Genomic DNA, 48968 nt, shown 5'->3' on the forward strand with positions numbered 1-48968 from the left:
GGGGCGGATATTCCTGTGCCGCCGACGCGGGCGGCTCCCACGGCGCCTCTGGCTGCCCCGGCACCCCGCCGCCGGCGTATCCCACCGAGCACCCTGGCTATGGGGCCCAGTACCCGCCGCCACCCGGATACGGGCAGCCGCAGGGGTACGAGCAGCCGCCGGGCTACGGCGCGCCGCCGTACCAGCCGGTGCCTCCGCAATTCGGTGGGCCGCCCGCCGGCTACGGGCCACCGTCTTATCCGGGCGGCTACTACCCCGCACCGGACTACCTGGGCGGCTACGGGCTGCCGAGCGGAATCAAGCCGGGGACGAACAAGCTCGCTATCGCGTCACTCATCTCGTCGTTCAGCGGCGTGTTCTGCTGCTGCCTCGGCTCGATCGCGGGCATCGTGATGGGGGCGGTCGCGCTCAATCAGATCAAGCGCACCCAGCAAGACGGCTACGGCCTGGCGGTCGCCGGCATCGTCATCGGCGTCGCAACCCTGCTGGTGGGCCTGATCTTCGCGATCTTCGCGATGCACTCGCGTTAGCACCCTGCCGTAGGCGGGCCAACACCGCCGCCATCTGCCCGACCGCCCGGCGCTGCCTAGGCTTTCCCCATGGCATCGGTCAACAGGGTGTACATCGCCCGGCTCTCGCGGATGTTGGTGCTGGGTCCGCTCGGCGAGTCCTTCGGCCGGATCCGCGACGTGGTGATCAGCATCAGCATCGTGCGTCAGCAGCCCCGCGTGCTGGGGTTGGTCGTCGATCTGGCGACGCGGCGCAGCATCTTCATCCCGATGCTCCGGGTCACCGCGATCGAGCCCGAGGCCGTCACGCTCAACACCGGCAGCGTGTCGCTGCGCCACTTCGAACAGCGCCCGGGCGAGGTGCTGGCGATCGGACAGGTGCTCGACACCCAGGTCCGGGTCAGCGACCCCGCGCTGCCGGAGCTGGCCGGCCTCGACGTCGTCGTCACCGACCTGGGCATCGAACAAATCCGCACCCGCGACTGGATGGTGAGCCGCGTCGCGGTCCGCAGTCAGCGGCGGCTGGGCCGGCGCGGCCCCGTGCACGTCGTGGACTGGCAAAACGTGCAGGGCCTGACCCCTTCGGCGCTGTCGTTGCCGGGCCAGGGGGTGGCGCAGCTGCTGGACCAGTTCGAGGGCTGGAAGGCGGTGGACGTGGCCGACGCCATCCGCGGCCTGCCGCCCAAGCGGCGCTACGAGGTGTTCAAAGCGCTCGACGACGACCGCCTGGCGGATGTCCTGCAGGAACTGCCCGAGCTTGACCAGGCCGACGTGCTATCCGTACTGGGCACCGAACGCTCGGCCGACGTGCTCGAGGAGATGGATCCCGACGATGCCGCCGACCTGCTCGGCGTGCTGAATCCGACCGACGCCGAGATGCTCCTGACCCGGATGGATCCGGGCGATTCCGCCCCGGTGCGTCGGCTGCTGGCACATTCGCCCGACACCGCGGGCGGGCTGATGACGTCGGATCCGGTGGTGCTGACACCCGACACGTCGGTCGCCGAGGCGCTGGCCCGGGTCCGCGACCCCGACCTCACCCCCGCCCTGTCGTCCATGGTTTTCGTGGTGCGCCCGCCCACCTCCACACCCACGGGTAGGTACCTGGGCTGTGTGCAGCTGCAGCGACTGCTGCGCGAACCACCGGCGGAGCTCGTCGGTGGGATAGTCGACAACGACCTGCTCACCCTGACGCCGGAGACGCCGCTGGGGGCCGTGACCCGCTATCTGGCCGCCTACAACCTGGTGTGCGGACCGGTCCTCGACGATCAGAACCACCTATTGGGCGCGGTGACGGTGGACGACCTCCTCGATCACCTGTTGCCGCACGATTGGCGGGTCGATGTGCAGTCGCTCGACGTCAGCGGCCGGCTCGAAGAACTGGGAGGATCCGCGTGAGCACGTCCTCGACCCCGCGCCGGCTCTACACCCCGCGGACGTCGCGCAGGTACTCGCCTCGCCTCGACCCCGAAGCCGTCGGCCAGATCACCGAATCGATCGCGCGTTTTTTCGGCACCGGCCGCTACCTGCTGGTGCAGACCATCCTCGTGGTGGCGTGGATTGCGCTGAACCTGTTCGCGGTGGGGCTGCGGTGGGACCCCTACCCCTTCATTCTGCTCAACCTGGCTTTCTCCACGCAGGCCGCCTACGCCGCGCCGCTGATTCTGCTCGCCCAGAATCGTCAGGAGAATCGCGACCGCGTCGCGCTCGAGCAGGATCGCCATCGCGCGGCGCAGACGAAGGCCGACACCGAGTTTCTGGCCCGGGAACTCGCGGCGGTGCGACTGGCCGTCGGTGAGGTCGTGACCCGCGAATATCTGCGTCACGAGCTCGAGGACCTACGCTCCCTGCTGGAGAATCTGGACACCGAATCCGAGGGCTCCGAGGCGGCGCCGGGCGGTGCCGGCGCGGACCGCAACCCTAAGAAATAGGGACGAGAACCAGTTCCGACCATTGCGCCACTCTGGTCACAAGAGTTATGTATGGTGATCTAGTTCACGGCTGAGAAGCAGTTGACCAGCTCACATACCTAGGACGGTCGAGTGCGCATAGGGGGACGCCGGGGTGCACACCCGGCCGCCGCGGCGGAGCGGCAACGAGCACTTCAGGTATCACGCACGCGCGCGTTCGGGGTCGCCACCATCACCCCGTTGATTTTTGCCGGAGCGGTGAGCGGAGGGGCGCCTTCACTCCCGGTAAAACTCCCGCCGGTGCACGCCAACATCACCCCGGTGGCTGCTGTCTCCCCGAGCATGCCCGACCTCTCGGGGCCGGCTGTCGTCCGCATCGACCGTTCCCCGACCGCTTTCCACGTCGCCGAACCCGCCTTGTCGGCACCACCGCCAGCGATGATCGTGAATGCGCCTGGGGCGCTTGGCATCCCGAGCATCGCGCTGGCGGCCTATCGCAGTGCCGAGCAAAAGATGGCGGTGGCCGCCCCGAACTGCGGCGTCAGCTGGAACTTGCTGGCGGGAATCGGACGCATCGAGTCGGGGCATGCGGGCGGTGGCGCGGTTGACGCGCGCGGCACCGCCGTCGTCCCGATCTACGGCCCCGCGCTGGACGGCACGCTGCCGGGCAACGAGGTCATCCTGCAGAGCAGCACCGGCAATCGGCCCACCTATGCCCGCGCGATGGGACCGATGCAATTCTTGCCGGGCACCTGGGCGCGATACGCATCCGACGGCAAGGGCGACGGCGTTGCCGATCCGCAGAACCTCTTCGACTCCACTCTGGCGGCGGCCCGCTACCTGTGCAGCGGCGGCCTCAACCTTCGCGACCCGTCGCAAGTGATGGCCGCGATCCTTCGCTACAACAACTCGATAGCCTACGCGCAGAACGTGCTGGGCTGGGCCTCGGCGTACGCCACCGGGGTGGTTCCGGTCGACCTGCCTCCGATGACGGGTCCGCCGCCTCCGCTCGGCGACGGGTTCCTCGAGCATCCCGAGGGACTCGGCCCCAACCTGCCGATGAACGTCAACGGGTTGCCGGTGGACGATCCCCTGGCGCGCATGCCGCTGATCGACCTCGGCCAACCGCAGAGCGTCGGTCCACCGCCGATGTTCCCGTGGATGACCCCCACACAGCAGCAGGCCCCAACGCGGCAGCCCGGCTGCACGGTGATCTGCGTCGGCCCCCAGAACCCGGCACCCGCCGCCCCGCCGCCCAAGCCGGCCGGCCCGCCGAACGCGGCGGCCCCCAAGCCGCCGGGTCCGGCCGCGGGCGGCTGAGCCGCCACACGGCCCCGATCCTGCGCGCCTACACTCGGCGGTGATGTCTGGTCATGACACTGCCGATTTGAGCGCAGCAATCCGCACCGCACTGGGGAAGGTGATCGACCCCGAACTACGCCGCCCGATCACCGAACTCGGGATGGTCAAGAGCATTGACACCGAGCCCGACGGTGCCGTGCACGTGGCGATCTACCTGACCACCGCCGCCTGCCCGAAGAAGACCGAAATCACCGATCGGGTCACCGACGCGGTCTCCGACGTTCCGGGCACCGGCGCGGTGAAGGTGACCCTGGACGTGATGAACGACGACCAGCGCACCGAATTGCGCAAGCAGTTGCGCGGCGATGCCCGCGAGCCCGTCATCCCCTTCGCCCAGCCAAACTCGCTGACGCGGGTCTATGCGGTCGCGTCCGGGAAGGGCGGAGTGGGCAAGTCCACCGTCACGGTCAACCTCGCCGCCGCGATGGCGGCCCGCGGATTGTCGGTCGGCGTACTGGACGCCGACATCCACGGCCATTCCATCCCCCGGATGATGGGCACCAGCGACCGGCCGACCCAGGTCGAGTCGATGATCCTGCCGCCGATCGCCCACGAGGTGAAGGTCATCTCGATCGCCCAGTTCACCGAGGGCAACACACCCGTGGTGTGGCGCGGGCCCATGCTGCACCGGGCGTTGCAACAGTTCCTGGCCGACGTCTATTGGGGCGACCTGGATGTCCTGTTGCTGGACCTGCCGCCGGGCACCGGCGACATCGCCATCTCGGTGGCTCAGCTGATCCCGAGCGCCGAGCTCATGGTCGTGACGACGCCGCAGCTGGCCGCCGCCGAGGTCGCCGAGCGGGCGGGCAGCATCGCGATGCAAACCCGGCAGCGCGTCGCCGGCGTGGTGGAGAACATGTCGGGCCTCACGCTGCCGGACGGCTCGACGATGCAGGTGTTTGGTGAGGGCGGCGGACGTCAGGTGGCCGACCGCTTGTCCCGCGCAGTCGGTGCCGATGTGCCGCTGCTGGGTCAGATCCCGCTGGACCCCGCGCTGGTGGCCGCGGGCGATTCGGGCACCCCGATCGTCCTGAGCGCCCCCGACTCCCCCGCGGGCAAGGAGCTGCGCAGCGTGGCCGACAACCTGTCATCGCGACGGCGTGGATTGGCGGGTGTCTCGCTCGGACTCGATCCGACGCGGCGTTAGGTCTGACGGAGTCGACCGACTAGGTCGCGTCGGCGTCGAAGGGCGCCGGGCCTTCCACGGGCCGTGGCGCGGGAACCGGTGGCGCTGGCGGATGGCCATTCGCCGGCCTGTCGAAGTTCCCGGTGAGGAAGGAATCGTCGCCGTCAAGCAGGTGCTTGGTCAGCGCGGCGCGCGGCGTCATCCCCCGCAGCCTCTGCAACTCGCTCAGCGGAACCCGCAGATCGTCGAACTCGGGCCCGAGGTCTTCGCGCAGCTGAGTGGTCACCCCACTGAGGTAGTCACGGGCCTGCCGCAGCGCGGTCGACGTCCAGCGGATGGCCCCGGGAAGCCGCTCCGGCCCGAGGACCACCAGCCCGACCACGACGAGGACCAGGATGTGCTCCCAGCTCAGGCTGCCGAACATCTAGCTGCCGTCGGGATCGGGCTTGACGGTCAGGGTGACATGCCGGCCGTCGCGGACCACCTCGATCGGCGAGTCCTGGCCGATGGTCAGCTGGCGCACGGCGACGACGAATTCGTCGGAGTCGGCCACCCCGCGGTTACCGACCTTGACGATGACGTCGTTCTCCAGGATGCCGCCCTTCTGCGCGGGGCTGCCCGCCTTCACGTTGGCAACCTGGGCGCCGGAGGCGATGGCGTTGCTCACCGACCGGGTGCTGATCCCGAGCGTCGGGTGCACGATCTTGCCGTCTTTGATAAGCGTGTCGGCCACCGTCTTCGCCTCGTCGATCGGGATGGCGAAGCCCAGCCCACTTGCACTGTCGGACAAGGACTTACCCGCGGTGTTGATGCCGATCACCTGCGAATCCATGTCGATCAGCGGGCCTCCGGAGTTGCCGTGATTGATCGATGCGTCGGTCTGCAGAGCGTCGATGACGGTGTCGGTGTCGGAGCCCTCGCCCGACAACGGGACGGGACGGTGCAGCGCACTGATGATGCCGTGGGTCACGGTGCTGCGCAGGCCGAGCGGCGCACCCGCCGCAAGGACCTCGTCGCCGACGCGCACCTTGTCCGAGTCACCGAACCGGGCCACGCTCAGATTGTCGACGTTGTCGACCTTGAGCACGGCAAGGTCGGTCTTGGGGTCGCGCCCCACCAGATTGGCGGGCACTTCCTTGCCGTCGTTGAACACCACGGTCGTCTTGAACTGGCTGGGGTTGTTGGCCGCCTCGGAGATCACGTGGTTGTTCGTGATGATGTAGCCGCGACCGTCGACCACGACGCCGGAGCCCTGCAAGCCCTCTTGGTCGCTCTTGGACTCGATGGTCACCACCGCGTTGGCGGTCGCCGCGGCCACCTTGGCGAAGCGACCCGCCGGCCCTTCACCGTTGCCGTTGGTCGACAGCGTCACCTTCGAGGTGGTGAATGCCTCGGCGACCTCGGCCGTCTTGCGGCCGACCACCCCGCCGATCACCCCGATGAGCAGCGCGATCAGCAGCAAGACCAGCAGCGCCAGGTAAGACACCTTGCCGCCGAACAGCACGTCGCGCACACCGAGCTTGCCGCCGTAGCCCCGGGGCCCCCGCGGTCCGGATGGGGCGACCGCCGGAGTGCCGAGCGCCGCGGCCGCCGACGGGTCTCGCCAGGGATCGTCGAGCTCGTCGGGCTCGGCACCGTTTTTCTCGGCGGCCAGCGCACCGGCGTCGACGGGGTGGCGCTGCAGCGAGTCGGGGCTGCCGACCGGGCGACTGAACGCCTCTTGAAGGACCGGATCGGCCGGTTCTTCGTGCGGGCGGAAGTCGGCCTGGTCGCGATACTTCTGTGGGCGGACGCGGTCGGCCACGAAGGATCCGCGCAGCCCGTCGGGACGGCTGAACAGTTGACGCGATGCGGGGTCGACCGGCGGGCGGGAGATGGGGCGCGGCGCTAAGCGGTTGCCGCTGTTCTTGCCGCTGTCGTTGCCTTGATCGGAGGTCACGTTACCCCTTTGGATCCTCTTCTTGAGCGCTCGAACTAGCCCATCACCGGGCGATACACCCGACACCGTTCGTGTCCACCCTAGTATCCACGGTTCGGCGCTGGCCGCCCATGAGCGCACGGGCGGGGTGCGCAAAATTCGGCGAGATCAACCATGGGGACTTCGGCGAGAGGGTGTCGAGCTACGGGCGCTTGCGCTGCTCACGGGCGTCGCGCTCAGCAAAACGGTCGGACGCCCGGGTGGTCATGTCATCGGGCGATTCGTAGGGAATCTCGGCGAGCATCCCGAGCAGCGCGCTGGGGATACGGATCGGGTGCGAGTCGCGCAGCGCCGCACGGGCGCGGCTCTGATCGTCTACCTCGGCCGCGCACTCCGGGCACAGCGACAGGTGGTGCGCCGCGCGAAGGTGCGCGTTCATCCGCAACTCACCGTCGACGAACGCCGCGATGGCTTCGACGGAAAGGTGCTCGGTCGAACCGAACTGGCGCGGCGCGCCGACGGGCGCATCGCTCTGGGAGGCGAACTGTGCGGGAAGCCAGGAGAACGCGCGGCGGAAGAGGTGTCCTCCTCGATCGGGCATCACCGGGTCCTTTCGTAGCGCCTACCCCTCGAATGTAGCGCGAGGGGTGCGCAATAGCGCATCTCAAGACCACAAAACCGCCGGCTCGCATCCGGGCGGCGACCCGAACGTGTCGGTTCGAGCGTTCGCCCGCTACGCCGACTCTGCGTGCAGTGCCCCCTGGCCGGCACCGGGGTGGGCGGCCAGATAGTCGCGCAGGGCCTGACGTCCGCGGTGGATGCGGCTGCGCACGGTCCCGAGCTTCACGCCCAGCGTCGCGCCGATCTCCTCGTAGGACAGGCCCTCGATGTCGCACAGCACGACCGCGGCGCGGAACTCCGGGGGCAGCGAATCCAAAGCCGCCTGCAGGTCCGGCCCGAGCCGTGAATCGTGGTAGATCTGCTCGGGGTTGGGCTCGTCCGCGGGCACCCGTTCGTAATCCTCGGGCAGCGCCTCCATCCGGATGCGGGCGCGCCGGCGGACCATGTCGAGGAACAGGTTGGTGGTGATGCGGTGCAACCAGCCTTCGAACGTGCCGGGCTGATAGTTCTGCACCGACCGGAAAACCCGGATGAAGGTCTCCTGAGTGAGGTCCTCGGCGTCGTGCTGATTACCTGAGAGGCGGTAGGCCAGCCGGTACACCCGATCGGCGTGCTGACGCACAAGCTCGTCCCACGAGGGCATCGTGGACTTGTCCCCGGTCGCGTCGAATACCGCGGTGCCTTGCAAGCCGTCGGACTGCTCCACCCACTCGTCCGTGGGGCAGTCCTGCGCGTGCGACATGCTGGTGGGGCCCAAAAGCGTGGTGATGATCGATTCCTCCGAATCCGTCCTGCCGAAAAGCGACAAGTCGTCACCGACGGCAACACGTAGCCGCCAGTCCGTATTCCCGTGCCAACGCGCTCCGCGATCCATAGGGACACCGTCGCGTATCGGCGTATGTGCGATATATGAGCAGTCTGAGCTCAGGCTGAGAAACCGTATTGTTACCAGCGCTGTGCAGGAGATATCCGCCGCGGCGTGAGCTTAAACGCAGCGGCTTCGCCGGGCGTGTCGTAACGGTGCAGCTTAGGCGCGCCATGCGGGGGTGCGCGGCGAAGTGGAATACGCTGCGGGCATGGACGGCACCGACGCAGAAACCCCCGGCCAGCCGGCGCCCAGTCGAGCCGAATCCCTGTCCGCGCACGCCGAGGGGTCGATCTCCGAAGACTCGTTGCTGGCGGCCGCCCGCGAGCGTGCCGTGGACATCGGCGCGGGCGCGGTCACGCCCGCGGTTGGCGCGCTGCTGAGCCTGCTGACCAAGCTCAGCGGCGGGAAGGCCGTCGCGGAAGTGGGTACCGGCGCCGGGGTCAGTGGGCTTTGGTTGCTGTCCGGCATGAGCGACGACGGCGTGCTGACGACGATCGACATCGAGCCCGAGTATCTGCGGCTCGCCAAGCAGGCCTTCTCCGAAGCCGGCATCGGGCCGTCGCGCACCCGGCTGATCAGCGGCCGTGCCCAAGAGGTCCTCACCCGCCTCGCCGACGAGTCCTACGACCTGGTGTTCGTGGACGCGGATCCGGTTGACCAGCCGGATTACGTCGTGGAGGGCGTGCGGCTGCTGCGATCCGGCGGCGTCATCGTGGTACACCGCGCCGCCCTCGGCGGGCGAGCCGGCGATCCCGCCGCCCGCGACGCCGAGGTGGTCGCGGTGCGGGAAGCGGCGCGACTGATCGCCGAGGACGAGCGGCTGACCCCGGCCCTGATCCCGCTCGGCGACGGCATTTTGGCCGCGGTGCGCGACTGATTCAAGCGGTGGCGACCCGCGGCGTCTGCGGTCGCCACTGACCCGATGGTGGCGACCCGCCGCGCCCGGCAACGCCGCGCTTGCGATCGCCACTGACCCGATGGTGGCGACCCGCCGCGCCCGGCAACGCCGCGCTTGCGATCGCCACTGACCCGTTTACGAATTCTTGACGCCGTGCCTCCTTGACTCGAGACTGAACATGCGTTTAGCGTACTGAACATGCGTTCAGCCGACCTGACCGCCGCCGCCCGGATCCGGGACGCGGCCATCGAGCAGTTCGGCGAGCGCGGGTTCGGCGTGGGGCTGCGCGCGATCGCCGAGGCGGCGGGGGTGAGCGCAGCGCTGGTCATTCACCACTTCGGCTCCAAGGAGGGCCTGCGCAAGGCGTGTGACGACTACATCGCCGAAGAGATCCGCAACAGCAAGTCCGAGGCGCTCAAGTCGAACGATCCGGCCACCTGGTTCGCTCAGATGGCCGAGATCGAGTCGTACGCACCGATGATGGCCTACCTGGTTCGCAGCATGCAGTCGGGCGGCGAACTGGCAAACATGTTGTGGCGCAGGATGATCGACAACGCCGAAGGGTACCTGGACGAGGGCGTTCGGGCGGGCACCATAAAGCCCAGTCGGGACCCGCGCGCCCGGGCCCGGTATCTGGGCATCACCGGGGGCGGCGGCTTCTTGCTCTATCTGCAGATGCACGAGACACCAACGGACATCCGCGCGGTCCTTCGCGACTACGCCCGCGACATGGTGCTGCCCGCGCTGGAGATCTACACCGAAGGATTGATGGTCGACCGCACCATGTACGACGCATTCCTGGCCGCAGATGATCAAGGAGAAAACCATGCCAGTTGACAATGTCGCGCCCATCGAAATCCGCCACTTGACAAAGAATTTCGGATCGGTGCGGGCGTTGGACGGCCTCGACCTGACCGTGCGCGAAGGCGAAGTGCACGGCTTCCTCGGCCCCAACGGTGCTGGGAAGTCGACGACCATCCGCATCCTGCTCGGTCTGGTCAAGGCGGACGGCGGCACCGTGCGGCTGCTGGGCGGCGACCCGTGGACCGACGCGGTCGCACTGCACCGCCAGATCGCCTATGTGCCCGGCGATGTGACGCTATGGCCGACGCTGACCGGCGGCGAGACCATCGACCTGCTGGCCCGCATGCGCGGCGGCATCGACCGCACGCGTCGCGACGAGCTGATCGAGCGCTTCGACCTCGATCCGCACAAAAAGGCGCGGACCTATTCGAAGGGCAACCGGCAAAAGGTTTCGCTGATCTCCGCGTTCTCGTCGCGGGCCCGCCTTTTGCTGTTGGACGAGCCCAGCAGTGGTCTGGACCCGTTGATGGAGAACGTCTTTCAGCAGTGCGTTGCCGAGGCGCGCGATCGCGGCGCAACGGTGTTGTTGTCCAGTCACATCCTGGCCGAGACCGAAGCTCTGTGCGAAAGGGTGACCATCATCCGGGCGGGCAAGGCCGTCGAAAGCGGCACCCTGGACTCGATGCGGCACCTCAGCCGCACCTCGATCAAGGCCGAAATGACCGGCGACCCCGGCGACCTCACTCGCATCAAGGGCGTCGAGGACGTCAGCGTCGAGGGCACCATCCTGCGCGCTCAGGTCGACGGCGAAAGCCTCGGGGAACTCATCCGGGCACTCGGCGACGCCGGTGTGCGTAGCCTCGTCAGCCAGCCGCCGACACTCGAGGAACTCTTTCTGCGCCACTACGACACGACGGACAAGGTTTCGGCATCATGAGCACCGCAACCTTGGATCGCTCGCACCGCCCGGCGTACCCCGCGCCGCAACGCGGCTCGAACTTCTCCGGAACGCTGGGGATGCTGCGGCTCTACTTGCGCCGCGACCGAATCTCGCTGCCGCTGTGGGTGTTCCTGCTGTCGGTGCCACTGGCAACGGTGTACGTCGGCAGCATTGAAAAGGTCTACCCCACCCAGGCCGCCCGGGCCGGATTCGCTGCGTCCATCATGGCGAGCCCGGCGCAGCGCGCGCTCTACGGGCAGGTCTACAACGACAGCCTTGGGGCGGTTGGCATTTGGAAGGCCGGGATGTTCCACCTGCTGATCGCGGTGGCCGTCATCCTGACCGTCGTCCGGCACACCCGGGGCGATGAGGAGGCGGGCCGAACCGAGCTCGTGGACTCGACCGCCGTCGGTCGCTATGCCAGCCTCACCGCCGCACTGTTGTTGTCGTTCGGGGCCTCCATCGCCACCGGCGTGATCGGCGCGGTTGGACTGCTCACCACCGACGTCCCCGCCGGCGGGTCGCTCGCTTTCGGTGCGGCGCTGGCCTGCTCCGGCCTGGTGTTCACCGCCGTCGCCGCGGTGACCGCGCAACTGTCCCCAAGCGCACGCTTCGCGCGCGGCGCCGCGTTCGCGGTTCTGGCGGCCGCCTTCACGCTGCGCGCCGTCGGCGACGCCGGTTCCGGTGCGCTGTCATGGCTCTCGCCGTTGGGATGGTCGCTGCAGGTCCGGCCCTACGCGGGCGATCACTGGTCCGTGCTGACGCTGCATCTGACGACCGCCGTCGCGCTCACCGCGGTGGCATACCGGCTGCTCGCCGGCCGTGACGTCGGTGCCGGGCTCTTCGCCGAACGCCCCGGCCCAGGATCCGCCGCGCCCGCGCTGGGCAATGTGTTCGGGCTGGCATGGCGATTGGACCGTGGAGCGCTCCTGCTCTGGACCGTGGGGCTGTGCCTCTATGGCGTCCTGATGGGCAGTGTGGTGCACGGCATCGGCGACGAACTCGGCGGCAGCAACGCCGCCCGCGACATCGTCGTCCGGATGGGCGGCACCAGCGCTTTGGAGGAAGCCTTCATCGCCGTCGCGTTCACCATGATGGGGATGGCGGCCGCCGCATTCGCCGTCTCGCTGACGTTGCGATTGCACCAGGAGGAAGCGGGGCAGCGCGCCGAAGCGACGCTGGCCGGTGCGGTGTCGAGAGACCGCTGGCTGGCCAGTCACCTGCTGGCGGCATTGCTCGGATCCTCGGTGGCGATGCTGGCCAGCGGTTTGGCCGGCGGCCTGGTCTACGGCGCCGCCGCCGGTGACCTTGGCGGCAAAGTGGCCGTCGTGGTGGCAAGTGCGGCCGTGCAACTGCCCGCAGTCTGGTTGTTGTCGGCGGTGACGGTCGGCTTGTTCGGTCTGGCACCACGATTCACACCCGTGGCCTGGGGCGTTCTGGTCGGGTTAATCGCCTTGTACCTGATCGGTTCGTTGGCCGGGTTCTCGCAATGGCTGCTCGACCTGGAACCGTTCGCCCATATCCCCCGGGTCGGCGCGGATTTCACCGCCACGCCGCTGCTGTGGCTATTGGCCATCGACGCCGCACTCGTTACCCTCGGTGTCATGGGCTTCCGACGCCGCGATCTGCGTGGTTAGGAGCGCCATGAAAACCGGTATTCGCGTGACGGTGCGATCGATCTCGGGATTCCTGTCTTTCGGCTTGATCCTCTTCCTGCCCGCCGGCACGTTCCGTTATTGGCAGGCATGGGTTTTCATCGCCGTGTTCATGGCGGCAACGCTCATCCCCGTCGTCTACCTGGCGCGGAACAATCCCGCGGCCCTGCAGCGCCGCATGAATGCGGGCCCGCGCGCCGAACCCCGGGCGACCCAGAAGTTCATCATCACCGGCTCGTTCCTGGTGCTGTTCGGGGTGATGGTGCTCAGCGCGCTCGATCACCGGTTCGGCTGGTCGTCCGTACCGGCGTGGCTGTCCGTGCTCGGTGATGTCCTGGTGGCGGTGGGACTCGGAATCGCCATGCTGGTGATCGTCCAAAACAGTTACGCCGCAGCCACTATCACAGTGGAGTCGGGGCAGACGCTGGTATCCGACGGTCTCTACCGATTCGTGCGCCACCCGATGTATGTCGGGAACGTGATCATGATGATCGGCATGCCGTTGGGGCTCGGCTCCTATTGGGCACTGCTCCTGGTCATTCCGGGCTGCGTCCTGCTCGCCCTCCGTATCCTCGACGAGGAAACGCTGCTCACCCAGGAGTTGACCGGATATCGCGAATACCGGCAACGGGTGCGCTATCGGTTGGTGCCCTTGATCTGGTAACGGCCGCGCCGGCGCGCCTAGGGTATTCGCGTGGCCCGAAATCCCGCACCCGCCCGGGACAGGCCGTGGCGGCGCCCCGGCGCGCTCCGGTATGCGGTGAGCCGAATACGGCTCGTCGCCAAGCCCCCCGTCACCGTGACCGATCCACCAGCCGACCTTGATGTCGAACGCGATGTATGCGTTCCGACCCGCGACGGAACGGTATTGCGGGCCAACGTTTTCCGGCAGCGCGATGCCAATGCGCGGCCGGTGATTCTCAGCATCCACCCCTACGGCAAGGACAATCTGCCGAGACGGCGCGGCAGCAGGTGGACGTTCTCCGTGCAGTACCGGATCCTGCGCCAGCCGCAACAGGTGCGCTTCTCGGCGCTGACCGGTTGGGAGGCGCCCGATCCCGCGTGGTGGACCTCCCAGGGCTTCGCCGTGGGTCAATGCCGACTCGCGCGGCTGTGGCCGTTCCGACGGCACCGGGCACCTGTTGTCGCGTCAGGAGGCCGAGGACACCTACGACCTGGTGCAGTGGATCGCCGGACAACCATGGAGCGACGGACGGGTCGTCATGCTCGGGGTGTCGTACCTGGCCATCAGCCAGTACGCGGTCGCGGCGCTGCGGCCACCGGCGCTACGGGCGATCTGCCCGTGGGAAGGCTTCACCGACGCTTACCGCGACCTGACCTTCCCGGGCGGCGTTCGCGAGACCGGGTTCACCAGGGTGTGGTCGCGAAACGTGCGACGCGACACCCGGCAGGCCTACGATCTGGAACGGATGCAGGACGCCCACCCATTGCGCGACGAGTTCTGGCGCTCGCTGGTCCCGGACCTCTCGGCAATCGAGGTTCCCATGCTGGTGTGCGGCAGCTTCTCCGACAACAACCTGCATGGCCGCGGCTCGATCCGCGCGTTCACGCGCGCCGGCTCCCGCCACGCCCGCCTCTACACCCACCGCGCCGGCAAGTGGGCGACCTTCTACTCCGAGCCCGCGCTGACCGAGCAATTGAGGTTCTTCCGCGGAGTGCTGGACGGGACGCCCGCTTCCCGCAGCGTCCGCCTCGAGGTCCGCGAAGACCGCGACACCATCGCGGCGGTGCGCGAAGAGACCGACTGGCCACTGGCGCGCACCCATTGGCGGCCAATGTATTTGGGCGAGGGCGGACTGCTGACCGCCCAGCGGCCGTCGGCGGAAGGTGGCATCGCGTTCGAAACCCGCTCCGGGGCAGCAGCATTCAGCTGGACGGTGCCCGCGGATATCGAGCTGACCGGCCCGATGGCGGCGCGGCTGTGGGTCGAACTGGCCGGCTGTGACGACGCCAACCTGTTCGTCGGCGTGGAGAAGTGGCGCGACGGACGGTTTGTCGGATTCGAAGGCTCCTACGGCTACGGACGCGACCGGGTGAGCACCGGTTGGCAGCGCGTCTCGCTGCGCGCGCTGGACCCCGACCTCTCGCGAACGTGGGAACCCGTCGCGGCGTGCGTCGACCCGCGGCCCCTCGCCCCGCACCAGGTGGTCGAGGTCAACGTGGCGCTGGGCCCGTCGGCGACGCTGTTCCGCGCCGGTGAGCGACTGCGCTTGGTGGTCGCGGGACGCTGGTTGTGCCCGCGGAACCCGCTCACCGGCCAACTCCCGGCGGCCTACGCCGGATCCCCGCGCGGCCGCGTCAAGCTGCACTGGGGCCCGCGCTACGACGCGCATCTGCTGATCCCGGAGATCCCCGGGTAGCACCGGTGTTCTAGATCCAGACGCCCTTGCCCACCGCGACCACACCGCCAGCGCTGATCGCGAAACGCTCCCGGTCCTTCTCGAGATCCACGCCGACCATCTCGCCGGGCCCGACGACGACGTTCTTGTCCAGGATGGCGTGGCGCACCACCGCGCCCCGGCCGACCCGGGCGCCGGGCATGATCACGCTGCCCTCCACAATCGCGCCGTCATCGACCACGACGTTGGACGAGAGCACCGAGTTGCGCACCGAAGCCGCCGAAATGATGCTGCCCGCGCCGACGACCGACTCCTGCGCCGACCCGCCGTTGACGAACTTGGCCGGGGCCAGGTTCTCGGACTCACCGCGGATCGGCCAGCGCTTGTTGTAGAGGTTGAACACCGGATGCACCGAGACCAGGTCCATGTGCGCGTCGTAGAACGCGTCCAGCGTCCCCACGTCACGCCAGTAACCCCGGTCGCGGTCGGTCGCGCCCGGTACCTCGTTGTCCTTGAAGTCGTAAACCGCGGCCATACCGTCGTCGACCAACCGCGGAATGATGTCACCGCCCATGTCGTGATCCGAGTGGTCGTCGTCGGCGTCGGCGCGAATCGCGTCGATGAGCACCTTGGTGGTGAAGATGTAGTTGCCCATCGACACGAACGTGGCCTCGGGGTCATCCGGTGTACCGGGCGGGTCCAACGGCTTCTCCACGAAATCGCGGATGCGGCCGGAATCATCGGCGTCGATGCACCCGAATGCGGTGGCCTCGCCGCGCGGCACGCGGATGCCGGCCACCGTTGCACCGGCCCCGCTTTCGATGTGGAACTGGACCATCTGCTCGGGGTCCATCCGATACACGTGGTCGGCGCCGAAAACGACTATGTAGTCGGGGTCTTCGTCGTAGATCAGATTGAGCGACTGGTAGATCGCGTCGGCGGAGCCGGTGTACCAGCGGGGGCCCAGGCGCTGCTGCGCGGGCACCGGGGTGATGTACTCACCGGCCAGACCGGACAGCCGCCAATTCTGCGAAATGTGACGGTCCAGTGAATGCGACTTGTACTGGGTGAGAACGCAGATCCTCAAGTAGCGGGCATTGACGAGGTTGGAGAGCACGAAGTCGATCAGCCGATAGGCGCCGCCGAAGGGAACCGCGGGCTTGGCCCGATCCGCGGTCAGCGGATACAGCCGCTTGCCCTCACCGCCGGCCAGGACAATGCCCAGCACGTGTGGCGCTTCCCTCATGGTTCAAACCTATCGGCCGCCGCAAGGCGCTGCCAGAGGGACGGCGCTATTGGCGGTGTTCTGTGCGGCTGTCCGTCAAGGTATTTGGTCCGCCGAGCCGGTCACCGATTGCCCGGCCCCCGACTCGCGCTCCTCCGCGCGACCGAACTACCGTGCGGGTATGCGGGTGGCGATGATGACTCGGGAATACCCACCAGAGGTCTACGGGGGAGCCGGCGTACATGTCACCGAACTGGTCGCCCAGCTGCGCCGATTGTGCGCGGTCGATGTGCACTGCATGGGCACGCCGCGGCCGAACGCCATCGTTCACCAATCCGATCCGCGCTTGCAGAGCGCCAACCCCGCGCTGTCGACGTTGTCCGCGGACCTGATGATGGCCAACGCCGCGTCGGCGGCCACCGTCGTGCATTCGCACACTTGGTACACCGGGATGGCCGGTCATCTGGCGGCGCTGCTCTACGACATTCCCCACGTCCTGACGGCGCATTCGCTCGAGCCGCTGCGGCCATGGAAGGCCGAACAGCTCGGCGGCGGCTACCAGGTGTCGACGTGGGTGGAGCGCACCGCGGTGCAGGCGGCGGACGCCGTCATCGCGGTCAGCTCCGCGATGCGCGAAGACATCCTGCGCGTCTACCCCGCGCTGGATCCCAGCGTCGTGCACGTCATCCGCAACGGGGTGGACACCGACGTGTGGCATCCGGCCGGGCCGACGCACACCGGGTCCGTGCTGGCCGAGCTCGGCGTCGACCCCGACCGGCCCACGGTTGCGTTTGTCGGCCGGATCACCCGGCAGAAGGGGGTCGCCCACTTGGTGGCGGCGGCGCACCATTTCGACCCCGAGGTGCAAGTGGTGTTGTGCGCGGGCGCCCCCGACACCCCGGAGATAGCCGAGGAGATTCGGTCCGCGGTGGCGCGGCTGGCCCACGACCGGCAGGGCGTGTTCTGGATCAGAGAGATGCTACCGATCGGCGAGATACGTGAAATATTGTCGGCGGCAACGGTTTTCGTCTGCCCCTCGGTGTACGAGCCGCTGGGCATCGTGAACCTGGAGGCGATGGCATGCGCGACGGCCGTGGTGGCTTCCGACGTCGGCGGGATCCCCGAGGTGGTTCTCGACGGGGTGACCGGTTCGCTCGCCCATTACGACGCCGGAGACCCGACCGGTTACCAGACCAGACTGGCCGACGCTGTCAACGCGCTCGTCGCCGACCCCGAAAAGGCGAAGCGGTATGGCGAGGCGGGACGCCAGCGCTGCGTCGAGGAATTCTCCTGGGCCCGCGTCGCCGAGCAAACCCTGGACATCTACCGAAAGGTGTGCGCGTAGCCCGCGGTCCGCCGGCAGGCCTTAGCTGGAGCTCGTGACACCCTTGAGTTCGTCACCGAGGGCGGCGGCTTCGTCGGGCGTCAGCTCGACGACCAGGCGGCCACCTCCCTCAAGTGGTACCCGCATCACGATGCCGCGCCCCTCCTTGGTTGCTTCCAGAGGACCGTCGCCGGTCCGGGGCTTCATCGCCGCCATCGAGTGCTCCCTCCAGGTTCGAGCTGGTCCGCCGTTGCAGACCTGGTCGGCGCCGAGCATGCCCCGCCAGCGATTTTCCAGCCATACCCGACATCGACCTGCCAAATCACCCCTCTATTGTTCCCTATCCAGGTCACGAGTTGAACAAAGACCCGGTTCTCCGGGCGCCGGGGGCCGCTGAACGCCGATTGCCCGGCCGCATGTCACCGGGGGGAAGGCACCCAACAACCCCGGATATGGTCGTCGACCATGCCGGTCGCCTGCATCAGCGCATAGGCAGTGGTGGGCCCGACGAAGCGGAACCCGCGCCGCTTGAGCTCGCGCGCCATGGCCTTCGATTCCGGTGTAGCCGAGGGAACTTCGGAGCCATCCGCCGGCCGGGGGCGCGGTTCGGGCGCAAAGGACCACAGCAGCTCCGCGAGGTCCGCCGGGGTTCCCAGTTCGGCGGCGGCGCGGGCGTTGGCGATGGTCGCGTCGATCTTGGCCCGGTTGCGCACGATGCCCGTGTCCGCCATCAGTCGCTGCACGTCCGCATCGGTATAGCCCGCGACCCGCTCGAAATCGAACCCGGCGAAGGCGCGCCGGAAGTTCTCCCGTTTGCGCAGGATGATCAGCCACGACAGCCCACTCTGGAACGCCTCCAGGCTCATTCGCTCGAACAGCGCCACCCCGTCGTGCACCGGGCGGCCCCACTCCTGGTCGTGGTAATCGCGGTACAACTCGAAATCGGGTCCGGGCCGGATGGCCGCCCAGCTACACCGAACCAGCCCGTCATCGCTCACATCTAGTCCTGACGGTCCTCGCCGCCCTCGGGTTCCATGGGTTGGACATCGTCCTCGGCAGATGCGGGGGCGGACACCGCGGCGAGCTGGCCGCGCAGCGCCTCCAGCTCGCGCGCGAGCCGGTCCAGCACCCAATCCACCTCGCTGGTCTTGTAGCCACGCAACGCCTGGGTGAACTTGACCGCGTCGACGTCCGCGCCGGTCACGCCGTAGGCCGGCAGCACGGTCGCGGTCGTCCCCCGGGGCAGGGGCGGCAACTGCTCACCGCGCCCGAACAGCAGACTCGCCGCGCCGAACAGCACGATCGCCACCAGCACCAGCACCACCAGGTAAAGCAACACCAACGCCACGTCGTCGATACTGCCCTATGCCACCGACACCGCGACCACGCAGCGCGGCTTTAGCGCGGCCTCAGGACCTTCATGGGCGGGCGGTCCGCCAGCGACACCGGCGAGGTGTGCTGGGTGTAGCTCTGACCATCGGGCCCTTCGGGCCCAACGGCGAAGAACTGCGTCAACCCGACGCCGGAATCCGGAATCCCGCAGCGCGAGAGCAGGGTCGCGATGACCTGGCGGCTCATCGCACCCAGCTCGGCCAGCGGCCGGTTGCGGTGCGCACGCACGCCCAGGTTGACCTGCGCGATGGCCCCCAAGCCCAGCCGGTCGAAAGTGTCCAGCAGCAGACCGATCTCGACGCCGTAGCCCGGCGCGAACGGCACCGACGTCAGCAGTTCGCGAGTCGCCGCGTACTCCCCGCCGAGCGGCTGCAGGATGCCGCCCAGCTCCGGCCGCAGCGCCGCGAGCAGCGGCCGGGCCACCAGTTCGGTGACCCGCCCGCCGCCGGTGGCGCCCGCGGCGCCGCCGACGTCGCCGACCTGCAGCGGCCGCCGGTAGAAGCTCTTGACCAGGTGGACGCCGTCGCCCATGAGCAGCGGCCCGACCAGCCAGGGCACGAACATCGGGTTCGGATTGATCAGGTCGGAGTCGACGAAGACGACGATGTCACCGCTGGTGGCCGCCAGCGAGCGCCACAGCGCCTCGCCCTTCCCGGGCCGGATCGGCACCTCGGGCAACGCCTGCTCACGGCTGACGACGCGGGCGCCGGCGGCCACGGCGCGGATTTCCGTGTCGTCCGTCGAGCCGGAATCCAGCACGATCAGCTCGTCCACCAGCCCGTCAACCAGGGGTGAGATGCTCTCGACCACCGATTCGATGGTCTCTTCTTCGTTGAGGGCCGGCAGCACCACCGAGATGGTTCGCCCCGCCTTCGCGGCCTCGAGCTCGGCGACCGTCCAGCTCGGACGGCTCCAGCTGCGGTTGGACAGCCAGGCGTCGCCCGGCCGGGCGGCCAGCACCGCGTCGTCGGTGAGGTCGCCGACCAGGTCGGATGCCGTCATGCCAGTCCCCTCACCGTGCGCGCCGGCGGCCGTGTCCCCTGGATGGAGGCCACCATCTCCAGCACCCGCCGGGTCGCGGCGACCTCGTGCACCCGAAACATGCGGGCGCCGGTGGCGGCCGCCAGCGCGGTGGCCGCCAACGTTCCCTCCAGCCGCTCGCTCAATTCCACACCCAAAGTCTCCCCGACGAAGTCCTTGTTACTCAAAGCCATGAGCACGGGCCATCCGGTATTAACAAGTTCGCCCAGGTGGCGCAACAGCAGCAGCCCGTGGAAGGTGTTCTTGCCGAAGTCGTGGGCCGGGTCGATCAGCACCCGGTCGCGGGCCACCCCGCAGGCGACCGCGCGCTCCGCGGCGGCGGTGACCTGGCGAATAACGTCGTCCACGACGCCTCGTGTGGTGGTTCCGTAGCTCACCCGGAACGGCCGCGTGCGGGGCAGCGCCCCGCCGGTGTGCGAGCACACCAGGCCCGCGCCGAACTCCGCGGCGACCTCGGCCAGGCCCTGGTCGATGCCGCCCCAGGTGTCGTTGATCAGGTCCGCCCCGGCCGCGCAGGCCACCCTGGCCACCTCGGAGCGCCAGGTGTCGACGCTGATCAGCTGGTCCGGATAGGCGTTGCGCAGCCACTCGATGAACGGGACCAATCGGGCGAGCTCGGTCTCCGCGTCGACCTCCTGGCCGGGGCCCGCCTTGACCCCGCCGACGTCGATGACGTCGGCGCCCTCGGCGATGGCGCGGTGCGCGGCGGCCCGGGCGGCCTCGTCGCTGAAGGTCGCACCCTTGTCGTAGAACGAGTCGGGGGTGCGGTTGACGATCGCCATGATCAGCGGGCGATCACCGGCGACCGGACGGCCGCACAGGGTCGATTGCACCTGTCTATGGTGCCTGGTCTGGTCCGCGAGCGTGCGGCCAGCCGCACCCTGGACGCCGAACGTGCGGCGGGTCGCACGCTCGGCGCGGGCTCAGCCCTGCGGGCGCTTCCCGTCGGCCACCTCGTCGGGGTATTCGTCGTAATACGGCACGTAACCCTCGTCGCGCCCGGCCAGCACGTACAGCGGATCCTTGATGTCGGACCCGTAGGCCTGTTCGCGCAACTCGACCTTGCGGCTCTTGAACGTCGTGGTGTGCTCCAGCGACTCGACCACCCGCACGAACAGCGGCAACGCGTAGGCGGGCAACTGGCCGTACACGGCGCGGGCCAGCGACTTGCCGTCGAAGTCCGCGCCATCGCGCAGCTTGACCGCGGCCATGCCGGCGCGGCCGCCGGTGCGGGGGATCTCGACACCGAAAACGGTGCATTCCTCCACGGACTCGTCGGACGCCAGCGCGGCCTCCACCTGCGTGGTGGCGACGTTCTCGCCCTTCCACCTGAAGGTGTCGCCGAGGCGGTCGACGAACGCGGCGTGGCCCATGCCCTGCGGGCTCATCACGTCACCGGAGTTGAACCACACGTCACCCTCACGGAACGCGTTGCGCACCAGCTTCTTCTCGCTCGACTCCTTGTCGGTGTAGCCGTCGAACGGCTGCAGCCGGTTGACCGGGCTGAGCAGCAGGCCGGGCTCCCCTGCCGGCACCCGGCGCACCCGCCCGTTGTCGTCGCGCAGCGGGGCTCCGGTGTCGGGGTCGTACTCGACGTAGGCCAACGGCATCGGGAAGACGCCGGTGGTCCGCGGCACGTTGAACACGTTGATGAACGCGGTGTTGCCCTCGCTGGAGGCGTAGAACTCGCAGACGCGAGCGATGTCGAACCGATTCGTGAACTCGTCCCAGATCTCCGGCCGCAGACCGTTGCCGGCGATCACCCGCACCCGGTGCGCGCGGTCGGTGACCTTGCGCGGCTGGTTGAGCAGGTACCGGCAGATCTCGCCGATGTAGATGAAGGCCGTCGCCTCGGCGGCGATGACCTCGTCCCAGAACTTCGACGCCGAGAACGACTTGCCCAGCGCCAGCGTCGCCCCGGAGTTGATCACCGACGACAGCGCGACCGTCAGCGCGTTGTTGTGGTACAGCGGCAGGCAACTGTAGAGCGTGTCGGAGCTCTTCAGCCGCAGCCCGATGCCGCCGAACGCCGCGAGCGCCTTGAGCCACCGCAGGTGGGTCATCACGCTGGCCTTGGGGAATCCCGTTGTGCCCGAGGTGAAGATGTAGAACGCGGTGTCCCTGGCCTGCACGGCCGATACCGACGCCGGGTTGGTGGCCGGGGCGCTGGCGGCGAACCGCTCCAGGTCCTCCACGGTCATCGTCTCGGTGTCGCCCGAGCCGCCGCACTCGGCCACCGCGCTGACCAGGTCCGTCTCCGCGACCAACACCTTGGCCTTCAGCAGGCCCAGGCTGTGCGCCAGCACCTCGCCGCGCTGGTGGTAGTTCAGCATCCCGGCGACCGCGCCGCATTTGACCGCGGCCAGCATGGTCAGCACCGCGTTGGGCGAGTTGCGCAACATGATCGCGACGACGTCGCCGTGGCCAACGCCGTGCGCCGCCAGCACCGCGGCGTACCGGTTTGCGGCGGCGTTGGCATCGCGGTAGGTCAGTTGCTGGTCGCCGAACCGCAAGAAGATCCGGTCGCCGTAGCGGGCCGCGCGTTCCTGGAACACCGTGCCGATCGATTTCTTCGAACCCGGCTGGGCCAGCAGCCCGGTCATCGCCCCGCGCACGATCACCGGCATATCGGCCAACAGGCCGGGCGCCCGAGATGCGATATCGGTCAGTTTGACCGCCGTGCGCGCTCCGCCGTCGTGATCGGACACGTCATCCCTCAATTCCTGTAAGCAACTCGGCGGACAGCCTAGTAGGGATCGCCAACTGGCCGGCGGCCTCAATCGGGCGCACACGCCTCCACGGCAGCGCTCACCTTGTCGACCAGCAACAACCGGTCCATCGCCGGCTGCGAGATGTACCCGCTGTCGAGCAGTCCGCACAGCCAGAGCCACAGGCCTTCGTAATGCCCGAGCGGATCCAGCATGACGATGGGTTTGCGATGCAGGCCGAGGTAACCCGTGGTCCACGAGTCCAGCAACTCGTCGAGGGTGCCGACGCCACCGGGCAGCACGATGAACGCGTCGGCGCGCTCTTCCATCACGTGTTTGCGTTCATGCATCGTCTCGGTGACGATCAGCTCGTCGGCTTCGGTGTCGGCGATTTCGACGCGCATCAGGACCTGCGGGATGACGCCGACGGTCCGGCCGCCGCGGGCGCGCGCCGCGGTTGCCACCGCGCCCATCGCCGACACCCGGCCGCCGCCCCACACCAGAGTCCAGCCGCGCTCGGCGATCGCCTCGCCGAGTTCGGCAGCGACCGCGAGCAATTCGGGATGTTCCGGGCCGGACGCGCAGTACACGCACACCGCCCAGTCGCCTGATGGCTCGCGTTCCGGGCGCATACAACGAAAGGTAGACCAAGCTTGCTGCGGGCCGCACACCGCGCGCAATAAAATCCGGCGATGCCGATTCGATGGAACGTTCCCCAGCACGCATCGGCCCTGGAGCGGCTGGACGCGGCGCTCGCGACCGGGAGAGGGGCGGTCGTCCTCGGACCGGACGGCTGCGGCAAATCCACCTTGGCCCGAATGGCCGCCGAAGACTTCGGCCGCGACTACCCCGGCACGCGCATCCGCTGGGTCACCGGCACCCCGACCGAGCGCGCGGTGCCCTTCGGCGCCTTCGGCCACCTGGTCGAGATCGCCGACCTCGGCAAGCCGGCCGCGCTGCTCCGCGCGGCCCGGGCGTCGCTGGACGGTGACGACCTGCTGCTGGTCGTCGACGACGCCCACGACTTGGACATCCTGTCGGCCACGCTGGTGTACCAGCTCGCGCTGGCGGGCGCGGCCAGGATGATCGTCACCGGCCGCGCCGATTCGGCTCCCGAGGCCGTCGCGGCGCTGTGGGCTGACGGGCTGCTCCCCCGGATCGACATCGAACCGCCCCGCGAGATGACCACACCGGCCGAGGTCGACGCGTTCCTCGCCGAAATGCCCCCCGCGGCCCGGTCGGTGCTGGACTACCTCGCCGTCGCGGAGCCGCTGTCGCTCGCCGATCTGAGTGTCCTGACCAGCGCGGACGCGATTGACGCGGCGACGGATTGCGGGGCGGTGGAAACGCGGGCGCGCGGCGGAACGTCGGACGACCCGGTGGTGTACACGGCCCACCCGCTGTTTGCCGAGCGAGCGCGTACCGCGCTCGGCGGCGACGGAGCCCGGCAACGACGCACCGAGCTGGTGCGGCTGCTGTCGCAGCATCCGCCGGACCACCTCAGCGACCGGCTCCGGTTGGCGGCGCTGGCCCTGGACAGCGATGCCCCCCAGCCGACGGCCGAGGTGGTCGGCGCCGCGCAGCAGGCGCTGCGGCTGGGCGACCTCGCCCTCGGCGAACGGTTGGCCTCCTCGGCGCTGGAGCGCTCCGGCGGGTTGGCGGCGCGGCTGGCGCTGGCACACGCGCTGGCGTGGCAGGGCCGCGGCCGCGAGGCCGACGCGGTGCTGGCCGGCCTGGACCCCGCCGCGTTGACCGAAGCCGCCCTGATGGACTGGACGCTGTTGCGCGCGGCCAACCAGTTCTGGATGCTCAGCGAGCCCGAACGCGCCACCGCGTTCTTGCGCACCATCCGCAATCGCGTCTCCGATCCGGGCGCGCGCACCACGCTCGACGCGCTGAGCGCCACGTTCGCGATGAACGCCGGCAACGTCGGGCACGCAGTGAAGGTCGCGGACGAGGTGCTCGCCGCCCCGGACGCCGACGACCAGGCGGTGGCCTGGGCGGCCAGCGCGGGCGCGCTGTGCGCGGCGCGCCAGGGCCGCTTCGACGACGTCGAGCCGCTGGCCCAGCGCGCCCTGGCCGCCGAACATCCCGGGTTGCTGCGCTTCACGATCGGGCTGGGGCAGACCACCGCGTTGTTGATGGCGGGCCGGCTCGACCGGGCCCGCGAACTCGCCCAGCAGTTCACCGATTTCGCCGAGTTGCAGCAGCCGGGCCGCGCGATCGGTGAGGTGCTGCTGGCCCACGTGCTGCTCGCCGACGGCGAATTCGCCCGGGCCGCAGCGCTGCTCGGCCCCGCCGCCGCCACGTTGGAACGCACCGGCTATTCGTGGGGCCCACTGTCGTTGACTCTGCTGGCCACCGCGCTGGCCCAGCAGGGCGACATCGCCGCCGCGGGAAAGACGTTGGGCCGGGCCGAATCCCGGCACGGAACGAAGTCGGCCCTATTCGCGCCGGAACTCGGCGTCGCGCGGGCCTGGCGGCTCGCCTCGATGCGCGACGCGCATGGCGCGGTGGCCGCCGTCCGCGATGCCGCCCGGATGGCCGAACGCGGCGGCCAGCGAGCCGTGGCGGTGCGGGCGTGGCACGAGGCCGTGCGCCTCGGTGACACCCGAGCGGCGGATCCGCTGGCCCGGCTCTGTGACGAGATCGACTGCGCCGCCGGGAGACTCGCGCTCAGCCACGCGCAGGCCCTGGCGGCCGGCGACGGCGCGGCGCTGCGGGCGGTGTCCGATGAGCTGGCGGCGGTAGGGATGCGCGCGGCATCCGCCGACGCCGCCGCGCAGGCGCAGCGCTGCGGGGCAGCCTAGCCGCCCAGGTAGCCGCGCAGCATGGCCACCGCGGCGGTGATGTTGGCGACCGGAACGCTCTCGTCGCGCGTGTGCGCGAGGTTCGGATCGCCCGGCCCGAAGTTGACCGCCGGTATGCCCAGCGCGGCGAAACGTGCGACGTCGGTCCACCCGTACTTGGCCCGGACCTGTCCCCCGGCCGCCTCGACCAGGGCCTTGGCCGCGGGCTGGGACAGCCCGGGCAGCGCGCCCGCGGCGGCGTCGGTCTGCTCGATGACCACGTCGAGCCCGTCGAACACCTCGTGCACGTGCTCGAGCGCCGCGGCCACGGATCGGTCGGGGGCGAAGCGGAAGTTGACCGTGACCGCGGCCGCGTCGGGAATCACGTTTCCCGCCACGCCGCCGTCGATGCGCACCGCCGACAACCCCTCGCGATATTCGCAACCGTCGATATCCACGGTGCGGGCAGAGTATGTGGCCAGCCGATCCAGGACGGCCCCCAGCTTGTGAATGGCGTTGTCGCCCAACCATGGTCGCGCCGAGTGGGCGCGCGTGCCGGTGGCCGAGATCACGACGCGCAGCGTCCCCTGGCAACCGGCTTCGATGTAGCCGCCGGTGGGTTCGCCCAGGATGGCCACGTCGGCGGAGAGCCAGTCCGGCAGCTCACGCTCGATGCGGCCCAAACCGTTTGCCGCCGCCTCGATTTCCTCGCAGTCGTAGAACACCAGCGTCAGGTCGTGAACCGGCTCGGCGACGGTCGCGGCCAGATGCAGGAAGACCGCGTCACCCGACTTCATGTCCGCGGCGCCGCAGCCGTACAGGTCGCCGTTCTCGCGGCGGCTGGGCAGGTTGCCGGCGACCGGCACGGTGTCCAGGTGTCCGGCCAGCAGGACCCGCGACGGCCGCTGCCGCCGGGTGCGCGCCAGCACGGCGTTGCCGTTGCGAACGATCTCGAAGCCGGATGTCTGGGCGCGCAGCGCGGCCTCCACCTCGTCGGCCAGGCGTGCCTCGTCTCGCGATTCGCTGGGAATGTCGACCAACGCCGCGGTCAGCTCGATCGGATCCCCGCGCAAGTCCAGCACGGGTCCCAGGTTATCCGCTGCCGAGCGGCAAGTAACCTGACCGCCGTGACTGGAGCTGTAGGCATCGGGCTGGCGACGCTGGCCGCCGACGGATCGATCCTCGACACGTGGTTTCCCGCACCGGAACTGACCGAGTCGGGCACCGGCGGCACGTCGCGGCTCGCCTTGTCGGACATCCCCCCGGAGCTGGTCGCGCTGGTCGGCCGCGACGACGACCGCGGCACCGAGAGCATCGCCGTGCGGACGGTCATCGGGTCGCTCGACGACGTGGCCGCCGACGCCTACGACGCCTACCTGCGACTGCATCTGCTGTCGCATCGGTTGGTGGCGCCGCACGGGCTGAACGCCGGCGGCCTGTTCGGGGTATTGACCAATGTCGTGTGGACTAACCGCGGACCGTGCGCGATCGACGGGTTCGAGGCGGTCCGGGCGCGGCTGCGCCGGCACGGACCGGTGACCGTCTACGGCATCGACAAGTTCCCGCGGATGGCCGATTACGTCGTGCCGACCGGGGTCCGCATCGCCGACGCCGACCGGGTGCGGCTGGGCGCCCACCTGGCGCCGGGCACGACGGTGATGCACGAGGGCTTCGTCAACTACAACGCCGGCACGCTGGGCGCGTCGATGGTCGAGGGCCGCATCTCGGCCGGTGTGGTGGTGGGTGACGGATCGGATGTCGGCGGCGGCGCCTCCATCATGGGCACCCTGTCCGGGGGCGGCACCGAAGTCATTTCGATCGGCAAACGGTGCCTGCTCGGCGCCAACGCGGGGCTGGGCATCTCGCTGGGCGACGACTGCGTCGTCGAAGCCGGCCTGTACGTGACCGCGGGCACCAAGGTCGCCACGCCCGACGGCCAGGTGCTCAAGGCCCTGGAGCTGTCCGGCGGCAATAACCTGCTCTTCCGCCGCAATTCGGTCAGCGGCGCCGTCGAAGTGGTGCCCCGCGGCGGTCAGGGCATCGCCCTGAACGAGGACCTGCACGCCAACTAGCTATACGTCGGCGGCGACTTTCTCGGCGGCCGGGGCGGCGCGCAGCGCCGTTCCCATGGTTTCCGGCAGCAGATACACGGACACGAAACTGGCCATGACCAGGGTGGCCATCATGAGCCCGATCGCCCAGCTGCCGTAGGTGGCCAGGAGCGTGCCGGCGACCAGCGGCGGCACGGCGGCTCCGAGAATCCCGGCGAGGTTCATCGCCACCGCCGCTCCGCTGTAGCGGTAGCGGGTGGCGAACAGTTCGGGAACAAACGCCGCCGTGGGCCCGTTGGCCACCGCCGCGGCCCCAAACATGCCGAGGACGGCAACGGCGTACAACACCGGCTTGCGGGTGTCCAGCAGCGGGATGACCGCGAACGCCCACGGCAGGCATGCCGCGAGCCCGCATAGCATCACCCGGCGGCGGCCGACCCGATCGGAGATCCACGCCGAGAACGCCACGCACGCCATGCTGGTCAGCCCGCCCAGTGCGCCGATGCCCCAGATGAAGCTCCGCGAATAGCCGAGATGGTTGTGGGCGTACATGACCAGGAAGGTGTTGCCCAGGTAGACGAAGCCCATCCCGCCCAGGAAGGCGCCCGCGACGAGCACGATCTCGCGCCGCTGGAACCGCAACAGCTCCGCCAGCGGAGCCTTGGGCAGCTCGTCGCGGGCCTTCTCCTCCACGAACAGCGGGGTCTCGTCGATGTTCAGCCTCACATAGAGGGCGATACCGATCAGCGCGCTGCTGATCAGGAAGGGCACCCGCCACCCCCATGCCATGAACGCGGTGCTCTTCTCACCCATGGTGAGGTTGACGGCGAGAAAGGTCAGGCTGGCCAGGATTCCGGCAGTGCCACCGCCCAGCAGGGTGAACATGCCGTACCAGCCGCGTTTGCCGGATGGCGCGTACTCGGCGCTGAGCAAAACCGACCCGGCCCATTCGCCGCCCACCGCGAAACCTTGCAGCAACCGCAGAACGATCAGAATCAACGGCGCCGCGATGCCGATCGACGTCGTGCTGGGAACCATGCCCACACCCACGGTCGACGCGCCCATGATCAGTAATGTGGCGACCAGCGTCTTCTTGCGGCCCAGCCGGTCCCCGAAGTATCCGAAGACGGCCGCGCCCAACGGGCGAGACAGGAACGCCGTCGCGAACGTCGCCATGGAGGCGATGGTGGCCAGCGTCGGGCCCAGGCGCGGGAAGAACACGGTGGGAAACACCAAGGCGGCCGCGGTCCCGTAGATCAGGAAGTCGTAGAACTCGATGGCCGAGCCCACGAGACAGGCCGCCGCTATCCGCCGCATGGGAGTGGCAGGCCGATTCACGGTTACGACGGTAGGTGAAGCTTGGCGGTCGCGCTCTTCGCCGAAGCTGGCAATTTCCTGCGTGTCAGCCGTCGGACAGCAGCTGTTTCTTGAGCACCTTGCCCATCGCGTTGCGGGGCAGCGTGTCGACGAGGCGCACCTCGCGAGGTCGTTTGTGCACCGAAAGTTCCTGGGCGACGTGGTTGATCAGGTCGTCGGCGTTCAGGTCGGCCGCGCCGACGATGAACGCGACGATGCGCTGGCCCAGGTCCTGGTCCGGCATCCCGACGACCGCCGCCTCCCGCACCCCGGGATGCCCGAGCAGCGCCGTCTCGATTTCGCCGGCGCCGATCCGGTAACCGCCGGACTTGATCAGGTCGACCGACTCGCGACCCACGATGCGGTGCATGCCCCCACCGTCGATGACCGCGACATCGCCGGTGCGATACCAGCCGTCGGCGTCGAACGCCTCGGCGGTGGCCTCGGGACGGTTCAGGTAACCGTCGAACATCATCGGACCTCGAACCTCAAGCTTGCCAACGGTTTCCCCGTCGTGCGGCACCTCGCCACCGGTGTCGTCGAGCAGCCTGGTTTGCACGCCGGTGAGCGGTAGGCCCACCCATCCGGCGCGTCGCTCGCCGTCCGCGCGGGTCGACAACGTGATCAGCGATTCAGACGCGCCGTACCGTTCGATGGGCTGGTGCCCGGTGAGCCGGGCCAGCCCCTGGAACACCGGCACCGGCAGCGGCGCGCTCCCGGAGACCAGCAGCCGCGCCGGGCGCAGCGCCCGGGCGGCGGCCTCGTCGGCGACCACCCGCGACCACACCGTGGGGACTCCGAAGTACAGCGTGCCCCCGGCCTGGGCGTAGCCCGCGGGTGTCGGTTTTCCGGTGTGCACGAAGCGATTTCCCACCCGCAGCGACCCGAGCAGTCCGAGCACCAGCCCGTGCACGTGGAACAGCGGGAGCCCGTGCACCAATACGTCGTCGGGTGTCCACTGCCAAGCCTCCGCAAGGGCGTCGAGGTCGGCCGCGATCGCGCGGCGGCTCAGCACCACACCTTTGGGCAGGCCGGTGGTGCCCGAGGTGTAGATGACCATCGCGGTGGCGTTGGGCGACGGCTCGGCGTAGCGGTGCCACGACCGGGCGTGTAACCGCACCGGGATGTGCGGCAGCCCCTCCAGTTCGTCCGGGACTGGGCCCAGCCAGGCCTGCACTCCCGAATCGGTGAGCATGTGCCGGCGTTCGGCCGCACCCACGTCGGCGGGCACCGGGACGAAGGGCACGCCGGCGATCAGGCACCCGGTCACCGCGAGCACCGTCGCCGCGGTGGGCGTGGCCAGGATCGCGACCCGGTTCGCGCCGGCGACCCGCTCGGCCACCGATGTGGCGGCGCCGACCAGGTCGCTGCGACTCAGCGTGGTGCCGTCGATGCGTACGGCGTCGGGGATGTCGGTGGCGGTGACCGCCGCGGGATTCAGGGACGCCAGCAGCACGTGAGCAGGCTACCCGGCGGCCACCGGGTCAGTCCCGCTCGTCCCAGATCTTCATCAGGGTGGACAGGATCTCCTCGCCGCGCCCGAGCCCACCGAGGTGACTCTCGCCGTGCAGCACGAACAGTTCGGCGTCGGGCAGCAACGACACGACGTGCTCGCCGTGGGCGAACGGGACGATGTGGTCGCTGTCGCCGTGCCACCAGCGCACCGGGACCTTGACCTCGTCGAGCCGGAACCCCCAGTCCTGGGTGAACAGGATGACGTCGTTGAACGGGGCCGCCAGTTGCTTGCGGCTGCCGTTGAGCAGGTCGTCGAGGAACATCGCCCCGAACTCGGGCCGGGTGAGCAGGCGCCGGTCGCCTTCGGGCGATATCGCGGCATACAGATACAGCGCAGGATTGGCGACCGGCCGGATCGCCCGGACCACCAGGCTCGCGCCGATCCGCAGCGGGTCACCGCCCAGCCGCAGCAGCGGCGCCACTCGCTTACCCAGGTTCATCAGGCCGCTGGTGATCCCCTCGTCGCCGAGGAAGGGCGCGACGCCGCCGAGCACGCCGGCCGCCACGACCCTTTCGTGCAGCACCGCGGCCGACGCGAGGGCGTACGGGCCGCCCCCGGACAGGCCGATGACGGCCATGTCGTTGATGCCGAGCGTGTCCGCGATCGTCCGCAAGTCGTCGGCGAATGCCCGGATGTTCTCGTAGCGATGAGGCGTCGACGAACCGATGCCGGGCCGGTCCAGGCCGATCAGGCGGATGTTGTGTTGCTCGGCGTAGACCCGGGCCTCCACCGGGATCTGCCGGCGGGCGCCGGGGGTGCCGTGCAACCAGAACATCGCGCGCCCCTGCGGGTCGCCGAACTCGGCGAAGCCGATCTGGCGGTCCTCGCCGACGGCGACATTTCCTTCGAGCTTGGGGCGGGCGATCTCGATGACCATGCCAGCAGCCTCGCATGTGACGAGCCGTTTACCAAAGGCTCACGGGTCAGGCGTTGAGCAGCCGCTCACCGATGACGCGTTCCGCCCGCAGGTAGCCGCGACGGCGGTTTCCTCACGCGGCACGACGCCGGTCATCGAATACGCGATCACCGTTTGGCGGTCAGCTCACGAAGCTACTGCGAGTGGAACCATTTGCCTAAGTGCTGTGACTGGAGCGTGCGTCGATCCACTCGGAGTATCGAGTAGTGAAGATGGTGGCGTTCTCGTCCGGAGCCAGGGTGTGATCGTCGATCACCGCACCAAAGTATGGCGCCCGGGCGTCAGTCACGACCCGACGTTGATCACCAGTGGCTGCGAGGGCCCTGCGGACAAAGTCGTCCATCCCCATTTCTTCGGGTCCGGCGATCTCCGTTACTCCGTTGACAGGGCGTCTGACAGCCGCGTGGGCTACGGCCGTGGCGACATCGTCGGCGGCGATAGGCCGAAACAACGCGTGTGGCAACCTGACAACGTCTCCGTCCGTCGCGGAATCGGCCAAGCCAAGGGCGAATTCGTAGAACGGCGTCGCTCGCACGATCGAATAGGGCCGTCCCGAAGCCTTGATCAGGTTTTCCTGAGCTGCTTTCGCGGTGTTGTAGCCGCTATCCGGCATGACCTGTGCGCCCACCACGGACAACGCGACATGGTGTTCGACTCCCGCTTCTCGTTCAGCAGACAGAAGATTCGTGGTCGTGGTCGTGAAGAAATGCATCACGGGTTCATCGTCGAACAGTGGTGAATCGGCGACGTCGACCACGACATCGGCACCGGTGACGGCGTTGGCTAGGCCTTCGCCGGTCAGTGAGTCAACACCCGATCGGCGCGAGGCTGGGATCACGTCGTGCCCCTGCGCGCTGAGCGTGGACGCCACTTTTGAGCCGATGAGGCCACGCCCGCCAATGACTACGATCTTCATAGTGAACCTTTCAGAGTCAACTTTGACGGATCACCGCCACGCCGATATCGCTTGGCCAGAAAGGGCTTCGGAGCCAACGAGTTATCGCTAAATGGGCCCGCCCGGTTCTGCTCGTACCGAGCATGAAGCGAGGCGGGGTGAGTTGTCATCACCCAACCACCGATTCACCCGGGTGAGTAGCGCGCCGACGTGAACCGAAGCGTGGATTGCGTCGATCGGTGAACGATTACTGCGGCGAGGATGATTCGGTCGCGGCCGAGGGGCTACTAGCCAGGGCGGGCTGCACGCCGGGCCGGTCACGGCACAACGCCGCGATGTCGCAGGGCACGGGTCGGCATCCGGCAGGGTTGGTTATCAACAGCGCGGAGCACAACGCGCCCAGGGCGAATAGTGTTGCGCTCACCTCTAACACGTGGCCGAATCCGGTGGCGCTCGCCGTCCCAGCGCTGATCAGGCCCATGGACCCGATCGACATCAGTGCGGCGAGCCGCGAGACGCCGTTGTTGATCGCCGATGCCAGGCCGCTGTGCTCGGTCGGCACCGAGGCCAGCATCACCGACGTCAACGGCGTGATCGTCGCGACCAGCCCGAGGGCCAGCACGGTCATCCCAGGGACCAGATCGGTAATCGCATGGAATCCATTGGGTTTCGGGCGGATCAGCAGCAGCCCGAGCCCCGCCAAGGCGGGGCCGGCAATCAGGAACGGCCGTGCTCCCACCCGCGCGGCAATGCGGCCGACATGACGGGCGAACACGAACGACAACACCGGGATCGGCAGGGTTGCCAGTCCGGCGGCGGTGGCTGAGTAGCGGCCGATTTCTTGGGCGTAGAGGACGATGGCGAGCGATCCCAGCGTCAACGCGCCGTAGACGAACGCGGTGACTAGGTTGGCGGCAGCGAAGTTGCGAAAGGTGAACAGCGGCAACGGAAGCATCGGGCACCTGGCGCGGTGCTGCCAGCCCACGAAGCCGGCCAGTGCGGTAATCCCGATCACCAAGGGTGTGATGACCATCGGGTCGGTCCAGCCGTCGCGTTGCGATTCGATCAACGCGTACACGGTGGCGCCCAACCCTACCGCCGATAGGCCCACCCCGGCGGTATCTACCCGGGCGCCTCTGACGCGTCCCGACATCGGGCACAGCCAGAAGGTCAGCGCATACCCGACCCCCATGGGGATCGCCGACAACACGAAAATCCAGCGCCAGCCAAAGAAATCGACGCACATTCCGCCCAGCAGGGGGCCCAACGCGAAGGCGGTTGCCGTCCACGCGGTCCAGACGCCGATCGCCGCGGACTGGTGTGCTTTGTCGAACACCGTGTTGATCAACGCCAGCGAGCCCGGCACGAGGAAAGCCGCACCCAGGCCCTGGATGAGGCGCGCGGCGACCAGCATCGCCGGTGATGTGCCAGCCGCTGCCAGGACAGAGCCCGCCCCGAACGCCAGCAGCCCGAACCTCATCACCGGAACGCGTCCGAACAGATCCGAAATCGATCCGCCGGGAAGAATCGCGGCCGCCATTGCCAACAGGTAGCCATCGATGATCCATTGCTGCAACGTCAACCCGCCGCCGAGGTCGTGCTCAATGGCCGGCAAAGCCAGGTTGATCACGGTGGAGTCGAGGAACGCGACCATTGACACCATCACCGCGACCACCATCGCGCGGCTGGTCGGTGCCGCGTCACGCAACGTCACCGCCGGGGCCGTTCGGCGAGTGGCAATAACGGGGCGCATGACCCTTTGCGTGCGCTAGTCATTGGTCCGCTCAGCACCGGTCGAAATGCACGGCGTTCTCGAGCGGAAGCCGTTTGGCGTGGAGGAAACGTCGGTGCCTGCACCGGGATCTCCAGGGATTTCAGGATCAAGCCGATGGGAACGGGTTTGGTCAAATCGAGACGTCTGCGCACCGAGCGGGTCGTGGTCAGCAACGCATCGGTGGACAGTCCGACTACGGGGTAGCCGCTCATGCCGGCAGGAAGGCGATAACTTCGACTTCCACGCGGATGTTGGGCCATACCAGCCCGTCGATGATGCTGAACATGGCGGCGGGTTCGTGCCGGATGATCTCTTTGCTCACCGCCAGGTAGGCGGACGCGTTGTCGCGGCTGGTGACCCATTGGCGCATGTAGACAATGTCGGTGAGCTTGGCGCCGGCCTTGGCGAGCGCCTTTTCGACATTGGCCCAGCACTGCCGGGCTTCGTCGATGAAGTCCTCGGGCAGGGTGCCGTCTTCGCGCACCCCGGGCGTTCCGGAGACGAAAACTTGTGTGCCGCCATCGGATACGACGAGGGCGTCCGCGTACTTGCCGATGTGATCGGCTACACCGGTGCGGATCCGGGTAATGGTGGTCATCTTCGAGACTCCTTGGTGATCTGAGGTGTTATTCGGCGTGTGAGGGCAAATTCGTTAGATGTTTGTCGTGATGACCACCCCGTTGGGCGCCCGGCCTGCGACGACTTGCGCGAGGGCCGAGGCGGCCTGACCCAGGCCGCAGGAACGCGGAGTTGGCATGCTCAACCGGCCGGAGTCGAGTAACGCGGTCAGGCGGTCGAGTTGAGCGCCATCGGAACGGACGTACACCGCGGTGACGCTGATGCCGCGGGTGGGTGCGGGCGGGTCGGGGGTGATGGTGGCCAGCCGGCCACCGTCGGCAAGCGCGGACATCGCCGCAGCAGCACCCCCGGGTGCCGCGTTGGCGACGGCGTCGATGGAGCCTTTCGCCAATGGCCTTGCGTGTTGTGGCCACATCGGATCGCGGTAGTCGATCACTTCGCGGGCGCCATACCCGCGGACTCGCTCTGCGCTGCGGGGGCCGGCGGTGGCCAGCACATCGGCGCCGCGCAGAGCGGCCAGCTGAACAATGAGCCCGCCGGTGAGTCCACCCGCGCCATTGACGAGCAACGATTCTCCACTCTGCAGGGCCAACGCCTCGCCCACCACCTGCTCGGCGGTCAACGCCGGGACCGGAAAGATCGCCGCGGTCTCCCACGAAACCCCGGGCGGTTTGTGGGCGAGCGCTCCGACGGGTGCGATCACCAACGGCGCCCACGTGCCTTGACCGCGCAGCGGCACCGGATGGCACAGCACCGCATCGCCCGCACGGAATCCGCCCGGGTCAGCACCAACGGCCTTGACAACCCCGGCAGCCTCGACGCCGAGCGCCAGTGGCGGCCTCATGCCAACGTCCCAACCGCCGTCTTGAATGATGCTGTCCCAGTTGCCAACCCCGGCGCCGCGGACAGCGATGAGGACCTCGTCGGCCGCCAGCGGTCGCGGGTCGTCAACTTCGAACGTCTCCACTTTGCGGCCGAACGTGCGAACGCCCGCGACAAGCATCGTCACAGCGAGACGACCGGAGAGTCGTAGGTCATTGTGGTTCCCCTCCAGGGTCTAGGACTAACGGGCCTGACAACTAAGAAGATTCACTTGGGTGCTCGTCTCTACTTTCTGCCCCACGTTTTCCGTTAGCGGGGAAAGTTCGGACTCTTGGGCAAGTAGCAGATCCCAAACCTGATTAACCGTCGGATGTGGCGCGACAGCATGGCGCAGGAGACAGACCGGGACCTTCGCGACGATAGCCAGGGTGGCTGCTTGCACCAGTTCGGAGAACTCCGGACCGACAAATGTCGCCCCGAGCAGTGTGTTGGTCTCGGCGTTGATCACCAACTTCGCCCATCCTTGGAAGCCATCCCGGAAAAGGGCCAGGAATGACAATGTGCCGGGGTAGTGGGCGGTTCGCGTCCGTACCACGAACCCTTCTGCCTGGGCTTGACTTTCGGTGAGTCCCGCTCTGACGACCTGAGGCTCAGTGAAGATAACCTGCGCAAGACTGCCGGCATCACGGGCAGCCAACTCATTGCCCCCGAGTTCTCGGCCCGCGGCCCGGGCCGCGATGATGTCGGCCACGAGATGGCCGTGATAGGTGGAGATATGCGACAGCCGAGCGCGCCCAGTGGTGTCTCCCAGGGCGTAGAGCCAGTCGCCTGCGACGCCGACCGCCTGAAGATGGTCGTTCACAGCAACGCACCCGCCGCCCGGCAGGCCAAGGGTTTCCAGTCCGATGTTGTCGGTGTTGGTGCGCCGCCCGGCGGCTAGGACGATCTCATCCACCTCGATGGTCTGGCGGTGGAAAGTCGCGGTGACGGGGCCGCCCGCCGCGGGGCGGGCTACTGCCGACAACTCTGCCTCAAAGTGAATCGTGACGCCTTTGCTTCGCAGGGACCGCGCGACCAGCTCGCGGGCTTCGGGCTCGCAGTCGGGAAGTAGGGTCTTCCCACGTACCAGAAGCGTTACCGCGGAGCCCAAACCGGCCAGGATGGTGGCGAACTCGACACCGACCACGCCGCCACCCACCAGGAGCACGCGAGGCGGCACCTGTGTCATGGTGGTTAAGTCCCGATTAGTCCACGGGCGTGCTTGCGCCAACCCTGGTATCTCCGGCACGTTAGGACGAGTGCCGGTGGCCACAACGACCGCGTGGCGTGCCTCCAAAACGGCTTGGGTGTTATCGGCGCATGCCACCCGCACCGTTCGCTCGCCGCTCAACCGGCCGGACCCATGAAACACTGCTACACCCGCTTGCCGCAGAGATGCCGTTCGGTCTTGGTCCGAGAGGTGCTCGATGATCGCGTCGCGTTTTGCGAAGATGGCCGCAACGTTCAGTCCGTCGTCCGAAACAGCCTCTCGCACACCAGGGACCGACTTCGCGAGATTGAACACCTCGATGGGGCGAAGCAGTGTTTTGCTCGGGTTGCAGCCCCAGTAGTGACACTCCCCAGCGATCAAACGATCCTCGACGAGCGCTACCGCGAAGCCTGCGGACGCAAGCTTTCGAACGGCGGCCAGACCGCCTACCCCGCCGCCCACGACGATCACGTCAAAGTCTTTACCAGCTTTCATCTACCGTCACTTCCAATGATCGGCGACGTTGGGCGCGGCTGCGCCACCAGTCGGCACGATTCGAGCGTGCGAATTCGATACGGCGCCAGGGGTTGTGGTGTCGACGACACTGTTGCGCCAAGTGTCGCGTAGGCTGCGGCTGCGCTTGCTGCGGAGAACACGCTGTAGCTAAGCGGCGACTCGATACCAAGGGATACGGCCATCGCGGCTCCAAATACTATGAGTAACAAGCAAGTCGCCACGCCGACGAGCTTTGGCCGCCAGCCAGCGAGGAGCAGGATTCCCAGTGTCGCTTCGGCAGCGGTGGCCGCCCATACAATGACGGTCAATGACCATCCCGAAGCAAACGGAACAAGCTGGTGGGCATAGTCAGCGAACGCGCTCATGCTCCCCCAACTACCCTGCCCCAACAGCTTCCACCAGCCGAATCGGTCGGCGACAGCGGACAGAAAGGCCGCGGCAAGCGAGAGGCGTAGTGCTGTCCGGACAGCCTGGATTGCGCCTGGTGTGTTCATGGGGTTCTCCCGCTGAGTCGTATTACAAACGTAGACAGGGTCTTCAAATTGTTTGGGCCGAATGGTCGAACATGTCGCGTCGCTAACGCGGCGGCTGGTCGCCGGCGGTGTCGTCCGTGGTGAGCGGGCCGTCTCCGGTATCGAGCAGGAAGACTGCGAGTAGTTCAGCGGGTTCGGTGGCGCTGGCATTCTCACTGATCGTGTGGTGTGCGCCGGGGGTTTCACTCCAGGTCTCTCCAGCGTGATAGACGCGTGCGGGCTCACCTTCGACTTGGCTGCGGATCGCCCCGGAGATCACGTAGGCCATGATGAACGCCGATTTTGCGTGGTGGTGAGGTGCGCTTTTGGCTCCCGGGGCATAGCTGACGGAAACTGCTTCGACTGATTTGCCCGGGATATTGCTGGGCTGATTGAAAACAGTTCGGACAAGAGGCTTTTGACTGGAAGTCTGCGGAGGTGGATCGCCATGGGCCGCAGGCGCGAGCATCACCGCGATGGCCAGTGCGGCGAGTGGCATTTTTAAGGCCATTTTTTGGCTGCCTTCCCATTCGGATGTCTTGACGACTAGCTGACGTGATCGCACGATTTGGGATGCCCCGCGCACGCGTACATGCGGTCGGATCACCCGAGCATTCCTTTTTAGTCTTCGGTTACGCGCAGGATCGTCTTGCCAGGGATGCGCTTGCCGGGAGCGAATGCGGCGGCAGCATCGGCGAGTGGCAATACGGCACCAACGACCGGCTTGATGCGCCCATCCCGAACTCGCGTGACGAGCTCGGCGAGCTGAGCGCGATCGGCTTCGACAAGGAAGAAGACTGCCCGCCCGTCGCGCGGCTGGTTCTTTGGCGGCTCCGCGACGGTGACGAGCGTTCCGCCAGCCCGCACCAGAGCAGCCGATCGGTCGAGGATTTCTCCGCCGATTACGTCAAACACCACATCGACTTCGCCTGCGTCCTCTAGCTTTCCGGCCTCCAGGTCGACGAACGTGTGGACGCCGATCTCCTCCGCCCGGTCTCGGTCCGCGGTCCGGCCGGTACCGATGACGCGCGCACCGACCTCGCGAGCCAGCTGCACCGCGATCGACCCAACCCCGCCCGCGGCGCCGTGGATCAGAACCGTTTGGCCGGGGGCGAGGCGGCCGTGATCGAACAGTCCCTGCCAGGCAGCCAGTCCAGAGATCGGCAGCGCTGCCGCCACAGTGTGGTCGACGTCCATCGGCAGCGGTGCAAGATTACGGGCTTCCACAGCGGTGTACTCCGCGAGCGAGCCGTTGCGGGCCCAGTCGGCGAGCCCGAACACCCGCTGGCCCACGCTTAAAAGGGTGGTTCCGTAGCCCAACTCAACCACGACGCCCGAAAGCTCGTGGCCGGGCACGCTCGGTGTCCGGTCACGGCCTGCGCGGTCGATCCAGGTGTGCGGCCAGTCAAGCTCCCCGCGTGTGAAACCCGCGGCGTGTACGCGCACGACGACGTCGTTGTCGGCGGCCTGGGGGTAGGGCAGATCTGTCAGCGACAGGCCAGCGACACCGGCGTCGCGATCGGAAACAGTGATGGCTTGCATTACACGTCCTTCCTGATGTTGGTCGTTGTCGCCTGGTCAGCCGCGGGCTGCGGTTGTACGCTGACGAGCTCAAGGCCTAGATCACGGACCCGGTCGAGGAGTCCGTAAAGCTGCGACTGGTCGCGGATTTCACCAGTGAAACCGGTTTCGGTCGGGCCGACCTCGAGGCTCATCCCTTCTAAAGCGGACCCGAGCCGCTCGGTCAGGCGGCCTCGAATGCAGATCCTGTACATCGTCGGCTGCACTTGATCCTCCGCTCGCCAGCTGCTGCCTCAGCGTTTACCGACGCGGGGTGAGTCGTCATCACCCGGCGAGCTAATTCACCCGGGTGAGCACAAACGAAATCCATCTTCGGAACCCCAAGGTCCTTGGTCATCCGGTCGCTTCGCGGATGTAGCGGCCAATTTGACGCAATGAGCGGGTGGCTTCGGGAATCATCGGCGCGGTGAATTGGAACACGTGGATCTGGCCCGGCCATACCTGGACTTCGACGGGCACCCCGGCGGTGGCCAGTCGTTGGGCGGCCAGCTGCGCGTCGTGAAGCAGCACCTCACTACCGGACACATGGATCAACATGGGCGGCAGGCCGGCTTGGATGTGATCGAGCGGCTCGTAGAGCGGGTCGGAACGCCCATTGGCGTCATGGGACGCTGCGGCGCGGGTGATCAAGTCATGGAAGGCGCTGAACGCTCTGGGCGGAAACATTGCGTCAGAGCCAATGTTGGAGTGGGTCGTTCTGGGTTGTGTGGTCAGTTGCAGCAGCGGCGACATGGCCACCAGCGCAGCGGGCTGCTCATCGCATGCGAGCAGGCGTTGCGCCAGCGCCAGCGCCAGATAGCCTCCGGCGGAATCGCCGGCCAGCACGATCTGGTTGGGCTCGTAGCCTTTTCGGCGCAACCACCGGTAGGCGTCATAGGAGTCGTCGATCGCGTCGTTGATCGAATGTTTCGGTAGCTTACGGTAGTTGGGCACCAGCACGGGGCTGTCGGCGAAACTGGACAGCGTGCTCACCAGTCTGCCGTGCGAATGGGCGCCGCAGGTGAGGAATGCCCCACCGTGCAGGTACAGCACGACGCGGCGCGTGCCGTCGGCCGGTAGTACTCCCGCGGCACGGACTAGCTGAGCGGAGCAGTGCGCCAGCCGGATGCCGGCGCGCACCGTGCCTGGTACCGGCGTGATGGCGCGGGCGGCGAACTCGACGACGCCCCATGGCCACGGCGCCGAAGGCAGGTAGCTGCCCACATTCAGCGCGGGCCGGACGATGAGCCGGGCGCTCAGCGAGGCGATGCGCGCGTTCATGCTCGGACCGTCCTGGATGACGTCGATGGTGGCGCCCGCACGGATCGGGTGCCGGTGACCTTTTCGTGCCCTTTGTGCTCTGAGACCGAGGCGTGCTGCAGTCGACGCGGTGGCGGGTGCGCTCATGTAATTACTTCCAAGCGCTCATCGTGCCGGCTCTGGGTTGATGGCCGACGCGCATGCCGCGCATAAGCGCGCACCCTGACGGTCGGCGAAGCTGGGTGATTCACTTGCCTTTTGGCTTGCGCCTCCGCATAACGGGCACTCTTGGCCGGCGGCCGCCGCCTGATAGTCACGGTGCTCCCAGACGGCCGCGCGTCCCCGCGCCAACGCCTTGCGGCGTCGCCTACCCAAGTAGGCGATCATCCCGGCCGCAACCGAGGATCCCGCACAAACGGCGACGCCGACGCCGAAATCGACTAGCTGGCCATTGATCAACATGAGAACCGCATAATCGCCGGCCGCCACAGCCACCATCAGCGAGGCCATGCGCAATCGGGTCATGGCGCCAACCCATCGAGCCCGATCGAGCGGACGGCAAAGACACTGCGCAGGTATCCCGTGGGACGCCCGCATGTGGCGCACGTCGGATGTGTGCCGCATCGGGAAGCGACCTCGCGTTTGTCGCCGACGTATGTCGCCATCGCCCATTGCACAGTAGCCAGGCAGGCTTCACAGAGCGTCTCGATGAGGTCACCGTCTGGGGTTAGGCCCATCTGGTCACATCCATCGACTGCGTGTATCTCGGCGATCGCCACGGCCGGCGCACCGCACGCAATGGCGGTCGATACCCCCTGGGCACTACAGATTGGCTGCAGCGCGTGAAGTTGATCTTCGATCGCCGGGACGGTCTCCATCGCGGCATCGCCTTTCCGATGCGCCCAACGCCGGGCAGACGCGGCGGCGTCCCGGATTCGATGCCGCAGCCATGGTGTTGGCGCGGCGCCGGATGCGTATCCAGCAGGCGGTCGATGAAATTGTCGACGCTTCATCTGATTTCTCCAATTTGTGGCGACTGGTTTCGCGATGGCTAACGCAGCATGGTTGTCCGCCGCCACCGCGACCCGTTGCTCGCTTAAGCCAGCATTCATTGAGGTGGGATGAGTGGTCATCACCCGACAAATTGATTCACCCGGGCGATTTGGCGAGTATCGCGAGCAGCGAGGCAGTATTCGGTTTGCGATTGCGGTAGCGGCAATTACGGAAGAAGCGCCTGGAACGGGGTGCGGGCGATTCACTACAAACAGAAATACGAAATATGTTGGAGTGCAACATGAATAACTGCGCAGACGTTGTGGTTTGCACGTCTGTGCACGTCACTGCCGACGGGGTGCTCGGTTGTTGCGCTCAGCGGGTGCGCGGGCGCGCCCGGCTATTTGAATGCTCGGCGTCCCACTGCGCATCGATGCGGGTCACGCGGCGATCCTCCATGACGAGCCACAGCGCTCCGGCGACCGCGCCGAGGACGGCGATTAGCACGGTGGTGGAAAGCCATTCGTAATGTCGATATGCGGCGGCTGCCGCCGTGCTGATCAGGCCGAACGTCGATACGAGCAGCAGGATCAACCCCGGCCAGAAGAAGTTGTCCTTCATCGCAATACCCGCGTGCGGTTGCGTGGTCCTGGAGTGATCCGTCGGATCGTCATGCGTGTCTCCCATCACGGCTCCCTCCGTCGTCGGGCGAGACATCGATATATTTCTTCAGATTGAGCCGGCCCCGTCGCGGATGAGCAGCTCGGGCAGCGTAATCGCCCCGATCGTTGTCACGAGCCACACCACAACCGTGGTGGCTAGCCAGGATGCCATGCCGTCAACAGTGAGCCCGTGCGTCAATACCGACGCGAGGAGCAACGCGACGACCGTCAATGCCAAGCCGGCGCCCCCAAGGAGTAGCGACGCATATGGATGGGGCAACTTCAAGATCCATGAGGACATGCTCGCCTGCATTACCGAGAACACGACCACGGCGACGATGAACCCCGGTACCGACAACAAATCTCCGGGAACGATCCACCCCGCAACGAGGAGTCCGATCGCCCACGCTGCAGGAAGCGCAACGGCCCGGAGCAGGACTTGCCTCATGGCGATACGCGTAGGTCGGTGGACCCTGGCTGTGCGAAAAACAACGATGACTCCGGCCGAACACACCGCACGGAACCGGGATCGACACCGGGACCGTCGTCAACTGTTGTTGCCATGGGGCACATCCTGGCGATGGCCGGGGTGAGTTGTCATCGTCCGTGCCGCGATTCACCCGGGTGATCCTCCGCACGGCTTAAGCCCCGACTTCAACGAAATCCACCGTCCCGCTTAACGGCCCAACGCCGACGGCGACGGCGACCTGTATGCAAATTGTGGGAACAAATCACCAACGACGTGGCGCTTCGGGATGATGCTTGTGGACCAACGCTTTGAGCCGACCAGCGTAGGACCCTACGCGATGCCGTAGTCGTTTATCTTGCGGTAGATCGTCGCTCGCGACATTCCCAGCGCACGGGCAGCCTCCTGCTTGTTGCCGCCGTTGTTTTGCAGGCTACGGACAATCGCGTCGCGCTCGAGGGCTTCCATTTGCGTTAGCTTCCGCCGCGTGACGGAGCGGCACTCCGGTGGCAATTTGTCGGCGCTGATAATGCCCGATCGTTGGCGGGCAACGGTTTCAGTCAGCACCCGCCGCAGCTGCGAGATGTTGCCCGGCCACGGCAGCCTGCTGAGTTGGCGCATGGCATCGGGTGCCAGCTCCACATCGATTCCTCGCGTGATCTCACGCAGCAGCGCGGGCACCAGTTCCTCGAGATCGTCGATCCGGTGTCGCAGCGCCGGCACTGCGACGGTATGAGTGAAGAGCGGCAGCAGCTGTTTGATCGGTGCTGAAGAACTCGCCCCACCGCGGGTCGCCGCAATCCATCCTCGGCCTGCGCGCGTGGCCAGGATCGAGATGATCGATTCGAGTGTGTCAGTGTCGATCTCGTCTACGTCGGCGATGACCACTGCGAAGTCCTCACCGCCGGACTCAGCCGCCAGCTCGGCGACGAAACGCGCTGCGCTGGGAAATTCCTCCGCACGCATCACCCGAACGATTCGGCCCGGTTTCGCATGCTCTCCCACCGCCTGGGCCAGCCGTGCCCGACCGGATCCTTTCTCGCCTTCGACCATTACCCAGTCTCGGTCGTGGCAGCACTGCTGCACCTGCTGGCAGCAGCGCAGCCAGGCGCCATCGTGACCGGCCAGGCCGGGGATGTGCGTGCGCGTCGAACGGGCGATCTGAGGGCGCTGCGAGCTTGTCTGGGACGAAAGATCAACGTGGAAGACGACATTGGTCCGGCCACCGCGTATCGTCGAGCGGTCGGCGGCAGTGATTTTTGCGATCCGCCCGCTTGGCAGAACAGCCAGCGCCGTGCCCGACAGCGTGGAGCTGAGCACGTCCGACGCGTGTTCGAGTAGGGCGGTCTGCTCGTTGCCGTCCAGCGCCCGGCGCAGATAAGGGTTCATCAACACCACATCGCCACCAATCGCGAGCACACCGCTCGAAGATCGCCGTGCCTGCCGCAGGTACGCCTCCAACAGTGCGGTCTCACCCTCATGCGCCACCACCCGCATGCGATCCTCAATTTGACGACCGGCGCTGGTAGCCAGCGCGAGCAACAGTGGACGGGATTCGTCGGCCAGACAACTCAGGTTGACGGCTCCGATTACCCTGCGCGTGATCGGATCCCGAATCGGCGACCCAGCGCACGCGAAACCGCTGAACATAGCGACGTAGTGCTCGCCACCACGGATGAAGACGGGCCGCCCAGTCTCCAGCGCAGTGCCAATCCCGTTGGTGCCCGCCACCTCTTCAGCCAAGCTATAACCCGGGGCAAGGCTCACCCTGTCCAACGCGTTAAGAATGGACACTTCTGCGGCGGCCCGTTCAACCACCACCCCGTCGGTTGAAGTCAGGACGACGCTCACGGCTTGCGCAGCCAGATCATCGGTAACGCGCTGCAGAACCGGCGCGGCCGCACGCGCCAACCGCGAGCCCATATTGGGTTCACGCACATACGGGAGTTCGACCCGGTCGGGGTGTACTCGCAGGGTCTGCGACCGACGCCAGGAATCCAGGACGCTTGGGGGCAAGGGCTCCCCCTCCAGGGACCCCTCGCACAAAAATCGTTCCCTCACCCGGCGAACGTCGGTTTGCACGTCGCCCTGCAAGCTCATCGACGCATGGACCTCGCTCCCCCGACCGAGAGGGACAGCCGCCCCCAATATCGGTGTCTCAGTTTGAGACGCGCAGCCCTGCTCGGATTGAGACGGTCAGTATACGCCCGCGCCGGTGTCATGGATCACATCAGCTAATACATCGGACGGATCGGAAGAGTGACGGTGAAGCAGCAACGGCACACAGCGTCGAACGCGACGGCGGCTCGGTCGTCAGGTGATCCGCGCCGGCCATTCCGGCACGATCCAGCGAAAAGGCGTGGAGAAATGACTATCTATCAGCTAACCGATCGCCTGCACGACGGCCGGACCGTACGCGTCCAAGCAGATCAAATCTCCGAAACGGTGGCCTCATGGTTGGCCGAGTTGGACGTCTGCAGTCCGTTAGTGGAGTCGCTGAGCCGAGCGGTGCGCGATGGTGACTGGCCTGCAACACACGAAATAGCCGGCTACCTGTCGGTGGAAGTCCAGGTGGCAGCATGACATCGGGCCGGGAGGCAAAGCGGCTTTTCGAGGCACACTCGATGGACACCCACAATCCCGATCGCGGTCCGCTGCATCTCGCCTATGCACAGGAGATCGGACGGAGAAACACGCCTACACTGGCTACCAGCGCTAATGGTGGCCAGAACAGTGGACAACACAACGGGGAGGTCTTCCGCCCACCTACTTCACGTCGGGGGGCGGCGGTTCGCGTGAGTACCGCGGGGGCCTCGGGGAAGGTGCGCATACCGCCGATTCGTGGGCGGGCGGGCGAGCTGAAGGTGATCGGAGCGCTGATCGCGGCCGTCTCTCAGGGGCGCGGGGGCGTACTGGTCATCGAGGGGCCGCCGGGCATCGGCAAGAGCCGCTTGTTGACCGAGGTCTTGGCGCTCACCGAGAAGGCCGGTGTTCGGGCACTATTCGGCGAGGCGTTCGAGTACCAGCAGACGGTGCCGTTTTTCTCACTGTTCATGGCGACCCTGCGCGCGGATCCCCCCGTCGGTGATGCGGAGGCGTTGCGTCGCTTGGGTACATCGGCCGATCTTCGCTACTGGGTGGTGCGCGATCTGCAAGCCGCCATACATGCGACCGCGTCCCGAACACCCTTGGCGATCCTCCTCGAGGACATCCACTGGGCCGACAACGCCACCCTGCTGGCGCTGCGGTCGCTGGCCGCGACGCGGCCCGATGCCCCCGTGCTGTGGGTGCTTACCGCGCGAACCGGCGCGGGCGGACCGGCCGTTCGCGAGGCGCTGACCGCGCTGGAACGCGAGGGTGCCACACATCTGCGGTTGACCGCCATGACGCCGGACGCGGTCGCCGACATTGTGCAAGACGCCGTGCGCGCCAACGCGGATGCGTCGCTGCTGAGTCTGGCCGATAAGGCGCACGGCAACCCGTTCCTGCTGACGGAGCTGCTGCGGGGACTGGACGAGGATGGCCGGCTCAATGTCAGCGGGGGCCGCGCGGTTGCAACCGGAGACACGTTGCCGCGACGGCTCAGCGACACCATGCAGCAACGACTAGACCAGCTCTCCAACGCCGCGAGCCAAGTCGTGCAGGTAGCCGCAGTGCTGCCTGACCACTTCTCGGCCCGGCTGCTCGCCGCGATGCTGGAACGCCGACCGGCCGCCCTGGTATCGGCAGTAGAAGAGGCCGTCCGTGCCGACCTGCTCATCGAAGACGGTGATCAGATGAGGTTTCGCCACGATCTGCTGCGCGAAGCGACGCGGCAATCTTTGCCCCAGTCGCTGCGCCGAGCGATGGAGCGGCAATCCGCAACCATCATGCTGGATATGGGGGCGGCGCCCGAGGAGGTCGCAACCCAGCTTGCTCGCAGCGCTGAGGTGGGCGATCAGGCCGCGATCGCCGCCCTGCGCAAAGCCGCACAGTCGGTGGCCAACAGCGATCCGAGCGCTGCGTCGGATTTGAGCGTGCGCGCGTTGGAGCTTCAGCCTCCCCAAGACCCAGAACGCGGGCCACTCGTAACAGAAACGATCGTGCTGCTCAATCGGGCCACCCGCTACGAGGAGGCGCAACGGTTGGCCAGCACCACCCTGTCCGCCGCGCTGACGCCCGAAGAAGAGGCCAAGATTCGCCTCCGCCTCCCGACGGTAACCAAAGATGCGACAACGCGACACATCGAAGAGAACCGCCGCGCACTTCAGCTGCCCGACCTCAGCGAAGTCACCCAGGCACGACATCGGGGATGGCTGGCGTACAACCTGGCGATGTACGGCCAACATGGACAGGACAGCGCGGCAGCCAACGAGGCGGCGGCGGCCGCCACGTCCACCGGCGATCCCGAGTCGAGCATCCTGTCCGGAGTCGCACTTGCCTGCCTCGACTGCGCGAACGGGTACGCGGGCCGCGCTCTAAAGCGCGTTGAGGAACTTCAAGCCCTGACCCCCGCGGGCGATACGACCGCTCATCACCTCGCCGCAATCCACCTGGCAAATCTGCTTGCCGTGGTCGGACGATTGGAAGATGCCTCGGCGCTTGTCGCGGGCCGCACAGAAAAATCCCGGAAGGAACGCGACGGCATGGGGCTTCACATCTGGGCCCTGACCGCGGGGCAGGTGCACGTAGCTGCAGGCCGCTTGTCAGATGCCCGCGCCGCCCTCGAGCGGCTGCCGGCGCCGGAGCGAACCGGGTCGACCTTCGTCGACGCGAGGCGCATGTTGATCCTGGCTGAGGTGGCGGCGCGCACCGACGACCGAACGTTGTTGCTAGAGACGGTGAGCTATGCGCGCGACGCGTACTCCAACGGTTCGGTTGCCGTACGTCGCGGGGCGGCGGGCGTGCTAGGGCTAGTGGCATGGCAGCGCGACGACGTTCATGAAGCGGTGCGCTGGCTCGGCGGCGATACCTCGATAGTTGTGACACCGTTCTTGCCTACCGTCTTGGATCAGCTGGCCTTGACCGCGCGAGCAGCGTCAGCCGCCGGTGATGCCGGCCTGCGAGCGCGTCTTTTGGACGCTGTTGAGGTGCTCGAACGCGAGCGGCCCGGGGTTCGGTTGTTCTCCACAGTCGCTCAACACATCCGCGGGATCCTCGAGCGTGATGTCGATGCTTTGGTGGCTGTCGCGGATTTGCTTCGTTCGTCGTCGCGGCCGTTGCTTTACGCAAGCGCTGCCGAGGACGCCGGCGGTGAGCTGGCTCGCGCACAGCGCAACGCTGAGGCGCTCGACCAGCTGAACGCGGCATTCGACACCTACATCGAGTGCGAAGCGATTGCCGATGCCCGCCGGGTCGGCCGCGCGCTGCGCCGATTAGGCGTGGAACGCCGCATCGTCAGCCAGACTCGGGCAAAAACGGGCTGGCACAGCCTGACCGACTCCGAACTCAAGGTCGTCAATCTGATTGCAGAGGGCGCGACCAACCGCGACGTCGCCACCGAGCTGCACCTCTCCCCCCACACGGTGAAAACCCACGTGCACAACGCATTTACCAAACTGGGCATCACCTCCCGCGCCCAGTTGGCGCAGCTCAGGCGCGGTGCAAATTGATCGACAGCAAATCGGGCGGACGGTACGCAGGCCTACAATGACGTGCACTGCAATGGCAGTCCGGTAAACGGTAGGCAGGACACCCGATGGGGCCTTCAACCGGCCTTTTTGATGTCGGCGGTCAGCGGCTGGTCACTCCGCCGATTCGGGGGCGGGCAGACGAGCTGAAACTGATCGGCGCGATGGTTACCGCGGTGGCCCAGGGGCGCGGGGGCGCCCTGGTCATCGAGGGTCCGCCCGGTATCGGCAAGAGTCGGTTATTGACCGAGGTGTTGGCGCTGGCCGACAAGTCCGGGGTACGCACCTTGTTCGGGGAGGCGTTCGAGTATCAGCAGACGGTGCCGTTTTTCTCGCTGTTCATGGCCACACTGAACGCCGATCCCCCGGTGGGGGACGCCGAGGCGTTGCGACAACTCGGCGGCTCGGCCGATCTGCGCTACTGGGTGGTGCACGATCTGGCCGACGCGATCCAGGCGGCGGCCGCGCAGACCCCGTTAGTGATTGTGTTGGAAGACATTCACTGGGCCGATAACGGCACACTGTTGGCGCTGCGGTCGCTCACCGCGCGACCGGATGCGCCAGTGCTATGGGTCTTGACCGCCCGCACCGGGGCCGGCGGGCCGGCGATGCAGGAGACCTTGTCACTGCTGCACCGCGCGAATGCCACATTCGTGCGGTTGGCGTCCATGACGCCGGACGCCATCGCCGACATGGTCTCCGACGCGGTGCGGGCGAGGGTGGATGCGCCGCTGCTGAGTCTGGCCGCCAAGGCGCACGGAAATCCGTTTTTGGTCACCGAG

Annotated in this window: 45 protein-coding genes and 1 pseudogene; 17 read left to right on the plus strand and 29 right to left on the minus strand. The window is 67.5% G+C overall.

Annotation, left to right across the window (positions count from 1 at the left end):
* From A5697_RS27550 to A5697_RS02755, 5 genes are all read left to right on the plus strand, one after another.
* On the plus strand, positions 1 to 530 hold a 530-nt coding region (locus A5697_RS27550), incomplete at its 5' end, for a DUF4190 domain-containing protein (RefSeq protein ID WP_068007840.1).
* 69 nt (positions 531 to 599) lie between these two features.
* Positions 600 to 1907 carry a magnesium transporter MgtE N-terminal domain-containing protein gene (locus tag A5697_RS02740; protein ID WP_067945141.1) on the plus strand — a complete coding sequence of 436 codons (1308 nt, stop codon included), beginning with the start codon at positions 600 to 602 and terminating at the stop codon, positions 1905 to 1907.
* Positions 1904 to 2440 carry a DUF1003 domain-containing protein gene (locus A5697_RS02745; RefSeq protein WP_067945140.1) on the plus strand — a complete coding sequence of 179 codons (537 nt, stop codon included), beginning with the start codon at positions 1904 to 1906 and terminating at the stop codon, positions 2438 to 2440. The genes A5697_RS02740 and A5697_RS02745 overlap by 4 nt, the downstream gene beginning before the upstream one ends.
* Before the next feature lie 111 nt (positions 2441 to 2551).
* Positions 2552 to 3739 carry a lytic transglycosylase domain-containing protein gene (locus A5697_RS02750; RefSeq protein ID WP_082953211.1) on the plus strand — a complete coding sequence of 396 codons (1188 nt, stop codon included), beginning with the start codon at positions 2552 to 2554 and terminating at the stop codon, positions 3737 to 3739.
* Between the two features lie 43 nt (positions 3740 to 3782).
* A complete protein-coding gene (locus A5697_RS02755; protein WP_156673106.1) occupies positions 3783 to 4928 on the plus strand; it encodes an Mrp/NBP35 family ATP-binding protein in 1146 nt (381 codons plus the stop codon).
* Positions 4929 to 4947: 19 nt separating this feature from the next.
* Here A5697_RS02755 and tatB read toward each other — a convergent pair whose 3' ends face one another.
* From tatB to sigE, 4 genes are all read right to left on the minus strand, one after another.
* Positions 4948 to 5331, minus strand: a complete 384-nt coding sequence (tatB, locus tag A5697_RS02760; protein ID WP_067951353.1) for a Sec-independent protein translocase protein TatB — start codon at positions 5329 to 5331, stop codon at positions 4948 to 4950.
* Positions 5332 to 6846 carry a S1C family serine protease gene (locus tag A5697_RS02765; RefSeq protein ID WP_067951355.1) on the minus strand — a complete coding sequence of 505 codons (1515 nt, stop codon included), beginning with the start codon at positions 6844 to 6846 and terminating at the stop codon, positions 5332 to 5334.
* A gap of 181 nt (positions 6847 to 7027) precedes the next feature.
* Positions 7028 to 7426, minus strand: a complete 399-nt coding sequence (rseA, locus tag A5697_RS02770; protein WP_067951357.1) for an anti-sigma E factor RseA — start codon at positions 7424 to 7426, stop codon at positions 7028 to 7030.
* 132 nt (positions 7427 to 7558) lie between these two features.
* Positions 7559 to 8320 carry an RNA polymerase sigma factor SigE gene (gene sigE / locus A5697_RS02775; RefSeq protein ID WP_067951358.1) on the minus strand — a complete coding sequence of 254 codons (762 nt, stop codon included), beginning with the start codon at positions 8318 to 8320 and terminating at the stop codon, positions 7559 to 7561.
* Between the two features lie 202 nt (positions 8321 to 8522).
* Here sigE and A5697_RS02780 point away from each other — a divergent pair, with 202 nt between their 5' ends.
* From A5697_RS02780 to A5697_RS02805, 6 genes and pseudogenes are all read left to right on the plus strand, one after another.
* Entirely contained in the window at positions 8523 to 9191 is a 669-nt protein-coding gene (locus A5697_RS02780; protein ID WP_067951393.1) for an O-methyltransferase, read from the plus strand.
* A gap of 219 nt (positions 9192 to 9410) precedes the next feature.
* On the plus strand, positions 9411 to 10049 hold the full coding sequence (locus A5697_RS02785) for a TetR/AcrR family transcriptional regulator (protein ID WP_067951361.1): 639 nt from the start codon (positions 9411 to 9413) through the stop codon (positions 10047 to 10049).
* On the plus strand, positions 10039 to 10953 hold the full coding sequence (locus tag A5697_RS02790; protein ID WP_067951397.1) for an ABC transporter ATP-binding protein: 915 nt from the start codon (positions 10039 to 10041) through the stop codon (positions 10951 to 10953). The genes A5697_RS02785 and A5697_RS02790 overlap by 11 nt, the downstream gene beginning before the upstream one ends.
* Positions 10950 to 12593, plus strand: coding sequence for an ABC transporter permease (locus A5697_RS02795; RefSeq protein WP_156673108.1), 1644 nt, complete (start codon positions 10950 to 10952; stop codon positions 12591 to 12593). The genes A5697_RS02790 and A5697_RS02795 overlap by 4 nt, the downstream gene beginning before the upstream one ends.
* Positions 12594 to 12600: 7 nt before the next feature.
* A complete protein-coding gene (locus tag A5697_RS02800) occupies positions 12601 to 13275 on the plus strand; it encodes an isoprenylcysteine carboxylmethyltransferase family protein (protein WP_067951363.1) in 675 nt (224 codons plus the stop codon).
* Between the two features lie 30 nt (positions 13276 to 13305).
* Positions 13306 to 14992, plus strand: a pseudogene (locus tag A5697_RS02805) (CocE/NonD family hydrolase).
* 10 nt (positions 14993 to 15002) lie between these two features.
* On the opposite strand, the gene glgC reads toward A5697_RS02805, so the two are convergent.
* A complete protein-coding gene (gene glgC / locus A5697_RS02810; RefSeq protein ID WP_067951367.1) occupies positions 15003 to 16217 on the minus strand; it encodes a glucose-1-phosphate adenylyltransferase in 1215 nt (404 codons plus the stop codon).
* Between the two features lie 160 nt (positions 16218 to 16377).
* On the opposite strand from glgC, the gene glgA reads away from it, so the two are divergent.
* Positions 16378 to 17541 (plus strand): glycogen synthase, encoded by a 1164-nt coding sequence (glgA, locus tag A5697_RS02815; protein WP_067951369.1) that lies wholly within the window; start codon positions 16378 to 16380, stop codon positions 17539 to 17541.
* Positions 17542 to 17562: 21 nt separating this feature from the next.
* Here glgA and A5697_RS02820 read toward each other — a convergent pair whose 3' ends face one another.
* The 7 genes from A5697_RS02820 to A5697_RS02850 form a co-directional block, all read right to left on the minus strand.
* A complete protein-coding gene (locus A5697_RS02820) occupies positions 17563 to 17736 on the minus strand; it encodes a DUF3117 domain-containing protein (RefSeq protein ID WP_003878471.1) in 174 nt (57 codons plus the stop codon).
* A gap of 203 nt (positions 17737 to 17939) precedes the next feature.
* Positions 17940 to 18518 carry a DNA-3-methyladenine glycosylase I gene (locus A5697_RS02825; protein WP_067951370.1) on the minus strand — a complete coding sequence of 193 codons (579 nt, stop codon included), beginning with the start codon at positions 18516 to 18518 and terminating at the stop codon, positions 17940 to 17942.
* A 2-nt stretch (positions 18519 to 18520) separates the two neighbouring features.
* Positions 18521 to 18868: a DivIVA domain-containing protein gene (locus A5697_RS02830; protein WP_067951372.1), complete on the minus strand. Its 348-nt coding sequence runs from the start codon at positions 18866 to 18868 to the stop codon at positions 18521 to 18523.
* A 50-nt stretch (positions 18869 to 18918) separates the two neighbouring features.
* On the minus strand, positions 18919 to 19914 hold the full coding sequence (locus A5697_RS02835; RefSeq protein ID WP_067951374.1) for a glucosyl-3-phosphoglycerate synthase: 996 nt from the start codon (positions 19912 to 19914) through the stop codon (positions 18919 to 18921).
* Positions 19911 to 20735, minus strand: coding sequence for a dihydropteroate synthase (folP, locus tag A5697_RS02840; RefSeq protein WP_231971962.1), 825 nt, complete (start codon positions 20733 to 20735; stop codon positions 19911 to 19913). Before folP ends, A5697_RS02835 begins: the two co-directional genes overlap by 4 nt.
* Before the next feature lie 141 nt (positions 20736 to 20876).
* A complete protein-coding gene (fadD6, locus tag A5697_RS02845; RefSeq protein ID WP_067951377.1) occupies positions 20877 to 22661 on the minus strand; it encodes a long-chain-acyl-CoA synthetase FadD6 in 1785 nt (594 codons plus the stop codon).
* A gap of 68 nt (positions 22662 to 22729) precedes the next feature.
* Entirely contained in the window at positions 22730 to 23293 is a 564-nt protein-coding gene (locus A5697_RS02850; protein ID WP_067203734.1) for a TIGR00730 family Rossman fold protein, read from the minus strand.
* A gap of 60 nt (positions 23294 to 23353) precedes the next feature.
* On the opposite strand from A5697_RS02850, the gene A5697_RS02855 reads away from it, so the two are divergent.
* Complete coding sequence (locus A5697_RS02855) at positions 23354 to 25471, plus strand: AAA family ATPase (protein WP_068007847.1); 2118 nt, start codon at positions 23354 to 23356, stop codon at positions 25469 to 25471.
* Here A5697_RS02855 and dapE read toward each other — a convergent pair.
* A complete protein-coding gene (gene dapE, locus A5697_RS02860; RefSeq protein ID WP_068007850.1) occupies positions 25468 to 26532 on the minus strand; it encodes a succinyl-diaminopimelate desuccinylase in 1065 nt (354 codons plus the stop codon). The two genes, A5697_RS02855 and dapE, sit on opposite strands and share 4 nt — an antisense overlap.
* A 36-nt stretch (positions 26533 to 26568) precedes the next feature.
* Here dapE and dapD point away from each other — a divergent pair, with 36 nt between their 5' ends.
* Positions 26569 to 27522, plus strand: a complete 954-nt coding sequence (gene dapD / locus A5697_RS02865; protein ID WP_156673112.1) for a 2,3,4,5-tetrahydropyridine-2,6-dicarboxylate N-succinyltransferase — start codon at positions 26569 to 26571, stop codon at positions 27520 to 27522.
* On the opposite strand, the gene A5697_RS02870 is transcribed toward dapD, so the two are convergent.
* The 16 genes from A5697_RS02870 to A5697_RS02950 form a co-directional block, all read right to left on the minus strand.
* Positions 27523 to 28818 carry an MFS transporter gene (locus tag A5697_RS02870; protein WP_068007853.1) on the minus strand — a complete coding sequence of 432 codons (1296 nt, stop codon included), beginning with the start codon at positions 28816 to 28818 and terminating at the stop codon, positions 27523 to 27525.
* An 85-nt stretch (positions 28819 to 28903) separates the two neighbouring features.
* A complete protein-coding gene (locus tag A5697_RS02875; protein WP_068007856.1) occupies positions 28904 to 30313 on the minus strand; it encodes an acyl-CoA synthetase in 1410 nt (469 codons plus the stop codon).
* Positions 30314 to 30341: 28 nt separating this feature from the next.
* The gene (locus A5697_RS02880; protein WP_068007858.1) at positions 30342 to 31250 is read right to left on the minus strand and encodes an alpha/beta fold hydrolase; all 909 of its coding nucleotides are present in this window, start codon (positions 31248 to 31250) and stop codon (positions 30342 to 30344) included.
* 196 nt (positions 31251 to 31446) lie between these two features.
* Positions 31447 to 32205 (minus strand): SDR family oxidoreductase, encoded by a 759-nt coding sequence (locus A5697_RS02885; protein ID WP_068007861.1) that lies wholly within the window; start codon positions 32203 to 32205, stop codon positions 31447 to 31449.
* Positions 32206 to 32431: 226 nt separating this feature from the next.
* Positions 32432 to 33898, minus strand: coding sequence for an MFS transporter (locus tag A5697_RS02890; RefSeq protein WP_231971960.1), 1467 nt, complete (start codon positions 33896 to 33898; stop codon positions 32432 to 32434).
* A 268-nt stretch (positions 33899 to 34166) separates the two neighbouring features.
* The gene (locus A5697_RS02895; protein WP_068007867.1) at positions 34167 to 34556 is read right to left on the minus strand and encodes a RidA family protein; all 390 of its coding nucleotides are present in this window, start codon (positions 34554 to 34556) and stop codon (positions 34167 to 34169) included.
* A gap of 54 nt (positions 34557 to 34610) precedes the next feature.
* Entirely contained in the window at positions 34611 to 35540 is a 930-nt protein-coding gene (locus A5697_RS02900) for an NADP-dependent oxidoreductase (RefSeq protein WP_231971963.1), read from the minus strand.
* Positions 35541 to 35600: 60 nt separating this feature from the next.
* Positions 35601 to 37103 (minus strand): NAD(P)/FAD-dependent oxidoreductase, encoded by a 1503-nt coding sequence (locus tag A5697_RS02905; protein ID WP_068007872.1) that lies wholly within the window; start codon positions 37101 to 37103, stop codon positions 35601 to 35603.
* A complete protein-coding gene (locus A5697_RS28250) occupies positions 37100 to 37618 on the minus strand; it encodes a hypothetical protein (protein ID WP_231971961.1) in 519 nt (172 codons plus the stop codon). The genes A5697_RS02905 and A5697_RS28250 overlap by 4 nt, the downstream gene beginning before the upstream one ends.
* 82 nt (positions 37619 to 37700) lie before the next feature.
* Positions 37701 to 38147, minus strand: a complete 447-nt coding sequence (locus A5697_RS02910) for a cupin domain-containing protein (RefSeq protein WP_068007875.1) — start codon at positions 38145 to 38147, stop codon at positions 37701 to 37703.
* A gap of 110 nt (positions 38148 to 38257) precedes the next feature.
* Positions 38258 to 39178, minus strand: coding sequence for an NADP-dependent oxidoreductase (locus tag A5697_RS02915; RefSeq protein WP_068007877.1), 921 nt, complete (start codon positions 39176 to 39178; stop codon positions 38258 to 38260).
* On the minus strand, positions 39178 to 39423 hold the full coding sequence (locus A5697_RS02920) for a hypothetical protein (RefSeq protein WP_082953213.1): 246 nt from the start codon (positions 39421 to 39423) through the stop codon (positions 39178 to 39180). Before A5697_RS02920 ends, A5697_RS02915 begins: the two co-directional genes overlap by 1 nt.
* Positions 39424 to 39550: 127 nt before the next feature.
* The gene (locus A5697_RS02925; RefSeq protein WP_068007879.1) at positions 39551 to 40603 is read right to left on the minus strand and encodes an alpha/beta hydrolase fold domain-containing protein; all 1053 of its coding nucleotides are present in this window, start codon (positions 40601 to 40603) and stop codon (positions 39551 to 39553) included.
* 1221 nt (positions 40604 to 41824) lie between these two features.
* Entirely contained in the window at positions 41825 to 42136 is a 312-nt protein-coding gene (usfY, locus tag A5697_RS02940) for a protein UsfY (protein WP_197500895.1), read from the minus strand.
* Positions 42137 to 42178: 42 nt separating this feature from the next.
* Complete coding sequence (locus A5697_RS02945; RefSeq protein WP_068007884.1) at positions 42179 to 42559, minus strand: phage holin family protein; 381 nt, start codon at positions 42557 to 42559, stop codon at positions 42179 to 42181.
* 351 nt (positions 42560 to 42910) lie between these two features.
* Positions 42911 to 44515: a sigma-54-dependent Fis family transcriptional regulator gene (locus A5697_RS02950; RefSeq protein WP_304442470.1), complete on the minus strand. Its 1605-nt coding sequence runs from the start codon at positions 44513 to 44515 to the stop codon at positions 42911 to 42913.
* A 429-nt stretch (positions 44516 to 44944) separates the two neighbouring features.
* Here A5697_RS02950 and A5697_RS26885 point away from each other — a divergent pair, with 429 nt between their 5' ends.
* From A5697_RS26885 to A5697_RS02960, 3 genes are all read left to right on the plus strand, one after another.
* Complete coding sequence (locus A5697_RS26885; protein WP_082953214.1) at positions 44945 to 45160, plus strand: hypothetical protein; 216 nt, start codon at positions 44945 to 44947, stop codon at positions 45158 to 45160.
* 212 nt (positions 45161 to 45372) lie between these two features.
* Positions 45373 to 48168, plus strand: a complete 2796-nt coding sequence (locus A5697_RS02955; RefSeq protein ID WP_068007887.1) for a LuxR family transcriptional regulator — start codon at positions 45373 to 45375, stop codon at positions 48166 to 48168.
* Between the two features lie 86 nt (positions 48169 to 48254).
* Positions 48255 to 48968: AAA family ATPase (locus A5697_RS02960; protein WP_156673111.1), on the plus strand; the 714-nt coding region annotated here is incomplete at its 3' end.

The organism is Mycobacterium sp. E3251, from assembly GCF_001666835.1.
In the GTDB taxonomy this organism is placed as follows: Bacteria; Actinomycetota; Actinomycetes; order Mycobacteriales; family Mycobacteriaceae; genus Mycobacterium.

Excerpts from the sequence above, each read along its gene's own strand:
- A5697_RS02900 (WP_231971963.1), bottom strand. The coding sequence starts at position 35,540 with ATGCTTGTCGCGGGCGTTCGCACGTTCGGCCGCAAAGTGGAGACGTTC.
- usfY (WP_197500895.1), bottom strand. The coding sequence starts at position 42,136 with ATGGGAGACACGCATGACGATCCGACGGATCACTCCAGGACCACGCAA.
- folP (WP_231971962.1), bottom strand. The coding sequence starts at position 20,735 with ATGGCGATCGTCAACCGCACCCCCGACTCGTTCTACGACAAGGGTGCG.
- A5697_RS02795 (WP_156673108.1), top strand. The coding sequence starts at position 10,950 with ATGAGCACCGCAACCTTGGATCGCTCGCACCGCCCGGCGTACCCCGCG.
- A5697_RS02780 (WP_067951393.1), top strand. The coding sequence starts at position 8,523 with ATGGACGGCACCGACGCAGAAACCCCCGGCCAGCCGGCGCCCAGTCGA.
- A5697_RS02790 (WP_067951397.1), top strand. The coding sequence starts at position 10,039 with ATGCCAGTTGACAATGTCGCGCCCATCGAAATCCGCCACTTGACAAAG.
- A5697_RS02855 (WP_068007847.1), top strand. The coding sequence starts at position 23,354 with ATGCCGATTCGATGGAACGTTCCCCAGCACGCATCGGCCCTGGAGCGG.
- A5697_RS28250 (WP_231971961.1), bottom strand. The coding sequence starts at position 37,618 with ATGAACACACCAGGCGCAATCCAGGCTGTCCGGACAGCACTACGCCTC.
- A5697_RS02895 (WP_068007867.1), bottom strand. The coding sequence starts at position 34,556 with ATGACCACCATTACCCGGATCCGCACCGGTGTAGCCGATCACATCGGC.
- A5697_RS02820 (WP_003878471.1), bottom strand. The coding sequence starts at position 17,736 with ATGGCGGCGATGAAGCCCCGGACCGGCGACGGTCCTCTGGAAGCAACC.
- rseA (WP_067951357.1), bottom strand. The coding sequence starts at position 7,426 with ATGCCCGATCGAGGAGGACACCTCTTCCGCCGCGCGTTCTCCTGGCTT.
- A5697_RS02885 (WP_068007861.1), bottom strand. The coding sequence starts at position 32,205 with ATGAAGATCGTAGTCATTGGCGGGCGTGGCCTCATCGGCTCAAAAGTG.
- A5697_RS02835 (WP_067951374.1), bottom strand. The coding sequence starts at position 19,914 with ATGACGGCATCCGACCTGGTCGGCGACCTCACCGACGACGCGGTGCTG.
- A5697_RS02785 (WP_067951361.1), top strand. The coding sequence starts at position 9,411 with ATGCGTTCAGCCGACCTGACCGCCGCCGCCCGGATCCGGGACGCGGCC.
- A5697_RS02910 (WP_068007875.1), bottom strand. The coding sequence starts at position 38,147 with ATGGCCTTAAAAATGCCACTCGCCGCACTGGCCATCGCGGTGATGCTC.
- A5697_RS02740 (WP_067945141.1), top strand. The coding sequence starts at position 600 with ATGGCATCGGTCAACAGGGTGTACATCGCCCGGCTCTCGCGGATGTTG.
- A5697_RS02880 (WP_068007858.1), bottom strand. The coding sequence starts at position 31,250 with ATGGTCATCGAGATCGCCCGCCCCAAGCTCGAAGGAAATGTCGCCGTC.
- A5697_RS02800 (WP_067951363.1), top strand. The coding sequence starts at position 12,601 with ATGAAAACCGGTATTCGCGTGACGGTGCGATCGATCTCGGGATTCCTG.
- A5697_RS02755 (WP_156673106.1), top strand. The coding sequence starts at position 3,783 with ATGTCTGGTCATGACACTGCCGATTTGAGCGCAGCAATCCGCACCGCA.
- A5697_RS02945 (WP_068007884.1), bottom strand. The coding sequence starts at position 42,559 with ATGAGGCAAGTCCTGCTCCGGGCCGTTGCGCTTCCTGCAGCGTGGGCG.
- A5697_RS02905 (WP_068007872.1), bottom strand. The coding sequence starts at position 37,103 with ATGAAAGCTGGTAAAGACTTTGACGTGATCGTCGTGGGCGGCGGGGTA.
- glgA (WP_067951369.1), top strand. The coding sequence starts at position 16,378 with ATGCGGGTGGCGATGATGACTCGGGAATACCCACCAGAGGTCTACGGG.
- A5697_RS02870 (WP_068007853.1), bottom strand. The coding sequence starts at position 28,818 with ATGCGGCGGATAGCGGCGGCCTGTCTCGTGGGCTCGGCCATCGAGTTC.
- glgC (WP_067951367.1), bottom strand. The coding sequence starts at position 16,217 with ATGAGGGAAGCGCCACACGTGCTGGGCATTGTCCTGGCCGGCGGTGAG.
- A5697_RS02850 (WP_067203734.1), bottom strand. The coding sequence starts at position 23,293 with ATGCGCCCGGAACGCGAGCCATCAGGCGACTGGGCGGTGTGCGTGTAC.
- A5697_RS02915 (WP_068007877.1), bottom strand. The coding sequence starts at position 39,178 with ATGCAAGCCATCACTGTTTCCGATCGCGACGCCGGTGTCGCTGGCCTG.
- A5697_RS02925 (WP_068007879.1), bottom strand. The coding sequence starts at position 40,603 with ATGAGCGCACCCGCCACCGCGTCGACTGCAGCACGCCTCGGTCTCAGA.
- sigE (WP_067951358.1), bottom strand. The coding sequence starts at position 8,320 with ATGGATCGCGGAGCGCGTTGGCACGGGAATACGGACTGGCGGCTACGT.
- tatB (WP_067951353.1), bottom strand. The coding sequence starts at position 5,331 with ATGTTCGGCAGCCTGAGCTGGGAGCACATCCTGGTCCTCGTCGTGGTC.
- A5697_RS26885 (WP_082953214.1), top strand. The coding sequence starts at position 44,945 with ATGACTATCTATCAGCTAACCGATCGCCTGCACGACGGCCGGACCGTA.